52 protein-coding genes, 1 tRNA gene, 1 other RNA gene and 2 riboswitches (2 of these 56 cut by a window edge) are annotated in these 56,140 nt (G+C 70.0%); of the genes, 24 read left to right on the plus strand and 30 right to left on the minus strand.

Going from position 1 to position 56,140, the window contains the following annotated elements; genetic code table 11:
• Positions 1 to 184, plus strand: the 3' portion of a protein-coding gene (locus AB0333_RS09425; protein WP_366218436.1) for an MFS transporter. It extends 1,328 nt beyond the left edge of the window; the window shows 184 of its 1,512 coding nt (coding positions 1,329–1,512); its start codon lies beyond the left edge, outside the window; its stop codon occupies positions 182 to 184.
• A 169-nt stretch (positions 185 to 353) separates the two neighbouring features.
• On the opposite strand, the gene AB0333_RS09430 is transcribed toward AB0333_RS09425, so the two are convergent.
• Complete coding sequence (locus AB0333_RS09430; RefSeq protein WP_366218437.1) at positions 354 to 1,640, minus strand: aspartate kinase; 1,287 nt, start codon at positions 1,638 to 1,640, stop codon at positions 354 to 356.
• A gap of 217 nt (positions 1,641 to 1,857) precedes the next feature.
• On the opposite strand from AB0333_RS09430, the gene AB0333_RS09435 reads away from it, so the two are divergent.
• Together AB0333_RS09435 and AB0333_RS09440 are read left to right on the plus strand one after the other, a co-directional pair.
• The gene (locus tag AB0333_RS09435) at positions 1,858 to 2,931 is read left to right on the plus strand and encodes an ABC transporter ATP-binding protein (RefSeq protein WP_366218438.1); all 1,074 of its coding nucleotides are present in this window, start codon (positions 1,858 to 1,860) and stop codon (positions 2,929 to 2,931) included.
• Positions 2,931 to 4,088 carry an ABC transporter permease gene (locus AB0333_RS09440; protein WP_366218439.1) on the plus strand — a complete coding sequence of 386 codons (1,158 nt, stop codon included), beginning with the start codon at positions 2,931 to 2,933 and terminating at the stop codon, positions 4,086 to 4,088. Before AB0333_RS09435 ends, AB0333_RS09440 begins: the two co-directional genes overlap by 1 nt.
• 99 nt (positions 4,089 to 4,187) lie before the next feature.
• Here the strand turns inward: AB0333_RS09440 and AB0333_RS09445 are convergent, their stop codons facing one another.
• The 4 genes from AB0333_RS09445 to ehuB all read right to left on the minus strand — a co-directional run bounded on the left by AB0333_RS09445 (position 4,188) and on the right by ehuB (position 7,415).
• Complete coding sequence (locus AB0333_RS09445) at positions 4,188 to 4,949, minus strand: amino acid ABC transporter ATP-binding protein (protein ID WP_366218565.1); 762 nt, start codon at positions 4,947 to 4,949, stop codon at positions 4,188 to 4,190.
• Between the two features lie 88 nt (positions 4,950 to 5,037).
• Entirely contained in the window at positions 5,038 to 5,700 is a 663-nt protein-coding gene (ehuD, locus tag AB0333_RS09450; protein WP_366218440.1) for an ectoine/hydroxyectoine ABC transporter permease subunit EhuD, read from the minus strand.
• On the minus strand, positions 5,700 to 6,437 hold the full coding sequence (locus AB0333_RS09455) for an amino acid ABC transporter permease (RefSeq protein WP_366218441.1): 738 nt from the start codon (positions 6,435 to 6,437) through the stop codon (positions 5,700 to 5,702). The genes ehuD and AB0333_RS09455 overlap by 1 nt, the downstream gene beginning before the upstream one ends.
• 6 nt (positions 6,438 to 6,443) lie before the next feature.
• Positions 6,444 to 7,415: an ectoine/hydroxyectoine ABC transporter substrate-binding protein EhuB gene (gene ehuB / locus AB0333_RS09460; protein ID WP_366218442.1), complete on the minus strand. Its 972-nt coding sequence runs from the start codon at positions 7,413 to 7,415 to the stop codon at positions 6,444 to 6,446.
• 316 nt (positions 7,416 to 7,731) lie between these two features.
• Between ehuB and AB0333_RS09465 the strand changes: the two genes are divergently transcribed.
• On the plus strand, positions 7,732 to 8,514 hold the full coding sequence (locus tag AB0333_RS09465; RefSeq protein WP_366218443.1) for a GntR family transcriptional regulator: 783 nt from the start codon (positions 7,732 to 7,734) through the stop codon (positions 8,512 to 8,514).
• Between the two features lie 66 nt (positions 8,515 to 8,580).
• Here AB0333_RS09465 and recR read toward each other — a convergent pair whose 3' ends face one another.
• The 4 genes from recR to ffs form a co-directional block, all read right to left on the minus strand.
• Entirely contained in the window at positions 8,581 to 9,180 is a 600-nt protein-coding gene (gene recR, locus AB0333_RS09470) for a recombination mediator RecR (RefSeq protein WP_366218444.1), read from the minus strand.
• A gap of 88 nt (positions 9,181 to 9,268) precedes the next feature.
• Positions 9,269 to 12,655: a DNA polymerase III subunit gamma and tau gene (locus AB0333_RS09475; RefSeq protein ID WP_366218446.1), complete on the minus strand. Its 3,387-nt coding sequence runs from the start codon at positions 12,653 to 12,655 to the stop codon at positions 9,269 to 9,271.
• Positions 12,652 to 13,848 (minus strand): glutamate--tRNA ligase family protein, encoded by a 1,197-nt coding sequence (locus AB0333_RS09480; protein WP_366218447.1) that lies wholly within the window; start codon positions 13,846 to 13,848, stop codon positions 12,652 to 12,654. Before AB0333_RS09480 ends, AB0333_RS09475 begins: the two co-directional genes overlap by 4 nt.
• Positions 13,849 to 13,901: 53 nt before the next feature.
• Positions 13,902 to 13,998: signal recognition particle sRNA small type (gene ffs / locus AB0333_RS09485), an RNA gene on the minus strand.
• 206 nt (positions 13,999 to 14,204) lie between these two features.
• Here ffs and AB0333_RS09490 point away from each other — a divergent pair.
• The 3 genes from AB0333_RS09490 to AB0333_RS09500 all read left to right on the plus strand — a co-directional run bounded on the left by AB0333_RS09490 (position 14,205) and on the right by AB0333_RS09500 (position 15,524).
• Positions 14,205 to 14,582, plus strand: a complete 378-nt coding sequence (locus AB0333_RS09490; protein WP_366218448.1) for a hypothetical protein — start codon at positions 14,205 to 14,207, stop codon at positions 14,580 to 14,582.
• 61 nt (positions 14,583 to 14,643) lie between these two features.
• Complete coding sequence (locus AB0333_RS09495; RefSeq protein WP_366218449.1) at positions 14,644 to 15,351, plus strand: O-methyltransferase; 708 nt, start codon at positions 14,644 to 14,646, stop codon at positions 15,349 to 15,351.
• A gap of 88 nt (positions 15,352 to 15,439) precedes the next feature.
• Positions 15,440 to 15,524, plus strand: a tRNA-Ser gene (locus tag AB0333_RS09500).
• Between the two features lie 176 nt (positions 15,525 to 15,700).
• On the opposite strand, the gene AB0333_RS09505 is transcribed toward AB0333_RS09500, so the two are convergent.
• Both AB0333_RS09505 and AB0333_RS09510 read right to left on the minus strand, forming a co-directional pair.
• Positions 15,701 to 16,114: a VOC family protein gene (locus AB0333_RS09505; protein ID WP_366218450.1), complete on the minus strand. Its 414-nt coding sequence runs from the start codon at positions 16,112 to 16,114 to the stop codon at positions 15,701 to 15,703.
• Positions 16,115 to 16,195: 81 nt separating this feature from the next.
• Positions 16,196 to 17,437: a calcium:proton antiporter gene (locus AB0333_RS09510; protein WP_366218451.1), complete on the minus strand. Its 1,242-nt coding sequence runs from the start codon at positions 17,435 to 17,437 to the stop codon at positions 16,196 to 16,198.
• Between the two features lie 235 nt (positions 17,438 to 17,672).
• Between AB0333_RS09510 and AB0333_RS09515 the strand changes: the two genes are divergently transcribed.
• Positions 17,673 to 18,830, plus strand: a complete 1,158-nt coding sequence (locus AB0333_RS09515) for an acetyl-CoA C-acetyltransferase (RefSeq protein ID WP_366218452.1) — start codon at positions 17,673 to 17,675, stop codon at positions 18,828 to 18,830.
• A gap of 2 nt (positions 18,831 to 18,832) precedes the next feature.
• Positions 18,833 to 20,470 (plus strand): AMP-binding protein, encoded by a 1,638-nt coding sequence (locus AB0333_RS09520; RefSeq protein ID WP_366218453.1) that lies wholly within the window; start codon positions 18,833 to 18,835, stop codon positions 20,468 to 20,470.
• Between the two features lie 235 nt (positions 20,471 to 20,705).
• Here AB0333_RS09520 and catA read toward each other — a convergent pair whose 3' ends face one another.
• The 9 genes from catA to AB0333_RS09565 form a co-directional block, all read right to left on the minus strand.
• Entirely contained in the window at positions 20,706 to 21,578 is an 873-nt protein-coding gene (gene catA, locus AB0333_RS09525) for a catechol 1,2-dioxygenase (RefSeq protein ID WP_366218454.1), read from the minus strand.
• 61 nt (positions 21,579 to 21,639) lie between these two features.
• On the minus strand, positions 21,640 to 23,217 hold the full coding sequence (locus AB0333_RS09530) for an ATP-binding protein (protein ID WP_366218455.1): 1,578 nt from the start codon (positions 23,215 to 23,217) through the stop codon (positions 21,640 to 21,642).
• Between the two features lie 164 nt (positions 23,218 to 23,381).
• Positions 23,382 to 24,209, minus strand: a complete 828-nt coding sequence (locus tag AB0333_RS09535) for an alpha/beta hydrolase (protein ID WP_366218456.1) — start codon at positions 24,207 to 24,209, stop codon at positions 23,382 to 23,384.
• Between the two features lie 65 nt (positions 24,210 to 24,274).
• Complete coding sequence (locus AB0333_RS09540) at positions 24,275 to 25,534, minus strand: Wadjet anti-phage system protein JetD domain-containing protein (protein ID WP_366218457.1); 1,260 nt, start codon at positions 25,532 to 25,534, stop codon at positions 24,275 to 24,277.
• The gene (locus AB0333_RS09545; protein WP_366218458.1) at positions 25,531 to 28,890 is read right to left on the minus strand and encodes an SbcC/MukB-like Walker B domain-containing protein; all 3,360 of its coding nucleotides are present in this window, start codon (positions 28,888 to 28,890) and stop codon (positions 25,531 to 25,533) included. The genes AB0333_RS09540 and AB0333_RS09545 overlap by 4 nt, the downstream gene beginning before the upstream one ends.
• On the minus strand, positions 28,887 to 29,630 hold the full coding sequence (locus AB0333_RS09550; RefSeq protein ID WP_366218459.1) for a DUF4194 domain-containing protein: 744 nt from the start codon (positions 29,628 to 29,630) through the stop codon (positions 28,887 to 28,889). Before AB0333_RS09550 ends, AB0333_RS09545 begins: the two co-directional genes overlap by 4 nt.
• The gene (locus AB0333_RS09555) at positions 29,630 to 31,105 is read right to left on the minus strand and encodes a DUF3375 domain-containing protein (protein WP_366218460.1); all 1,476 of its coding nucleotides are present in this window, start codon (positions 31,103 to 31,105) and stop codon (positions 29,630 to 29,632) included. Before AB0333_RS09555 ends, AB0333_RS09550 begins: the two co-directional genes overlap by 1 nt.
• A 119-nt stretch (positions 31,106 to 31,224) precedes the next feature.
• Positions 31,225 to 32,640, minus strand: a complete 1,416-nt coding sequence (locus AB0333_RS09560) for an ATP-binding protein (protein ID WP_366218461.1) — start codon at positions 32,638 to 32,640, stop codon at positions 31,225 to 31,227.
• A 140-nt stretch (positions 32,641 to 32,780) separates the two neighbouring features.
• Positions 32,781 to 34,406: an AMP-binding protein gene (locus AB0333_RS09565; protein WP_366218462.1), complete on the minus strand. Its 1,626-nt coding sequence runs from the start codon at positions 34,404 to 34,406 to the stop codon at positions 32,781 to 32,783.
• Between the two features lie 125 nt (positions 34,407 to 34,531).
• Here AB0333_RS09565 and AB0333_RS09570 point away from each other — a divergent pair, with 125 nt between their 5' ends.
• Complete coding sequence (locus tag AB0333_RS09570) at positions 34,532 to 35,860, plus strand: cytochrome P450 (RefSeq protein WP_366218463.1); 1,329 nt, start codon at positions 34,532 to 34,534, stop codon at positions 35,858 to 35,860.
• Between the two features lie 46 nt (positions 35,861 to 35,906).
• Here the strand turns inward: AB0333_RS09570 and AB0333_RS09575 are convergent, their stop codons facing one another.
• On the minus strand, positions 35,907 to 36,389 hold the full coding sequence (locus AB0333_RS09575) for a pyridoxamine 5'-phosphate oxidase family protein (protein ID WP_366218464.1): 483 nt from the start codon (positions 36,387 to 36,389) through the stop codon (positions 35,907 to 35,909).
• Between the two features lie 176 nt (positions 36,390 to 36,565).
• On the opposite strand from AB0333_RS09575, the gene AB0333_RS09580 reads away from it, so the two are divergent.
• The gene (locus AB0333_RS09580; RefSeq protein WP_366218465.1) at positions 36,566 to 38,119 is read left to right on the plus strand and encodes an SDR family oxidoreductase; all 1,554 of its coding nucleotides are present in this window, start codon (positions 36,566 to 36,568) and stop codon (positions 38,117 to 38,119) included.
• On the opposite strand, the gene AB0333_RS09585 is transcribed toward AB0333_RS09580, so the two are convergent.
• Positions 38,113 to 38,658 (minus strand): MarR family winged helix-turn-helix transcriptional regulator, encoded by a 546-nt coding sequence (locus AB0333_RS09585; RefSeq protein ID WP_366218466.1) that lies wholly within the window; start codon positions 38,656 to 38,658, stop codon positions 38,113 to 38,115. The two genes, AB0333_RS09580 and AB0333_RS09585, sit on opposite strands and share 7 nt — an antisense overlap.
• 83 nt (positions 38,659 to 38,741) lie before the next feature.
• Between AB0333_RS09585 and idi the strand changes: the two genes are divergently transcribed.
• The 9 genes from idi (at position 38,742) to AB0333_RS09630 (ending at position 46,166) form a co-directional block, all read left to right on the plus strand.
• On the plus strand, positions 38,742 to 39,305 hold the full coding sequence (idi, locus tag AB0333_RS09590) for an isopentenyl-diphosphate Delta-isomerase (protein ID WP_366218467.1): 564 nt from the start codon (positions 38,742 to 38,744) through the stop codon (positions 39,303 to 39,305).
• The gene (locus tag AB0333_RS09595) at positions 39,302 to 40,453 is read left to right on the plus strand and encodes a polyprenyl synthetase family protein (protein WP_366218468.1); all 1,152 of its coding nucleotides are present in this window, start codon (positions 39,302 to 39,304) and stop codon (positions 40,451 to 40,453) included. The genes idi and AB0333_RS09595 overlap by 4 nt, the downstream gene beginning before the upstream one ends.
• Complete coding sequence (locus AB0333_RS09600; RefSeq protein ID WP_366218469.1) at positions 40,450 to 41,304, plus strand: squalene/phytoene synthase family protein; 855 nt, start codon at positions 40,450 to 40,452, stop codon at positions 41,302 to 41,304. The genes AB0333_RS09595 and AB0333_RS09600 overlap by 4 nt, the downstream gene beginning before the upstream one ends.
• Positions 41,301 to 43,109 carry a phytoene desaturase family protein gene (gene crtI / locus AB0333_RS09605; RefSeq protein ID WP_366218471.1) on the plus strand — a complete coding sequence of 603 codons (1,809 nt, stop codon included), beginning with the start codon at positions 41,301 to 41,303 and terminating at the stop codon, positions 43,107 to 43,109. The genes AB0333_RS09600 and crtI overlap by 4 nt, the downstream gene beginning before the upstream one ends.
• A complete protein-coding gene (locus tag AB0333_RS09610; RefSeq protein WP_366218472.1) occupies positions 43,106 to 43,507 on the plus strand; it encodes a lycopene cyclase domain-containing protein in 402 nt (133 codons plus the stop codon). The genes crtI and AB0333_RS09610 overlap by 4 nt, the downstream gene beginning before the upstream one ends.
• Complete coding sequence (locus tag AB0333_RS09615) at positions 43,504 to 43,881, plus strand: lycopene cyclase domain-containing protein (RefSeq protein ID WP_366218473.1); 378 nt, start codon at positions 43,504 to 43,506, stop codon at positions 43,879 to 43,881. Before AB0333_RS09610 ends, AB0333_RS09615 begins: the two co-directional genes overlap by 4 nt.
• A complete protein-coding gene (locus AB0333_RS09620) occupies positions 43,878 to 44,765 on the plus strand; it encodes a prenyltransferase (RefSeq protein WP_366218474.1) in 888 nt (295 codons plus the stop codon). The genes AB0333_RS09615 and AB0333_RS09620 overlap by 4 nt, the downstream gene beginning before the upstream one ends.
• Complete coding sequence (locus AB0333_RS09625) at positions 44,755 to 45,372, plus strand: hypothetical protein (protein ID WP_366218475.1); 618 nt, start codon at positions 44,755 to 44,757, stop codon at positions 45,370 to 45,372. Before AB0333_RS09620 ends, AB0333_RS09625 begins: the two co-directional genes overlap by 11 nt.
• A gap of 65 nt (positions 45,373 to 45,437) precedes the next feature.
• Entirely contained in the window at positions 45,438 to 46,166 is a 729-nt protein-coding gene (locus AB0333_RS09630; protein WP_366218476.1) for a glycosyltransferase family 2 protein, read from the plus strand.
• 258 nt (positions 46,167 to 46,424) lie between these two features.
• Here the strand turns inward: AB0333_RS09630 and thiD are convergent, their stop codons facing one another.
• The 5 genes from thiD to thiO form a co-directional block, all read right to left on the minus strand.
• The gene (thiD, locus tag AB0333_RS09635) at positions 46,425 to 47,243 is read right to left on the minus strand and encodes a bifunctional hydroxymethylpyrimidine kinase/phosphomethylpyrimidine kinase (protein WP_366218477.1); all 819 of its coding nucleotides are present in this window, start codon (positions 47,241 to 47,243) and stop codon (positions 46,425 to 46,427) included.
• A 152-nt stretch (positions 47,244 to 47,395) separates the two neighbouring features.
• On the minus strand, positions 47,396 to 48,580 hold the full coding sequence (gene moeB / locus AB0333_RS09640; RefSeq protein ID WP_366218478.1) for a molybdopterin-synthase adenylyltransferase MoeB: 1,185 nt from the start codon (positions 48,578 to 48,580) through the stop codon (positions 47,396 to 47,398).
• Positions 48,577 to 49,413 (minus strand): thiazole synthase, encoded by an 837-nt coding sequence (locus AB0333_RS09645; protein WP_115932245.1) that lies wholly within the window; start codon positions 49,411 to 49,413, stop codon positions 48,577 to 48,579. Before AB0333_RS09645 ends, moeB begins: the two co-directional genes overlap by 4 nt.
• 3 nt (positions 49,414 to 49,416) lie before the next feature.
• Positions 49,417 to 49,656: a sulfur carrier protein ThiS gene (thiS, locus tag AB0333_RS09650; RefSeq protein ID WP_366218479.1), complete on the minus strand. Its 240-nt coding sequence runs from the start codon at positions 49,654 to 49,656 to the stop codon at positions 49,417 to 49,419.
• Entirely contained in the window at positions 49,656 to 50,960 is a 1,305-nt protein-coding gene (gene thiO / locus AB0333_RS09655; RefSeq protein WP_366218480.1) for a glycine oxidase ThiO, read from the minus strand. The genes thiS and thiO overlap by 1 nt, the downstream gene beginning before the upstream one ends.
• Positions 50,949 to 51,050, minus strand: a riboswitch (TPP riboswitch). It overlaps the preceding gene by 12 nt.
• A gap of 15 nt (positions 51,051 to 51,065) precedes the next feature.
• Between thiO and AB0333_RS09660 the strand changes: the two genes are divergently transcribed.
• Together AB0333_RS09660 and AB0333_RS09665 are read left to right on the plus strand one after the other, a co-directional pair.
• Positions 51,066 to 51,461: a thiamine phosphate synthase gene (locus AB0333_RS09660; RefSeq protein ID WP_366218481.1), complete on the plus strand. Its 396-nt coding sequence runs from the start codon at positions 51,066 to 51,068 to the stop codon at positions 51,459 to 51,461.
• Complete coding sequence (locus tag AB0333_RS09665; protein WP_366218566.1) at positions 51,382 to 51,771, plus strand: thiamine phosphate synthase; 390 nt, start codon at positions 51,382 to 51,384, stop codon at positions 51,769 to 51,771. The genes AB0333_RS09660 and AB0333_RS09665 overlap by 80 nt, the downstream gene beginning before the upstream one ends.
• Before the next feature lie 70 nt (positions 51,772 to 51,841).
• Here AB0333_RS09665 and AB0333_RS09670 read toward each other — a convergent pair whose 3' ends face one another.
• Together AB0333_RS09670 and AB0333_RS09675 are read right to left on the minus strand one after the other, a co-directional pair.
• Positions 51,842 to 52,756, minus strand: a complete 915-nt coding sequence (locus tag AB0333_RS09670; protein ID WP_366218482.1) for an NtaA/DmoA family FMN-dependent monooxygenase — start codon at positions 52,754 to 52,756, stop codon at positions 51,842 to 51,844.
• A 13-nt stretch (positions 52,757 to 52,769) separates the two neighbouring features.
• Entirely contained in the window at positions 52,770 to 53,534 is a 765-nt protein-coding gene (locus tag AB0333_RS09675; RefSeq protein WP_366218483.1) for a 3-oxoacyl-ACP reductase, read from the minus strand.
• Between the two features lie 46 nt (positions 53,535 to 53,580).
• Positions 53,581 to 53,684, minus strand: a riboswitch (TPP riboswitch).
• A gap of 253 nt (positions 53,685 to 53,937) precedes the next feature.
• Between AB0333_RS09675 and AB0333_RS09680 the strand changes: the two genes are divergently transcribed.
• Positions 53,938 to 55,113: a zinc-dependent alcohol dehydrogenase gene (locus tag AB0333_RS09680; RefSeq protein ID WP_115932242.1), complete on the plus strand. Its 1,176-nt coding sequence runs from the start codon at positions 53,938 to 53,940 to the stop codon at positions 55,111 to 55,113.
• A 117-nt stretch (positions 55,114 to 55,230) separates the two neighbouring features.
• Here AB0333_RS09680 and AB0333_RS09685 read toward each other — a convergent pair whose 3' ends face one another.
• A complete protein-coding gene (locus tag AB0333_RS09685) occupies positions 55,231 to 55,740 on the minus strand; it encodes a pyrimidine dimer DNA glycosylase/endonuclease V (RefSeq protein WP_366218484.1) in 510 nt (169 codons plus the stop codon).
• Positions 55,741 to 55,921: 181 nt separating this feature from the next.
• Between AB0333_RS09685 and AB0333_RS09690 the strand changes: the two genes are divergently transcribed.
• Positions 55,922 to 56,140, plus strand: partial view of a tryptophan-rich sensory protein gene (locus tag AB0333_RS09690; RefSeq protein WP_366218485.1) — the 5' end (the start) only. Its footprint extends 618 nt past the window's final position; only the first 219 of its 837 coding nucleotides appear in the window; its start codon is at positions 55,922 to 55,924; its stop codon lies beyond the right edge, outside the window.

Here is a 56,140-nt window from a genome sequence, read left to right on the forward strand (position 1 = left end):
CATCGGCACCGCCATCTACTCGGCGATCGCCGGCTGGGGCACCGACCCCGAGACCATGGCCCTGCGCCCGGAGACCTTCACCGTCGGCTTCGGCGTGGCCTCGGTGTTCACCTGCGTGGCCATCGTTTGCGGCCTGACCCTTTCCCGCAACCTCAAGCTGGCCCAGCCGGATTCGGCTCGCTGACCTCCCGCTTTGCGGGCAATCCCCATCGGTGGGGATTGCCCGCAAAGTGCTTCAAGGAGGGGCTCAACATCACGAAGCCCGACGCCGGCCGCGCGAGATGCGCGGCCGGCGTCGGGCCTGGTGCATTGTTGGCTCTCGGGCCGGCTCGAGGGCCGACCCTGCCGCCGGATCAGCGGCCGGTGCCGCCGTAGACGGTGGCTTCCTCGTCCGCGTCGAGGCCGAAGGCCTGGTGCACAGCGCGCACGGCGGTGTCCAGCATGTCCTCGCGGGTGATGATGGAGATCCGGATCTCAGAGGTGGTGATCATCTCGATGTTCACGCCGGCCTGCTTCAGGGCGTCGAAGAACGTGGCGGAGACGCCCGGGTTGGAGCGCATGCCGCCGCCGATCACGGAGAGCTTGCCGACGTGCGGGTTGAGGATGGCGTCCTCGAAGCCGATCTCCTCCCGGGCGGCGTCCAGGGCGTCCATGGCCGTTTTGCCGTCGGTGATCGGCAGGGTGAAGGAGATGTCCGTGCGTCCGGTCTCCACGCGGGGGACGTTCTGCACGATCATGTCGATGTTCACGCCGGCCGTGGCGACCACGTTGAACACCTCAGCGGCCTTGCCCGGGAAGTCCGGGACGCCGTAGACGGTGACCTTGGCCTCGGAGCGGTCGTGGGCCACGCCGGAAACGATCGGCTGTTCCATGGGTTCGCCTTCCTCAAGTGTGATGGTGTCGTCGGGGTTGGGGCGCACCCAGGTGCCCTCGTTGTGGGAGAAGGAGGAGCGCACGTGCAGCAGCACGCCGAAGCGGCGGGCGTACTCCACGCAGCGCAGGTGCAGGATCTTGGAGCCGGCCGCGGCCATCTCCAACATGTCCTCGGAGGAGATCTCGTCGATCTTCCGCGCCGAGGGGACCACGCGCGGGTCCGCGGTGTAGACGCCGTCCACGTCCGAGTAGATCTCGCAGACGTCCGCGTGCAGGGCGGCGGCCAGGGCCACCGCCGTGGTGTCGGAGCCGCCGCGGCCCATGGTGGTGATGTCCCGGGACTCCCGGCTCATGCCCTGGAAACCGGCCACGATCGCGATGTCGCCGGCATCCACGGCATCCTTCACGCGGTCGGGGGAGACATCGATGATCCGGGCGTCTCCGTGCAGGCTGTCCGTGAACATGCCGGCCTGGGAACCCGTGAAGGACTGGGCGGTGGCGCCCTGCGAGTGGATGCCCATGGCGAGCAGGGACATGGAGATGCGCTCGCCGGCGGAGAGCAGGATGTCCATCTCGCGGGCCGGAGGCTCCCCGTTGATCTGTTCGGACAGGTCCAGCAGCTCATCGGTGGTGTCACCCATCGCGGAGACCACCACCACCACCTGGTGGCCGGCCTGCTGGGTTTCCACCACGCGTTGGGCCACGCGGAGGATCCCCTCGGCATCGGCGACGGAGGATCCGCCGTACTTCTGGACGATCAGACTCATGCAAGGACCTCAGAGGGGGTTGACGTACCGCTGTCAGCGGGCTGGCAAAGGGACTGCTGTTCAGTCTAGGTGGAGGCGGCGTTCGGGCCCCGCCCATGACCACTGAGATCACGGAACAGTAACGACGCCGTGCTGACTGGGCCCGGATCGACCGACGCAACCGACTCGTGACCTGCCCGTCCTTGCCGCGGCGTGGGCGGTGCCGGACGATGGGCCCATGACTACCGCCACCCGAACCGATGATTCCGGCGAGCCTCCGGTCCCCGCCGCCCCGGACCCGGTGCCGGGCATCACCGTGGACTCGGTGGCGCGCAGCTTCGGGTCCGTCCGGGCCCTGCAGGGCGTGGACCTCACGGCGCCGGCGGGGGCCATCACCGCACTGGTGGGTCCCAATGGCTCGGGGAAGACGACCCTCATGCTGGTGCTGGCCTCGCTGCTGAAGCCCGACGCCGGCTCCGTCATGATCGCCGGCGCCGACCCGGTGGTCCACCCGGCCGTGGTCCGCCGGAACACCGGCTGGATGCCGGACACGCTCGGGGTGTGGGAATCGCTGACGGCCCGCGAGATCCTCGCGACCATGGGCCGGTTCTACGGGATGGACCGGGACCGCGTGCGGTCCCGCGCGGCGGAGCTGCTGGAGTGGCAGGAGCTGTCCACGGTCGCGGACCAGCCGGCGCGGGTGCTCTCCCGCGGGCAGCAGCAACGGCTCTCCCTGGCCCGGGCCATCCTCCACGATCCGCAGGTGCTGCTCCTGGACGAGCCGGCGTCCGGACTGGATCCGGGCTCCCGGATCCGCCTCCGGGACGACCTCAAACAGATGGCCGCCGCCGGCAAGACCATCCTGGTCTCCTCCCATGTGCTCTCCGAGCTCGACGAGATGGCGGACCTGGCCGTCTTCATCCAGGCCGGGGCCACCGTCCGGGTCGAGGATCTCAGCCAGGAGGGCGCCGCCGGGGGCCGCTACCTCATCACCGCTCTCGAGGCCGGGGCCTTGCACGCCGCCCTGGAGCACTACTCCATCGCCTACCGCACCGAGGGCAAGCGGCGGGACTCGGTCAGCGTGGAGGTGGACTCGGCCAGCGAGGCCGCTGACATGCTCGCCACCCTCGTGGGTGCTGGCGTCCGGGTCCTGTCCTTCACCCCCGGCACCTCGCGCCTGGAGGCCGCGTACCTGGAATTGGACCGCCGCCGTCCGGCGGAGGGGCCGGCGTCGTTCTCCGGGCCCGACGCCGGCCGGGCCGGTACCGCACCGCGGCCGGGCCCGCGCCCGGCTGGAAGGGGGACGGAGTGATGGCGATGGACACCAAGCCGCAGGAGTCGGCCGTTCGACCGGAGGGCCGGCTCGGTTGGGGCACGGCCCTCGGCAACGTCATCCAGATGGAGTTGCGCCAGCGGCTGCGGACCCGCAGCTGGTACGTCATGCTGGCCGTCTGGTTCGTGGTCATCGGCCTGGTCACGTGGGGGTCGGTGGCCAGCTACAACACGTTGGCCGGTGACGACCTGTTCTTCGGCCCGGGCCGCTTCGTGTTCGAGGCCGTGGTCGGCTTCGTGCTGTTCTTCGGGCTGCTGGTGGCCCCGGCCATGTCCGCGAGCACCGTCAGCGGGGACCGGGCCGGCGGAACCCTGGCGATCGTCCAGGTCACCCTGGCGACCCCGGGACAGCTGCTCACCGGCAAATGGCTGGCCTCCTGGATCGCCGCGCTCGGCTTTCTCGTGGCCGCCCTGCCGTACATCGTCCTGGCCGTGGTCCTGGGCGGATTGGACGTGCCGGGGCTCGTGGTCTTCGTCCTGATGGTGGCCGTGGAGCTCGGGGTCATCTGTGCCCTCGGCACCGCTGTCTCGGCCATCGTGACCCGGACCCTGTTCGCGGTGGTGGCCACCTACCTGCTGGTGGCCCTGTTCTCCCTGGGCACGCTGATCGGCTTCGCCCTGACCGCTCCGCTGACCATGACCACCGTGCCGGCCAACCAAGCGGTGTATCCGGACGAGCAGCCGCTCGTCGACGAGGAGACCGAGTACGACGCGGCGCAGTGGGAACCACTGAGGTGCACCGGGCCGATGGTCCCCCAGGAGGTCCTGGACACCCGGTCCACCTATTGGATGCTGGCCGCCAACCCGTTCGTGGTGGTGGCGGACGCCGTGCCGCATCCGGAGAAGCCGCCCTATGATCCTGACGACCCGGACACCTGGGCTCCCGATGGCATCATGACCTCGATCTCCACCGGGGTGCGCTACCTGCAGCAGCCGCCGGAGGCGAACGTCGAGTGTGCCCACGGCCAGCTGATCGACGACGACGACGATCTGCCGGAGGAGGACTCCCAGGACACCCCGGTCTGGCCGCTCGGACTGGGCATCCAGATCGCGGTGGCCGCCGCCCTGTTCGCGTGGGGCCGCCAGCGGCTGGTGGCCCCGGCCGCCCGGCTGCCGCGCGGGACCCGCGTGGCGTGACCGGCCGGCGTCGCCCCCTCAGCCAGCGTCCGTCAAGCCCTCTTAACGCACTGTCCGGCCTATCCCCACCGGTGGGGATAGGCCGGACAGGGGCAGGGGTCAGCGGGTCCCGATCTGCCCCTCGCCGAGGACGGCACGGAGGAACTTCTTGGTGCGGTCATGCGTGGGGGCGGTGAACATGGTGTGCGGATCGGCGTCCTCCACGATCGCGCCGCCGTCGAACATCAGCACCCGGTCTGAGACGTCCCGGGCGAACTGCATCTCGTGGGTGACGATCAGCATGGTGATGTCCGTGGTGTCCGCGATGTTCCGCAGAATGCCGAGCACCTCGTCCACGATCTCCGGGTCCAGCGCGGAGGTCACCTCGTCCAGCAGCAGGATCTCCGGGTCCATCGCCAGCGCACGGGCGATGGCCACCCGCTGCTGCTGACCGCCGGACAGGGACGAGGGGTGGGCATCCGCCTTGTCATCCAGCCCGACCTTGTGCAGCAGGTCCTTGGCCTTGGCCCGGGCCTCGGCCTTGGACTGGCCCAGCACGTGGATGGGGGACTCGGTGATGTTCTCCAGCACGGTCATGTTCGGGAACAGGTTGAACTGCTGGAAGACCATGCCGATCCGGGTGCGGGTCTTCTTGATCTCCTTGTTGGACAGCCGGACCCGCTTGCCGCCGGTGATCCGATGGGTCAGCGGGTCCCCGTCGATGAGGATCATCCCGTCCGTGGCCTCCTCCAGGGTCATCACCAAGCGGAGGATGGTCGTCTTGCCGGAGCCGGACGGGCCGATCAGGGTCACGCGCTCACCCTTGTTGACGTGGAAGTTCAGGTCCTTGAGGACCACGTTGTCACCGAAGCGCTTCTCCACGTCGCGGAACTCGATGAGAGGGGCGGTGCCTGCGGCGGCACCCGCAGTAGCTCCACGGGTGCGGTCACCGGGGGTGGTGGCACCGGGGTCAGTAGGCGTAGGCAAGTCGCTTCTCCAATCGGCGGACGAGGACAGACGTGGGATAGCTGGCCAGCAGGAAGATGATGCCGGCCAGCGTGATGGCCTCCACGTAGCGGAAGTTGTTGCCACCGAAGATCTGGGCGGCGTTGACCATCTCCACCACGCCGATCACCAGCAGGAACGGCGTGTCCTTGAACATGGAGATGGCGTAGTTGCCCAGGGCCGGCACGGTGGCGCGCAGGGCCTGGGGGATCACGACGGCGGTCCAGGTGCGTCGCGTGGACATGGACAGTGCCGTGGTGGCCTCCCATTGGCCCGGCGGCACGGCATCGATACCGGCGCGGTACACCTCGGACATGTACGTCGAGTAGTGGATGCCGAACACCACGATCCCGATGGTGATCGAATCGAACATCAGGAACGTGTAGTAGGCGAACAGCAACTGCACGACGATCGGGGTCATGCGGATGAAGCTGACGACCCACTTGACGATCCCGGAGATCGGCTGGGGGGCCAGCCGGATGATCATGGCCCAGACCAGGCCGAGGGCGGCCGCGATCAGGGTGGAGACCACCGTCACCAACAGGGTGACGGTCAGGAATCCCTCCAGGATCTCCGGCAGGGCCCGGAAGGCGATGTCCCAGTCCCATGCGGGGTTCTGGTTCTGCATCAGACGCCACCTCCCGCCGTGGACAGTGAGTTCTTGTTGGTGGGTGTGGGCGAGAGGACCTCACGCAGAGACGGTCCCCGGCCCAGCCGGTGCTTGGCGCGGGCCTCCAGGGCATTCATGAAGAGCGTCAGGATCAGGGCGAGGAGGAAGTACCCCACCAGCCCGACGGCCGCGTAGGCCCAGAACGTGTCCGTCTGCCGGGTGAGCTGGTCCAGGTAGAACGTGAAGTCCCGCAAGAGGATGACGCTGACGATGGCCGTGCCCTTGAGCAGGTGGACCATCAGGCTGGCCAGGGACGGGATCATCAGGGCCCAGGCCTGCGGGAAGATCACCCGCCGCATCCGGTGGACCGGAGACATGGACAGGGCCGTGGTGGCTTCCCATTGTCCGCGCGGCACCGACGCGATGGAGCCGCGCACCACCTCTGCGGAGTAGGCCCCGTAGTTCAGGCCCAGGGCGAGCACGCCCACGACCATGCCGGGCAGCTCGACCCCGAGCTGGGGCAGGACGAAGAAGATGAAGAACAGTTGGACCACCAGGGAGGTCCCGCGGAAGAACTCGATGATGATCCGGCCGGGGATGGCCAGGGCCTTGTTGGAGGCCCCGGCCATCAGCCCGAGGACAACGGCGAGGACGAGGGAGAGCGCCGAGCCCAGGACGGTGAGCTGGATGGTCACCCACAGTCCCTGGACGAGGAACGGCCAGGCCTCCGCTGTGGCTTGGAGGTTGTCAAGCACCGACTATCAGCCCAGTTCGCCTGCGCACAGCTGTTCGGTAGTGAGGTCCTCCGGGGGGAGGTTCTCGGCGGTGAAGCCGTAGTCACCCACCACCTCCAGGTAGGACTCCTCCGACTCGGTGACGGACCCCAGCGCCTCGTTGTAGGCCTCCAGCAACTCGGCGTCGTCCTGGCGGAAGACGGTGCCGCCGGCGCCGATCTGCTCCACGCCGTCGATCACCTGGACGAAGGCGTCGGTGGTCTCGACGCCGGCGTCCGGGTTCTCCTCGGCCAGGGTGTTCAGGGAGATGGCGGTCATGGCGAAGGCGTCCGCTCGGCCGTTGGCCACGGTGTCCATGCCGGTCTGCGCGTCCGGGACGGACTGGACCTCCAGGCCCAGGGACTCGGCATAACCGGCCTCGATGCCGCCGGCCAGCACGGCCAGGTTGACGTTCTCGCCGGCATCCATCTTCTCCTTGACCGAGTCCAGGTCGGTCAGGCCCATCGGATTGCCTTCGGCGACCATCAGGGTGGTGGTGTACATGATCTCCGGATCGGAGAACGCGGCCTGGGCACAACGGTCCGGGAGGATGGACATGCCGGCGGAGACGGCGTCGAAGCGGCCGGCGTTCAGGCCGGGGATCAGGGAGTTCCACTCGACCAGTTCCGCCTCGACATTGTCGATGCCCATGTCCGCGAAGATCTTCTCGTGCATGGCCACGGTGGCCCCGGCGGGCTCGCCGCCGTCGAGGTAGGAGTAGGGCACCTCGCCGGCGATGCCGACGGTGATGGTGCCCTCCTCCTGGAGGCGCTCCAGGGTGTTGCCCTCGGCTGCGGTGGTGCCCTCGCCGCCTTCGCTGCCCTCGGCACCACCGTCACCCCCGCCGCAGGCCGTGAGCATCAGGGCCGAGACGGCCAACAGGCCCGCGCCCTGTAGTAGCCGGCGCTGGCGGGACGTCCCGGCGGGAGAGGTCAGGGTGGTCAGGTGCTGGACGGTCATGGCGTGCTCCTCAGCTGTCCGGACCTCCCGGGCTGCCGGCGGGAGAGCCGGTGGTGCGAATCGTGACGGTGCTTGGGTGCGGTGCGTCGTGGTCTGGGCGATGCGCGGAGGCGGCCACACGAGGGTCGGGGATCGTCCCCACACTGTGGCCGGCGCCACGAAAAGCGCTGGCAACCTGCGGCCGACGTTAGCAGAATGTGAACGGGGCCACCATCAGATCGTCGACCTGAAGAATGTCGACAATGTAACGATTCGCGTGGAATGATCAGGGTCCGTCGCATGGAATGATCGTGTTTGCGTCGAAAGGAACCGCCACATGAACCAGACCCAGGACCGGGGCTCCGCACGCCGGAATGGACCGGTCACCAGGCCTCTGGTCAACACGGTGCGCCGTCCCTCGACGGTCGATTTGATCGCCGTGGAACTGCGCAACGCGATCTACGGGGGCACCTTGATGCCGGGGTCCTCCGTCCGCGAGGCCGAGGTGGCCTCCCAGCTCGGGGTCAGCCGTGGTCCCCTGCGGGAATCGGCACAGCGACTGGTCCAGGAGGGCCTGCTGGTGGCGCGACCTGGAGCGGGCCTGCGCGTGGTGACGGTGGGTGCGGATCAGGTGGAGGACCTCTACCAGGCACGCCTCGCGATCGAGGGCGCCGCGGTGCGCCAGATCGCCGCTGTGGCTCCCGAGGAGCGCCGGCAGCACATCGCCTCGGCCGAGGGTCTGCTGGACGCACTGATCTCGGCGCTCGAGGACGGCTCCGATGCCCGCCGGATCGGGGACGCGGACCTGGACCTGCACTACGGGCTGGTCGAGGCCACCGGCAACCTGCGGCTGATGTCCTTCGCCTCCACACTGATCATCCAGACGCGCGTCGCAGCGCTCTCGCACGCGGATGGCTATGTGGTGCGGACGGACATCCTCGACGTGCACCGCTCGTTGCTGCGCCAGCTCTCGGACGGCGACGGCCAGGCCGCAGCGGAGACGCTCGAAGGGCATTTCCGGCAGACGGTGGATCGCCTGCTCGGACGCCTGAACGAGCCCTTCAGCACGGTCTCCGGCGAGGCCGACGGCTCGCACTTCTCCTTCAACCGCCTGCCCTGACCGCTGCCCGGGCGAGAGCGCCAGGCACCACCCCAGGGTGGGCTGTGCCCGCTCGATAGCCCGGCGTCAGCCGGTGACGTTGCGCCGGCCCTCGAAGGCACGCCCGAGGGTGACCTCATCGGCGTACTCGAGGTCTCCGCCCACCGGCAGTCCGGAGGCCAGGCGGGTGACCTTCAGGCCCGTCGAGCCGAGCATCCGGGCCAGGTAGGTGGCGGTCGCCTCGCCCTCGAGGTTCGGATCGGTCGCGAGGATGACCTCCTCGATCTCGGCGTTCTGCAAGCGGGTCAGCAGCTCGCGGATGTGCAACTGGTCCGGGCCGATGCCCGCGATCGGATTGATGGAGCCGCCGAGCACGTGGTACCGGCCGCGGAAGGTGCGAGTCCGTTCGATCGCCATGACGTCCTTGGACTCCTCCACCACGCAGATTTGGGCCCGGTCCCGCCGCTCGTCACGGCAGATGGAGCAGGTCTCCTGTTCGGAGACGTTGAAGCAGATGCTGCAGTGCTTGACCTTGTCCTTGACCGTGCGGATCGCATCGGCCAGCCGCATCATGTCCTCCGCTTCGGCCTCCAGGACGTGGAAGGCGATGCGCTGGGCTGACTTCGGCCCGATGCCGGGCAGCCGTCCGAGCTCGTCAATCAGGTCCTGGACCGCACCTTCGTACACGCTACCGACCACTTTCTGCGTTGCTGGACCGGCCGGTGGGCCGGAGGGGAGGGTTCCTGCGGGGCCAGGAGCGTCTGATCAGGACGCGTCAGGACAGGGGACTCCCGTCCAGCATGCGCTCCTCGATGAAGCGGCCGCCCAGCAGCCGCTCGACCACCTTGCGCCCGGCGATGCCGGATTCCTCAATGGTGATGTCGTCCTCGCTGGGAACCTCGTCGCTCCAGTTTACGGACCCCGGTGCCCCGTTTCCGGCCGCACCGCCGCCGCCGTCGGAAGTTCCCGACGCCGGCCCCGTCGCCCCGGGTGCCCCGGGCTGGCGGGCGCCTCCCCCCGCGGTTCCCGCAGCGGATGCACCGCCCTGGGACTGGTTGTACTCCTCCATCATCTGCTGGAAGCGGCTGGACCGCCGATGGTGAGGGGTCTCCGCCGCGGGTGCAGGTGCGCTGGCCGGCGTGGCCTCACGCGCGGCCATCATCTCGGCCTCCGGCTTGGCGAACGACGGGATGCCGCCGAAGCCGGGCTCCGGCCGGGGGATCGGAGCAGCGGTGGGTGCCGGGCGGAGGGAGGAGTCCATGCCGGCCACGGGGTCGGCCGCAGGAGCAGGCGCGGCACCGGGCCCGGGCTCAGGCCGGGGGATCGGGCTCGCGTCGGGCTCGGGACGCGGGATGCCACCCGTCGCGGGTTCCGAAGCTGGCGCCCGCACCGGGGCAGGAGCCGGCGTCAGAGCCGGAGCCGAGGTGGGAGCTGGGGCCGGCGTGGGATCTTCGCCCCACTGGCGTGCGTAGCCGCCGTCGTCCTCCGGCTCGGGCTCGTCGTCATAGGGTGGCGGCGGAACATCGTCGTACGGGTACGGGCCACCGGAGCCGTCCCAGTCGGAGACCGGAACGTCGTCGGCGGCCAAGTCCTCCGGTTCGGCGGGGTGCGCCGGTCCGGTGGCGGCTTCCTCGACGGGGTCGCGGGAGCTCTCATCGTCGGCGGAGTCGGCGGAGTCGAGGGAGTCGGGGGAATCCGCGGTGCGGGCATCCGCACGCGCATCCGTCTCCGGACCAGCAGCGGTGGCCGCCTGTGCACCGACAGGATTGCTGGTGCCGGGGCTGGTCATGGGGCCGGGCGCAGCCTCCGTTTCGGCTCCCTCGGCTCCCTCGGCTCCCTCGGCTCCCTCGGCTCCCTCGGCTCCCTCGGCTCCCTCGGCTCCCACGGATGAGGTCGAGGCCACGTCCTGCGCGACCGGACCGGCGGACGGTTCGCTGGCGGTTACCGCGGCCGGAGCCGGTGAGGGCTCGCCGGAAGGCCCGGTGGCGGACACCGCGGCAGAGGCGGGAGCTGCGGGTGCGGAACTGGGTCGCGGTGTGTCCGGCTGCGGGGCCGCCAGTGCGGGGCGGCCCTCAGCTTTTGGGCTGGAACCACCCGCGGGCGCGGACCCTCCGGTGATGAGGTCGAGCTGCGGCTGGATCCCGAGGACTGAGTGGACCGCCTCGGAGATGACCTGGTCTCCGCCGCGCCGCTGGACGGTGTCCCGGGGGCCGTCGCCGGAGAAACCGATGGTCAGCAGCTGGCCGTCGAAGCCCGCCACCGAGGCGTTCTGCGAGACCAGCATCCAGATGAGCCGTGAGTGCTCCTCCAGGTAGCCGAGGATCTCCGGCCACGCCCGGCGGATCATCTCCACCTGTGAGGTGGAACCGCCGTGCGTGGGAGAAGTGGCCGGCGGTGCTGCCGGAGTGGATTCTGCTGCCGGCACAGACTCTGCTGCCGGTGGCGCGGTGCGGACGGGCGCCGAGGACGGTGTCGCGCGCTGCTGTGGCGTCGGCTCCGGCTGGGACGGTTGCTGCACCGGGTCCGGCTGGCGGGCCGGGCTGGGCTGCGGCTCAGACTGCTCCGGTTCCGGGGCGAAGCCCCAGCCGCCGCCCCAGTCGGGTGACGGGGCCCCGGCGGGACGGGCCGGTGCTGCGGCCGGCATCTCGGCGGCCGCTGCCTCGGCATCAGACCTGGACTCGGGGGTGGCGGGAGACCCGGTGGACTCGCCTGCGGCCGGGGCAGGTGTCGGCTCCGGCCGGTCCGGTTGGTCGGCCGACTCGCCACGCTTCATCGCGGCCCGGGCCAAGGCCGCGCCGGACAGGCCCGAGGCGCCAGCCCCGCCGACCGGAGCGCCCTGCGAAGCGTGCTGGTGCCCGTCGGGGGAGTAGCCGGCGTTCGGTCCCTCGGACACAGCCCGGGGGGCGCCCGAGGTGACCGGCGCGGACGGTGCGGGGCGACCGGGAGCGGCGGGGCCGGCGTCGTGCGTTGCGGGTGCTTCAGGGACGTCCGGGGCACCGCCGTAGGCGAGCCGCCGTTCGATCCGGTCCAGGCGGGCGGCGAGGCCGCGCTCGGTGGCGTCCGTGGTGGGCAGCATCAGCCGGGCCATCAGCAGCTCGAGGTGCAACCGCGGGCTGGTGGCGCCGACCATCTCGGTGAGCGCCTGGTTGGTGATGTCCGCGGCACGGGAGATCTCGCCGTGCCCGAGCTGCGCGGACTGCGCCTCGAGGCGGCGGACCTGGTCCTCGGGCATGCCGTGCAGCACGGCCGACGCCGAGTCCGGCATGGCCTTGACGATGATGAGGTCCCGGAAGCGCTCCAGCAGGTCCTCCACGAATCGGCGGGGGTCCTGGCCGGACTGCACCACGCGGTCCACCACGCGGAAGACGGTCTGGGAGTCGGCGGCGGCCACGGCATCGACCACGTCGTCCAGCAGGGCGTCCGGGGTGTAGCCGAGCAGGTTCACGGCCAGGTCATAGCCGATGGCACCCTGGGCGGCCCCGGCCATGAGCTGGTCGAGCACGGACAGGGTGTCCCGCACGGAGCCGCCGCCGGAGCGGACCACCAGGGACAGCACGCCCGGCTCCACCTCCATGTTCTCCTGCACGCAGAGCCGCTCGAGGTACTCCATGAGCGGCTCCGGCGGCACCAGGCGGAACGGGTAGTGGTGCGTGCGGGAGCGGATGGTCCCGATCACCTTGTCCGGCTCGGTGGTGGCGAAGATGAACTTGATGTGGGGCGGTGGCTCCTCCACGATCTTCAGCAACGCGTTGAAGCCCGCCGAGGTGACCATGTGGGCCTCGTCGATGATGAAGATCTTGTAGCGGTCCCGCACGGGGGCGAAGGTGGCGCGTTCGCGCAGGTCGCGGGCATCGTCCACGCCGCCGTGCGAGGCCGCGTCGATCTCGATGACGTCCAGGGCGCCGGAGCCGCCGGTGGCCAGTTCCTGGCAGGAATCGCACTCCCCGCACGGGTGGCCGGTGGGTCCCTCGGCGCAGTTCAGGCAGCGCGCAAGGACGCGGGCCGAGGTCGTCTTGCCGCAGCCGCGCGGACCGGAGAAGAGGTAGGCGTGGTTGACCCGGTCCTTCGACAGGGCGGTCATCAGCGGCACGGTGACGTGCTCCTGGCCAATGATGTCCTCGAAGGAGTCGGGACGGTAGCGGCGGTACAGGGCGGTAGTCACCTATGGAACCTTAGCTTCTCTTCGGGGGTCCCCGCAGGGCCGGTGGGGGTCTGTGGAGGAGGTGAGGACGAGGGCAGCGGTGGTGTCCAGGGCGAGCGCGGAACCGCGTCCGGATCGAAGTGGCTCAGCGCCCGGTCCAGGGGGCCGGCAGGCACGCCGAGGGAGTCCAGCAACAGGTCCCGGACGCGCTCGGGCGACCAGCCGCCGTCGGGCGTCTCGAGGGCCGCCAGATCCGCCAGGGTGACGGCGCCGTCCCGCTTGGCCAGCCGCTGGCCGTCCGCATTGACCACGAGCGGCACGTGGACGTATTCGGTGGCCGGTGGCTGCTGCCCGGTGCGTGCGGTCAGCAGCCGGGCCAGCCAGTCCTGCCGCGGCGTGGAGGAGAGCAGGTCGTCGCCGCGGACCACCTGGTCCACGCCCTGGGCCAGGTCATCCACCACCACCGCCAGGTTGTAGGCGTAGGCACCGTCATTGCGGCGCACCACGAAGTCGTCGACGGCGGCCTCCACCGTCCCGCTGAACCGGTCCGTCACGCGGTGGACCGGTGCCTGGCCGTCCGGCAGGCCGGCGGCACGGGCGGCATTGATCCGCAGGGCGGCGGGCCGGGTGGCGCGGCGGCGCTCGCGTTCTGACTCCGTGAGGTTCCGGCAGGTCCCGGGATAGAACCCGGGCGGCAGGACGAGGGAGGGGTGCCGGTTCTGGTGCCGTGGCGGGTCCTGCTGCATCGAGTGGGGAGGACATGCCGAGGGCGTGGCGTGCGTACTGGGCGTGTCCTCCCTGCTCGATTCTCGGCGGACCGGTCCCTCGTCGGGTGATGCGGTGTGGTGTGTGGCCGGCGGCAGATGGGGCGCGCTCGTGGCCTCGGCGATGTCCTTTCGGGAGCAGAAGCACTCGTACAGGAGCCCGCCGGTGCTGCTGCCGGTGGCGGGGGCGGCCAGGGTGGCGAGGGTGTCCTCGTAGCGGGCCAGGCGCTCGGACTGGCGGACGGCTGGGGCATCCCACGTGATGCCGATCGCCGCCAGATCAGCCAACTGACCGGCCTCTGCCCCGGAACGGACCCGGTCCAGGTCCTCGATGCGCAGCAGGAACTCCCGGCCCGTATGGCGGGCGAAGAGCCAGGCCAGGATGGCGGTGCGCAGGTTGCCCAGGTGCAGGGTGCCGGACGGGCTGGGGGCGTAGCGGCCTGCGGGCACGGGACCTCCGGACTGTCGGGCTGTCGGGCTGTCAGGGGAAGTGGTCAGGGGAAATTAAAGACCCCCCACGCACCTGCCAGAGCCCACTTACCCTTGCTACCTTCCGGTCCTGGGGGAGTTCAGCGAGATGACACCACGTGAGGGGCCGTCGTCCATCGTACCACCGGAGGGGCGTTGGGCCACTCCGCAAGATTTCTTCTACGATGTGTAGAAGAACGTGTAGGGCAGTACCGATGACCAGCCGATAACAAGCCGACTCCAAGGAGAATGCCGCCATGTCCCCTGATGCCACCCGCCGATCCGCCGGAACCTCTCCCGCCAGCACCGCTTCGCCCGCTGCAGGACCTCCCAGTGCCATGCCCGGGATCACCATCGGGGTCGGCGTGCTGCTCATCATCGTCGGGGTGATCGCCTACTTCATGTCCGGGGCCACGAGCTGGACGGCGCTCATCCCGACCATCCTGGGCGTACTGATCCTCTGCGGCGGACTGATCGGGTTGAAGAGCCCGAAGATCGGCGTCCATGCCGGCTTGGTGCTGGCCCTGCTGGGCATCCTGGGCACGTCCATGAACGTCCTGCAGCTGGGGGCGCTGTTCGCCGGAGAGGCTGAGCGGCCAGCCGCCGTCATCGCCAGCACCGTGACCTTCGTGCTGCTCGTGGTCTATGTGGTGCTGGGTGTCCGCTCCTTCATCCGCGCCCGCCGCTGGAAGCGTGGGGCCACCGCGGTTCGCTGATTCACGGGCCAGCGTTCGACGGCCCGCCCCCATCCGGGCGGGCCGCGCCTACGCTGGGGGCATGACCTCGATCGAACACTGGGCCGCCGTTGACGACTACCTCGTGGCGACGGCCATCCGCCCGGACGCGGCCCATGAGTGCACGCGCGAGGCGTCCCATGCCGCCGGCCTGCGGCCTATCGAGGTGCCAGCCGGGCAGGGCAAGCTCATGGGTCTCCTCACCGAGCTGGCGGGTGCCCGCTCGGTGTTGGAGTTCGGCACCCTCGGTGGGTATTCGACGCAGTGGTTCGCGGCCGCCGTCGGTCCTCAGGGCACGGTGACCACGCTGGAATACGAACCCCGCCATGCCGAGGTGGCGCGGCGGAACCTGGATGCCGCCGGACTGGGGGAGCGGGTGGACATCCGGGTCGGGGCCGCACTGGAGACCGTGCAGGAGCTCATCGAGTCCGGCGCCGGGCCCTTCGACGTGGTCTTCATCGATGCGGACAAGGCCAACAACGCCAACTACCTCGAGGCCGCGCTGCAGCTCTCCCGGCCGGGGACCGTGATCATCGGGGACAACGTGGTGCGGGGAGGGCGCGTGCTGGACGATTCCGGCACCGGTGCCGACGCCGCCGACGTGGCCGGGATCCGCGACTACCTCCAGCGCCAGGGGGAGGATCCGCGGCTGGACGGCACGGCCCTGCAAACCGTCAGTGGCAAGGGTTGGGACGGCTTCGCCCTGGCCATCGTGCGGGACGTGGAACCCGGTGTGGCCGGCGCGGAATGAGCCGATTGGTCCCCGAGGCCTTCGGTCAGGTACGATGAATCCTGCTCTTGAGTCGGTTGCCACGCGTATCCGGAACTTGGGCACCTCAGGAGGATTCGCCTAGCGGCCTATGGCGCACGCCTGGAACGCGTGTTGGGTTAACGCCCTCGGGGGTTCAAATCCCCCATCCTCCGCAGTCAGACCCCGGAAGCCTCACGGCTTCCGGGGTCTTTTCGTATGGTGCAGACTTTCGCCCCGGGCCTGCAGACTTTTCCCGCTGATCGTGACGTTTCGCGGTCATCATGACGGCGAAACCTCACGATCGCCGGGATTTCCCCTGGCCAAGGTCATCGGCCGGATTGCAGGACCGTCAGAGGTGCTCGAGGTAGTGCGGGCTGTGGATCAGCCCGAGGATATTGCCGAAGGGATCCAGCACGGAGGCCGTCACGAAGCCCTCGCCGCGTGGGGTGACGGGCTCGTATTCGGTAGCTCCGATCCCGGTCAGGTGATTGAGCGTCGCGTCGAGATCGTCCACATGCCAGCGGACGATCACCCCGCCGCCTTCGCGGGCCTCCGGGGATGGGAGGTAGCGGCGGTCGATGATCCCGAGTTCGTTCTGGTGATCGCCGAGGCGGAACTCCACGTACGCCGGAGTCTCGGCATCCGGCTGCTGGAAATAGGGCTGGACGCCGGTGGCCTGGGCGTACCAGTCGCGGGCTGCGGCGACGTCGTCGGCCGGGATGTTGACCTGGGCCAGGCCGCGCAGGGCAGGGGTGGTGGACATGGGTGACAGGGTATCCAGGACGGTGCCCACCGGAGAACTGCTCGCACGCGCAGGCAACGGCAATGGCCAGCCTCAGCCGGCTCAGGAGAACAGCGCGATGCCGTAGACCGCGAACACCACGAGGTGGGCGGCCCCGTGCAGGGCGGTCACCTTCCGGGCCGCCAGCGTGGTCACGGACAGCAACAGTGTCACGCCCAGCAGGAGCAGGTTGGCCGGCGACTCGGCCAGCACGACGTCCTGTCCGGTGAGCAGGCCGATGACCAGCACCGCGGGAATGGTGAGCCCGACCGTGGAGACCAGGGCGCCGTGGCAGAGGTTGCTGACCCGCTGGATCTCGCCGCCCAGGGCGGCGCGCACCGAGGTGATGGCCTCGGGCAGGAACACGATCATGGCGATCAGCACCCCGCTCAGGGCCACGGGCGCCCCGAGGCGCCCCAGGCCGTCGTCCAGCAGTGCGGCCATGTCATGGGAGAGCAGCACGATGGGCAGCACGGTCGCCACCAGCAGGGCCACCCGGGCGGTGATCTCGCCACGGTGCCGCGTCAGGGTCTCCCGGATGCTGGTGACGGCAGGAGCCGTGGCGGTGGGCCCGGCCGGGGCCGATGTCGAGACGGTGGTGCCAGCCCCGGCAGCGCCCGCTACCGGGCCCGTGGTGGCCGCTGGGCCGGCGTCGACCTCGCGGAAATCCGCGGCCTGGGGCCCCATCTGGCGGACCAGGAAGAACACGTACAGGGCCAGGGTGAGGACGATGATCGGGATCTCCTGGCCCGGGGTGTACGCGCCGTCGCGGCCGATCACCGCGGGCAGCGCCAGCGCCATCGCCGCCAGCGGGACCAGGAGGGCGAGGTAGGCGGAGGCGCCGGTGCGGTTGTGCTGCAGGCCGCCGTGGCGCAGCCCGCCGACGAGGAGGGACAGCCCGATCACCGCGTTGAGGATGATCATGGAGACGGCCATGACCGAGTCGCGGGCGATGGTGGCATGCTCGCCGGGGCCCAGCATCACGGCGGCGATCAGCACCACCTCGATCAGCACGATCGAGAGGGTCAGCACGAGGGTCCCGTAGGGGTCGCCGAGGCGCCGGGCGAGGTGTTCGGCCTCGTGCACCACCCCGAAGGAGCAGAGCAGGATGACCCCGACGATCACCGCCAGGGCGGCGATCAGCAGGGGCGCGGGGAGAGGCGGTTCCAGCAGCGGGCCGGAGAGGGTCAGCGCGAGGAAGGTCCCCCAGCCGATGCCGAGGCGGACGAGGGCGGCGGGGGTGAGGGTGGATCGCACGGGGGAGGGGTCGCGGGAGGTGGTGGAAGATGCCGGTGCACTGGCCATGGCGGTTCGGGTCCTGTCCTGAAGGGGTCGTCCCCGTCGCAACAAGCCGGAATGGGCCGTCCCATCCGCAGGTCCACCGTGGTGTCCGGCGTCCCGGTCAGCCATCCTAGCGCCGGCGGCGCCACCGTGGAGTGACCTGGACAACAGGACGGCGGCTGGGGAATGCTACTAGGGAGTATGGCAATCTCCCCATCGTGCCCCTGGCATCGATGCCCCTTCTTCCGAGAGGACCACCATGACCGAGGCCTACATCGTCGATGCCGTCCGCACGCCCGTGGGACGCCGCGGCAAGGGGCTGGCGCACGTCCACCCGCTGGACCTGGCGGCGGCTCCGATCCGCGAGATCATCAGCCGGGCCGGGGTGGACACGGAGCTCTATGACGAGGTGATCCTGGGCTGCATCGACCAGGTGGGCCCGCAGGCCATGGACATCGCCCGCAGCGCCTGGCTGGCCGCGGGTGGTTCCGAGTCGGTCCCGGGCACCACGGTGGAGCGCCAGTGCGGCTCGGGTCAGCAGGCCATCCACTACGCGGCGCAGGCCGTCATGTCCGGCACGAGTGACCTGATCATCGCCGGGGGCGTGCAGTCGATGTCTGCTGTCCCGCTGTCCTACTCGAACAAGGCCGCGCGCGAGTTCGGCTTCGAGGACCCCTTCACCGGCTCGGCGTCCTGGGCCGAGCGCTACGGCGACCAGGAAATCTCCCAGTTCCGCGGCGTGGAGATGATGGTCGAGCGGTGGGGCTTCACCCGGGACCAGCTCGAGGAGTTCGCCGTCACCTCGCAGCAGCGTGCCCTGGCCGCCCGGGCCGCCGGCCACTTCGAGCGCGAGATCATCCCGGTCCCGGGTGCTGAGTCGGTGACCCAGGACGAGGGCCCGCGCCAGCCGGACCTGGACAAGATCCGCTCCCTGGACCCCATCCTCCCTGGTGGGGCGCACACGGCGGCTTCGGCGTCCCAGATGTCCGACGGCGCCGCGGCCCTCCTGATCGCCTCACCGGCCGCGGTGGAACGGTTCAACCTCACGCCCCGGGCCCGCATCCACCACCTGTCCGCGCGCGGCGCGGACCCCGTGATGATGCTCTCCGCGCCGATCCCCGCGACGCAGTACGCCCTGGAGAAGTCGGGCCTCACCCTGGACGAGATCGACCTGGTGGAGATCAACGAGGCGTTCGCCGCCGTCGTGCTCGCCTGGCTGCAGGAGACCGGCGCGGATCCGGAGAAGGTCAACGTCAACGGCGGGGCGATCGCCCTGGGGCACCCGATCGGCGCCACCGGTGCCCGCCTGATGACCTCGCTGCTGCACGAGCTCGAGCGCACCGGCGGCCGCTACGGCCTCCAGACCATGTGCGAGGGCGGCGGCCAGGCCAACGTCACCATCATCGAGAGGCTCTGACCATGACCACGGAGACCGCAACAGCCCACCAGACCATCGCTCGGGCCGGGGCCAACACCCTGGGCACCCTGCTCGCGCGGACCGCCTCCCGCAACGGGAAGAACACGGCGCTGCGGTTCGAAGACCGCGAGTGGACCTACGCCGAGCTGGAGCGGGCCGTGCACCGGGTGGCGCACCGCCTGCGGGACACCGACCTGCCCGAGGGGTCCCGAGTGGCCGCCTACGGGCTGAACTCGGATGCCTACGCGATCCTGTTCCTCGCCTGCGCCACCGCCGGATACGTGCACGTGCCGGTCAACTTCGCACTCAAGGGCGAGGAGCTGGCCTACCTCCTCGAGGACTCCGGTGCCGCACTGCTCGTGGCGGACCCCGCGCTGATGCCGCGCATCGGTGAGATCCGGGACCAGGGGCGCGCGGCCGGCGTCGGGCAGCTCTGGCCCTTCTTCCCGGTGGAAGGGCGCGGTGGGAACGACGGCGGCGCGGACGGTGCCGCGGTCGGCGCACCGGACGGGGTGCTGCTGACCACGGCGCTGCTGACCACGGCGCTGGACGAGTCGGCGCCGGACACCCCGCTGGACCTGCCCATCGGCGATGCCGACCTGGCCCAGTTGCTGTACACCTCCGGCACGACGTCGGCCCCCAAGGGCGCGATGATGTCCCACCAGGCGCTGATCTCCGAGTACGTGTCCACCATCGTCGCCCTCGACCTGACGGAGGAGGACCGGCCGCTGGTGTGCATGCCGCTCTACCACTCCGCGGCGATGCACGTGTTCCTCATGCCGTATCTGGCCCTCGGTGCGACCGTCCGGCTACTGCCGAAGCCGGATGTCCCGGAGGTCCTGCGGTTCGTGGAGGCCGAGCGCATCGGCTCGCTCTTCCTCGCGCCCACCGTATGGGTGCCGCTGAGCAACCACCCGGACCTGGATACCCGCGATCTGTCCTCGCTGACCAAGGCGCAGTACGGCGCCTCGATCATGCCGGTGACCGTGCTGCAGCGGCTGCGTGAACGGTTCCCGAAGCTCGGCTTCTACAACTGCTTCGGCCAGTCCGAGATGGCCCCGCTGTGCACGGTACTCCGCCCCGAGGAGCACCACGCGCGGCCCGCCTCCTGCGGTCGGCCCGTGCTGTTCGTCGAGGCCCGGCTCATCACGGCGGAGGGCGCGTTGGCGCAGCCGGGTGAGCCCGGGGAGGTGCAGTACCGGTCACCGCAGCTGATGAGCGGGTACTGGAACAAGCCCGAGGCCACCGCCGAGGCGTTCGACGACGGCTGGTTCCGGTCCGGCGACCAGGCCACCCAGGACGAGCAGGGCTACCTGCAGATCGTGGACCGCATCAAGGACGTGATCAACACCGGCGGCGTGCTCGTGGCCCCGCGGGAGGTGGAGGACTGCATCTATGAGCTGGAGCAGGTCGCGGAAGTCGCCGTGGTGGGGCTGCCGGACGAGCGCTGGATCGAGGCGGTGACGGCCGTCGTCGTGCTCAAGGAGGGCGCGGAGCTGACCGCCGAGACCGTGCGTGCCCACGTGAAGTCGAAGATCGCGGACTTCAAGGTGCCCAAGCGCGTGGACTTCGTGGCCGAGCTGCCGCGCAATCAGTCGGGCAAGCTGCTCAAGCGGGAGTTGCGGGCGGAGCGGAGCTAGCTCGCCGGCAGGCTCACACGCCTGCTCGCTAGCTGGTTGGTGAGCTGGTTGGTGAGCTTGTTAGTTGGCGAGCTGATCGGCGGGCTTGTTGGTGGGCGAGCTTGTTAGTAGGTGAGCTGGTTGGCAGGTCAGCCCACCGCATGCGTTTTGCGGGCAGAGATATGGGGTACGCGTCGTACCCCATATCTCTGCCCGCAAAACGGAGGGGGGATGGTGCAGACGGGTTAGTGACGGATCACTGCTCCGGGTCGAGGACGAAGTCGTAGTGGGTGATCTCGCCCTCGCCGTCCGGGTTCGGCTGGGGGTTCAGCATCAGTTCGGGCTTCACGGCCGAGGCGATGTCGTCCGCCAGGTGCTCGTCGCCCGGGAAGTAGAGCTGCGCGGTCAGCTTGTGGTGTCCCGGGGCATGCACCTTGAAGTGCATATGCGCAGGCCGCCAGGCGTGCCAGCCGGCGGCCTCGATGAGCTGGCCGCAGGCGCCATCGGTGGGGATCTGGTACGGCGCGGGGCGGACGGTGTGGATCTCGAAGTGGCCGTCCTCGTTGGCGGTCCAGGTGGCGCGCAGGTTCCATTCGGGCAGGCCGGGGGCGAACTGGGAGTAGAAGCCCAGGTCATCCGCATGCCACAGCTCCAGCTTGGCGCCGGCCAGCGGGGAGCCGTCCACGGCGCGGACCTGCCCGGTGAAGGTGAACGGGGTGCCCGGCTCGTCCTCACGCATCGGGATGGTGCCGTTCCAGGGGACCTCGGGGGAGTCCTCCAGGTAGTAGGGGCCCTCGATGGTGCCCTTGGAGCCCTCGCGGTGCTCGTTGGCGACCTCCTCGACGGAGTGCTCCAGCCAGACGTCCAGGAACAGCGGCCACTCGCCGTCCTCACCCACGCGGATCAGCCAGGCCTTGAAGGCGTTGTACTCCTCGTAGCTGACCTTCTCCTCGAGCACGATGTCATTGAGGGCCTTCACGGCGCGGGAGGCCAGGTGGTTGACGCGCTCCGTGTCCACCACGCCGCCGGCGGACTGGGCGTCCATGCGCTCGCGGAACCGTGCCGAGGCGTTGGCCCCGGAATCGGCGGCGCGGGCGACGGTCTCCTCGTTGTAGCTGTCCTGGGTCATGGTTCCTGCTCACTTTCGTCCTGTGCGGATGTGCGGATGTGCGGATGTGTGGTGGTGTCGTTTATGGACTGGTCGGGATGTACTGCAGCCCACGGAAGCGGGCGGCGGCGGCGAAGACGTCCAGGTCCAGTGGGGCGCGCCGGTGGGCGGCCATGCGCAGGCCGAGTCGCAGCAGCATCTTGATGTCCCGGGGCGTGATGTCCGGGAAGCCGTCCACGAGCTGGTCCAGCAGGTCCTCGGCCAGGGTGACTTGGTGGCCGGTGGCGAAGGTCTGCCAGATCTGTCGGGCGGCGTCCGGCTCGGGGGCGCGGTAGTCGATGACGGCGGCGCAGCGGGCCAGGATGGCCCCGTCCACCTCGTCGATCCGGTTCGTGGTGAGGAACAGCAGCCCGTCGTAGTACTCGAGGGTGCGCAGGAACTCGGCCACGATCGCGTTCTGGTGCAGTTCGAACCCGCGCTCGAGCACGAAGACGTCGGCCTCGTCCAGCAGCAGCACGGCGTCCCAGCGCTTGGCCTGGACGAAGATCTCCTCGAGGTTCTTGCGCACCAGCTCCGCGGTGATGCCCAGCGAGCCGGTGTGGATGGAGTACAGCGGGCGGCCGATCACCTCGGCGTACACCTCGGCGGTGAGCGTCTTGCCGACGCCGGGCCGGCCACGGGCCAGGATCACGTTGCCGGCGGACTTGCCCTCGATGATGTCCCCGGTGAACACGGAGATGTCCGAGGTGAGGATGTCCAGCAGCTCGCGCTGGTCCTCCGGCAGCACCAGCTTGTCCCGGAGCCCCGGGTTGTACTCGTAGCGGGTGAGATCAGCGGTGTTGACGTCCAGGTAGTCCTGGGCGGCGAGGTCGAACACACGGACGGCGGTGACCACGGGGACGGCACCGGTCTCCTGCTCGTCGAAGAGGGCGGAGGAGGCCACCATCCGCAGGGGTGCCCGTTCGTCCGGGGCCACGTCGTGGACGACCTTGCGGTGGGCGCGTTCGTGGGCCGAGCGGTAGTCCTCGGTGCGCATGGCACGTCCGGTGAACACGAACTGCTGGCCGAAGTCGTGGTCGATGATGTCCTGGAACGCGTCGCGGCGTTCCTGGTACTCCGCCCGCAGCTGCTCCGTCTCCTTGAACGCCCGATGCGCGGTCAGCACGTCCGAGGGCGTCTTGCCCACCAGCTCGGTTTCGTCGAACTGCAGCAGCCGCGGTGCCCGGGAGGGGCGCTTGACCGTGGGGTTGTCCGCTTCCATCGTGATCTTGATGCGCGGCGGACGGGTGCGGTCACCGTGGTCCAGCCCGATGTCCATCACCAGGTAGGGGTGCAGGTAGCCGTCCGGCTCCTGGACGTAGAGCCAGCCGTCGATCAGCCCATCCTTGAGGAACTCGCGGAAGAGTTCCACGGCGGAGTTGATGTTCGGGATCGGGGCGAAGTCGCCGGCACGGGCGGACTGGACGGCCATCACGGCCCGCGCGAAACCGGCATCCTGCACGGACTCCGCGGCCGCCGCCAGGTCCTCCAACGCGGCATAAGAGAGGTACCGGTCCGGGATGCCCATTTCCTTGGAGCGCCACGAGCCGGCCTGCGTGCGGGCCGCCTGCAGCTCGTCAGCAGTGGTGGCGAGGACCACCTCCGTGGGGGCGATGAACATCCGCAGGACTCCTTCACTGTGCCGACCGCCCGCCGAGTATGCCGTGGCTCACGCCGGCGGGATTGGGGTCAGCCTAGCCCCGCGTTCTTGAACGCAAAAATACTTAAAGCCTCTGGATTCAGAGGGTGACGATATGGGCGCTGGTTCGCGGCGTTGCGGCGGTCTCAGGAGCCGGAGGGGCCGACGTCGGCCAGGAACCCCACGACCTCCGGCACCACCTGCTCGGCGAACTCCTCGAAGAACCCGTGCCGGCCGCCCGGGTAGAGGCGCAGCCGGGCGCCGGGGATCCGCTGGGCGATCAGGGCGGCGTTCTCGGCCGGGACCATGAGGTCCTCGGTGCCGTGCAGGACCAGCGTGGGAGCGGTGATCGAGGGCAGGGCGTCCCAGGCATCATGGCGGTCGCTCGCCCGGCGGTGGCCCACCTGCTCTCGGGGACTCATGGTCGGATCGCCGAGCAGGGTGCTGTCCTCGGGCCGTCCGGGCCAGTCGGGAGTGTAGAAGAGCTCGTGCAGCTTGGCCTGCTGCTCCTCGTGGGCGCCCCGGGCCAGCCACTGCCGGGTCTCCCGCTTGCGCTCGTGGGCATGCTTCCCGCCGGGGGAGGTGCAGCCCAGCACCAGGTCCGAGACGCGCTCGGGGTGGTTCGCAGCGAGCATCTGGGCCACCCGGCCGCCCATGGAGGTGCCGAACACGGCAGCGGTGCGGATGCCGAGGTGGTCCAGGACCTCAGCGGCGTCGTCGGCGAATCCCTCGGTGGTCCACGCGCCCAGCTCGCCGCGGCTGTTCCCGGTACCGCGGTAGTCAAACGTCACGGTCCGGAACGCCTCCTCGAAGCCCCCGCGGACGCGGTCCCACCAGTGGTGCGAGTTCGACTGGCCGGGCAGCAACAGCAGCGCCGGCACTTCCTCCTCTGCCTCTTCTGCCTCCGCCGGGCCACCGGTCTGGACCGCGAGCGGAAAGCCGTCCCGCGCGTGGTGGATCATCTCCTCTGACATGCGTCCCTTTCCGGATCTGTAGGTCGACGGATTCGCTGTTTGACCGTCAATCTAGGCGTTTCGGGTCAACCATCGACTGGCAGTCGCAGGTGGGCGGCCAGCCGGGCCAGCGCGTAAGGCCACGAGACCCGTTCCTGCTCCAATCGCACGTCGCCTTCAGCGCGCAGTCGCTCCACCGTCCGGGACTCGGCCGGGGTGAGGGTGGCCAGGGTGCCACGGAACGGCTTCGGCTCGGGCACCCAGAGGTCCGCGAAGTTCTCCAGGGTGGCCTCATCCATCAGCACGCTCTCGATCTGTGGCAGGTGTGAGCGGTACCGGTGCAGGATGGCGAATCCCTGCGAGTCCAGATCACCCCAGTAGGTGATCGGCACGCCGGCCAACCACGGCAGCACCGCGGCCGCCGTGTCGAATCCCCGCCCCCAGATGGCCACCACGCCGAGGGCCTCCGGCAGGCACAGCAGCGTCTCCTTGTTCTCCACGATCAGCACCCGCTCCAATGCCCTGCCCAGCGCCCCGTCCAGGGTGACGGCCTCCGCCACGGGTAGCTCGAGGTCCTCCAGCCCGGCCGGTCGCATCGACGGGTCCAGCACCCGCAGCCGGACGCGCGGGTCGGCATCGACCACTCCGAGGTCCACGGCCACGGACGCCAACGCCCCGTGCAGGGCCGTCAGCACGGTCCGATGAGCGGAGAACCACTTGGAGTCCACGCCGCGGATGGGCAGCTGCCGCGGCCGGAGCCCGGCGACCGGATGCCGGGCGAGCCACGCGAGCACACCCAGCATCCGGTCGAACTCCTCGTCCGGTAGTCCGGTGAGACGCTCCGCATGGCGGCGGAGGGCGGCGTTGAGCCTCTCGTGCCGGGGATCGCCGGGATCCCCAGAATCTGCTGGAACCTCAGAGCCACCCGAGTAGCGGGCCAACGGGCCGTGCCCGACGGCGGCCGGGAACTCGGTGCGGATCCGTGCCACCCGCTCGGCGAATCTCACGGCCTCCGCCATCGCCGGGCCACCGGCGAATCCGGCCAGGTCTTCCGGTGACTGCGCCACCAGCCGCACGGGAACCCGTTGGGTGCCGACGCTGCGCCAGGTCCGGTCCTCCCAGTCCAGACTGATGCCCGCCGGCAGGGACCGCCCGGACCAGCCGCGGGCCCAGGCCTCGGCGGCCGCGGGGTCGGTCAGGACCTGGCGCTCGGTCGGCGGGCGCAGGGGCAGGGTCCAGACCGGCGGCGACCACCCGTCCAGGGTCCACCGCCGGTGGGAGGCGAGGAGCCGACGTCGTGCCTCGGAGCGGGCCGCCTCGGGGGCGACCATGGGGACCGCGCTCACGCCGGTCCCCCGGCGCCTCCAGGACCAACGCGGCCCCCGGGCTCCCAGGTGACATCGGCCAGCCGGGTGAGGCGCCGGCTCGAATTCTCCACGGTGGTGATTCCGCCGACGTAGGGCTCGATGGTCTGCAGCAGCTTCTGCGGGGTGGCCAGCACCATCTGGAAGCCGAACTCCACGAACACGTCCATGGCCATCCGGGTGTAGCGCACATCAGCCTTGTCGAAGGCCTCGTCCAGGATCACGGTCCCGTAGGCCGGCAGCGGATCATCCGGGGACGCCAGCTGGTAGCGCAGCGCCGCCGCCAGGCAGAAGATCACAAGCTTCTGCTGCTGGCCGCCGGACATGGCCGCACCCGAGTCGTACGTGGCGTGGGCCGTGCCGTGGACATCGACCTCGTCCGCCAGGAACGTGACGTGCTCGCGGGTGTCCAGGCAGGCCTGACGCCACGTCCGGTCGGCATGCTCGGAGGAGGCGAAGCGGTCCATGATCGCGGCCAGGCGACGGTACCGGGTCTCCGCTGCCACCAGGTCTTCCTCGGACCAGGAATGCTCGGCGACGGCGGCCAGGTCCGCCATGAAGGCCCGCACCGTCTCCGAGCGCCGGGTCTTGACCCGCAGCCGCAGGAAACGGCCCTCGTCGAAGGGCGAGCGGGCGAGGGACGTGTTGATCGGTTCCACCCGGTTCTCGATCTCTCCGGGTGCCGAGCGGATCTCGCTGGAGAGTTCCCCGATCAGGGTGGACGAACGCTCGTGCAGCAGCTGCTGGAACCGGGACTCGTGTTCGGGCAGCCCCTGGCCGATGATCCGGTCCAGGATCTGCAGGTAGGAGCCTCGGTCCTCCACCCCCGGTGTGGCGTCCGCCGCCACGGAGGGCCAGAGCTGGGAGAACTCGGTGGTCAGCATGGTGCAGCGCGTGGCCGCCCGGTCCGAGGCCGACCGCGTGGCGTCCAGCTCCCGGCCGATGTCCCGCAGGACCGTTTGCGTGGTCTCCGGCAGGGACACCCGTGTCAGCTTGCGCCGCACCTTCCGGAAGCGGGTGGCCAGCTCGACGGCGAGCGGCTCGGGCACCGTCTCAGTCCTTGCGCCCAGCGCCAGTAGCTCGTCCCGCTCCGCGCCCAGCCGGGCCTCGTCCGTCTCGGCCCGGTCCAGGTCCAGCCGGGCCTGTTGCGCTGCCGTCTGCGCCTCGTCCTCCTCGGACGCGGCGGCCCGCGCACGGTCGGTGGCCGCCTGCAGGCCGATGTCCCCCTCGGTGAGCTGCCGTAACTGGGCCTCGACCGCCTCGGTTGCCCGGGAGACCGCCCAGTGGTCCACGTCCTTCCAGGGGGTCTCCCGCACGGACTGCAGGGCCGTGCGCCGGTCGCGCTCGTGGTTCGCGGCCCGCTGGGCCTGCTCGACGGCGGCGCTCGCCTCCCGGTGCTCGGCCTCCACCAGGTGCCGGGACTCCAGCAGGGCCTCGAGCTTGGCCGCCGGGTCTCCGAGTACCCAGCGGGAGCGGTCGTCGAGGCGGTGCCGGTCGTTCTTCTCGTAACTGGTCGCCGAGGACTTCACCTGACCGGCGAGGGTGACGGCGCGGAGGTGGTCATCCAGCTCGGCGGCGGTCTCCACGCAGGCGTAGTCGAACCGGGAGGACAGTCGGGACTGGAGCCAGTCGTGGAACTCGCCCGGACGGACGGCTATCTTGTGGACCAGCGATGCCTCCGAGCGGGCCGGGCGGACGGCCTCGGTGATGCCGGTGACCTCCTCGTAGCGCAGCCGCAGACCCAGGTGGTGACCGTCGATCCAGCTCCGGGCCTGGCGCAGGAGCCGGGCCGGGACCAGCAGGGTCAGGGACAGCGGGGATAGGACCCGCTCGATCGCCCCCGTCCACTGCTCCTGGCTGGCCTCCACCTCGAGGAGTTCCGCGGCGAACGGCAGGGCGGAGGTGGGCACCCCGAGCTGCTCCGCCAGCCGTTCCCGGACACCCAGTAGCGGGGCCGGGACCGCGCTGGATCCGCGGCGCAGGGCGGCGATGTCCGCGTCGATTCGGCGCAGCCGGTCCTGGGACTCGAACGCGGCCCGGTTCTGCTCGTGGGTGGGCCCGAGGTCCGCCGCCGGGGCCTTGAGGTCCTTCTCGATCTCGGTGAGGAGCTCGGCGAACTCGCCCGCCGTCGTCGGGGCCGTGCCGATCCCGGCGCGCTCCAGGCGGGACCGCAGCGTGTCCCAACGGTCGCGTACCTCCGTGCGGCGGGCCCGCAGCTCCTCGCGCTGGCGCTGCAGGTCCGTGACACGGGAGCCGCCGACCTGATGCAGGGTCAGCTGCGCGTCCGTGTGCGCCTGGCGTGCCTGCGCATGGACGGCCTCGGCCTGCTCGTGGGCGGCCCGTAGCCCGTGGAGGGATTCGTGCAGCTGGTGGAGCTCGTCCTGGATCAACTCGAGCTGACGGATCCGCTGGTACGGGTGCACGGCATCTTGGAGGTCCCGCAGCCGGTCGGCCTGTGACTGGGCTGCTTCATAGTCGGTGGCCGCGATGCGCAGCCCCTCGAGGTGGTCCCGCTGACGCCGCAGGTCCACCACGCGTTCGTAGGCGGTGCGCAGGGCGCCGAACTCCTCCACGGCCTTCTCAGCCATGGCGAAGGTCGCCGGGCGTTCGAGCATGTGGTGGCGGAAGAGCTGGTCCAGGGAGTCCAGACCCTTGGCGGACTGGGTCCGGTGCAGCAGCTGCAGGGCGGCGGCGTCCCGGATGCCGAACACGGAGCGCAGGCGCGCGTAGAAGGGCCCGTGCGCGGTGTTCGTGGTGACCACGGCGTTCGGCCAGGCCGATTGGACCTTGCGGGTCTGGATGCCCTGGGCCACGAAGGGTTGCAGCTCGGACAGGTCCACGGCCGAGTGCTCCAGCAGACACAGGTCTCGCATATCCGCCCGGGTGGTGGCGGTGCCGCGGAGGAAGAACAGCCGGCACAGGGATACCGTCTTGCCGGTCCCGGACTCGTAGCGCAGGATGATGCCGCTCCATGTGGCCCGGGGACGCAGGTAGGCGGAGACTACCCGGTCCTCGGACTCATCCTGCGTGCGGGTCCAGGCTCCGCGCAGGTAGGACATGAGATTGCGCGTGGGCACCCTCCCGGAGCCGCCCTGGGCGGCCTGGTTGAAGCGTAGCCACTGGTCCGGGGTGAGCACGGCGGCGATCGCGTCCAGGATGGAGGACTTCCCGGAGCCGGAGGGGCCGGTGATGAGGTGCCCCTTCCGGGCCACGGGCAGTCGGTAGATACTGCCGTCCAGGGTGCCCCAGTTGGCCAGCTGCACCTCTGCCAGGCGCCACTGGGCCGAGGAGGCGGCGGTGGCGCCCAGGCCGAAGTCCAGCGTCTGCTGCGCGGTCATGGAGTCTCCTCGGCATCGGGCTCGTTGGTGTCCGGATCGTCCGGTTCGTCGGTGCCGGCCGGGACCAGGGTCCGGTAGAGCTCGGCGAAGGCGCGCGCTTGGTCGTGGTCCACCATCATCTTCAGCACCGGGGAGATCTCCGCCCGGCCGTCGTCCACGGTATGCAGGACGTTGAACTTGTTGAGCATCTTGGTCCAGGAGCTGTTCAGCCGGCGGACCCACGTGGACTCGTCGCCCTGGCGGTAGACGGAGAGCTGCTCGAAGACCTCCGTCTGGCCGGCGATCACCCGCCGCTCGCCGGCGGCCATCAGCAGCTGCTGACGCAACACCAGCAGCATGGCGGTGTCCAGGAAGGTCAGGGCCTCGCTGCGCAGGGCCGCCGGGACCTGGAGTTCCTCCGTGGTCACCTTGCGCGTGAACGCGAACTCCTCGGAATGGTCGATCACCAGTTCCAGGAACAGGTCGTGCAGCCGGGAACGGAGTGCGTCCTCGTCAGCTACCAGGGCCTGCCACAACTGGGGCTTGCGCCGGCCGGAGAGGTAGGGGCCTCTGAGCAGGTCCAGCAGGGCGCGCCGGGACCCCTCGCCCAGCGTGCCGGTGTCCGCGGACCACAGGATCGGGCGGGACGGGTCCGGTGCCGTGGCACCCTCGGCCGTGTCAGGGCCCTCCGCGGTCCCGGAGGCCTCCGCGCCATCGGCGGCCTCGAGGGAGGCTGTGAATTCTGGGAGATTCTCGGTCATCAGGATCTGATCCTTCCGGTGAAGGCGTGGCGCACCACGCGGGCGTGGCGCGGGCGGCCGTCCTCGCCGTCCCAGCTGACCAGGTCGGTGTGGCCGGCATCCACGGTGCCGTGGCGGGCAGCCAGGGAGAGCAGGCCGACCACGCTGGCCACGCCCTGGCTCGCGGGGAAGGCCTCCAGGACCTCCGCCACGGAGACCCCGGCGGACAGCCGCTCGGCGGTGACCCCCGTCAGGACGGCGTGGATATGGTCCTCGAGCTCGGCGAAGTCGATCTCGGTCTGCCGGGCGATGGCCCGCAGCGTCTCCACGTCCACGACCGCCACGGGCGCGTCATCCAGGACCGGGCCAGCATCGTACTCCGAGGGGTCATGGAGGGTCACCTCGCCGACCGAGGCCAACTGCATGCCGGTCATCTCCAAGGCCAGGCCGGAGGGGTGGTAGGGGCGCGTGGAGGCCAGGGCCGGGACAGCCGCGGCGAGGGCGTCCTGCAGCGTCAGGCGCAGCTGCCGGTCCCGCTGGTACTCGAGGGACAGGACGTAGCGGCGCAGCCCGCGGGCAAACTCGGCCAGGGAGTCCTGCACCGTCCGAGAGCCGTCCTTGAGGGTGCGGACGAGCCCGCGCAGCGCGGTGCGGGAGGACGGGGACAGGCTGCGGGCGAAGTCCCGGTCCAGGATGGCGCGCAGGTCCGCCTCGAAGGACTCCGAGATCTCCGGGTCCCGCACCAGCCGGGAGAAGGCCGCGAAGGTCTGGCCCTCATCCGAGGACTCGATCAGGTCCACGCCGCGGAAGACCTCGTCCAGCACGCCGCCGGGCAGGTCATCGCCGGTCAGGATGTTGACCCGCAACTCATGGTTGAGCTCCTCGAAGCGGGCGCGGACGCGGGCGAAGTCGGTGGGAAGGTCCTCGGCCTGAGCCAGGATGTCCCCCACCCGTTCCAGGGCACGGCGGGAATCCAGCACGTCGGTCTCCCCGGACCGGACCCGGCGGATGCGTTCATCCAGGGCATCTCGCTCGGCCTGCAGCGCCTCCAGCCGGGAACCCACGTCCGGGTCCGTGGCGATGGCCAGCTGGTGCAGGGCGCCGGTCAGCGAGACCAGCCGAGACTCGGTGGCGGAGGCCCGCGGCGCGATGAGTTCCCCGATGATCCGCAGTCCGTGGCGGGCCTCGGGGGTGAGTTCATAGGTCTCGGCGCGGGCGTCCGAGGCAGGACGGCGCAGGAGCAGTCCGGCCTGGCGCCAGTCGTCGCAGTAGGCCTTGGCCGTGCGGTCTGAGAGGTCGAGGTGGGTGCGCAGTGAGTCCAGCTCCGCGTCGACGGCCTCATGCAGGTCCTGGGTGGGGATCCTCGCGTTGGGGGCGCCCAGGTGCTCGTCGAGGATCCCGGACAGCACGGGGAGGGTGTCCATCCGGAGCATGCGCAGGGTGGAGTCCTCCCGCAGGAGGCGCTGGACCGTCAGGGCCCGGACGAGCGAGGACATGTGCACAGTCTGTCAGTCGGGGCAGACGCAGTAAGACAGATGAGCTACATGAAACTACTCGAAGCTACTCTAAATTTTTTAGAGTAGCTTCGAGTAGTTTCATGCCAGCGGTGCGAGTATCAATCGACCAGGCGCCACGTTGCCCGCGGATCCTTGGGGGACTTGCCCTCCCAGGCAACCACCCCGGCCTCCCGCAGGGTTTCAAGTACGGTCCGGACCCATGGCCTGGACCGCCCGGACTCTTCCACGATCTCCCCCGTGCCGATGGCACCGCCGTGCTGTCGAAGCATCCGGACCAGGTCGTCGGCTCCGGCGGGCAGCTGGCTCTCCAGCTCCGGATCGAGCCGGGACGTGGCCACCAGTGTCAGGCGAACACTTCCGCCGGTCTGTTCGTACAGCGGGTCGACGAGGCCCAGCCCACGCATCTCCTCGAACATGCGGCGGATTCCCTCGCCGCGCTCCAGAGTGATTCCCAGATCCGAACACACGCGGGCAATGCGTGGATTCCTCGCATACCGGGCGATGTCCAGGGGGTGGGTCGGGTCGGCAAGTCCTGGAAACCGGCCGGGGCTCTCCACCTCGATCCGGTCGGGAAAGATGCTGACACGGATATGGTCACCGGAGAGGCTGTAGGAGCGGTGGACCACGGCATTGACCAGTCCCTCCAGCCACACGTCGTCGGGTAGCAAGGGGATGTCCTCGAACCGGCGGGATGCGCCCAGGGCGCGGCGCTTCGGCAACCACTGCGAGATGCATTCTGCTGCCTGGTCGATGATGGTGGGGATGGGTCCCTCGAAGCGTCGGTCTTTGCCACTCTCGAGAGACTGCCGTGAACCGGTTCCAGGATCCCGTTCGGAGAAGCGCATCACGCGGACCAGAGCCTGGGGTAGGTATTGCTGGGGGGAGTGACCCAGCAGCAGGAGACCTGCCACCGTGAGGTCACCGGTGCGCGTCAGCAGACTGCGCGCCCTGAGCGCCGTCGGGTCGTCTGCGCCAGCGCCGATGGCGTCGCGGTAACGCTGGAGCTGATCTGAATCCAGGTCATGAGTGCTTGCCCCTGGCGCTGCTTCTCCCTCGAACTGCGCTGAGCCTCGGTCATACGCCAACTCACGCCGTTGGTTGAATCCCAGTTTGCGAGTCTCGTCGCCGACCCGGAGGTAGGCATCGCCCTTGCTGGTTTCGTAGACCTGGTCGCCGGGGCGAACGTGTATCAAGAGGACGGAATGGTCATCTCCCACGCTGAGTTCCTCGGTCTCCATGCGGACCGGCGGATTGGTGTGGTCCATGGCCGCGTGGCGTAGGGCACTGTTCCGGGCCGGTGTGAGGAGATGCCCGTCGTACTCGCCATCGTGCACACCGATGGCGGCAGTTCCACCCTCTGCGTTGGCCAAGGCCACCAGTAATGAAGCGAGGTCCTTGGGCGCTACTCGGGCGGACTCCCGGTCGAACCACTGGTCTTCAGGAGTTTCCAGCAGTGCTTTGAGTCTGGCGTCTTCCGGAAGAGAGGCGATGCGACTTGCGGGGGTGCCATGCATGAAGCCACTCTAAACTACTCTAAAAAATTTAGAGTAGCTTCGAGTAGTTTCGAGTGGCACCCGGGAGCCGGAAGGGCGATGGCCTCGCGGGCAAGAGGACACTCGCAACTTCTGCCCGCAAAATGGCATCGGGGGGCGGGTCAGCGGGGGCTCTCCGCCATCAGGTCCATCGCCTGGGCGCGCAGGTCCACCTTGCGGACCTTGCCGGTGACCGTCATGGGGAACTCCTCGATGACCTGCACGTAGCGGGGCACCTTGTAGTGGGCGATCTTCCCGGAGCAGAACTCGCGCAGGGAGGAGGCGGTCGGTTCCGGGGCGCCCTCGCGGACCCGGATCCAGGCCATCAGCTCCTCGCCGTACTTCTCGTCCGGCACCCCGACCACCTGGGCGTCCACGATGTCCGGGTGTGTGTAGAGGAACTCCTCGATCTCGCGCGGGTAGATGTTCTCGCCACCGCGGATCACCATGTCCTTGATCCGGCCGGTGATCTGCACGTAGCCGTCCGCGTCCATCAGGCCGATGTCCCCGGTGTGCATCCAGCCCTCGGCATCGATGGCCTCGGCGGTCTTGTCCGGATCGTTCCAGTAGCCCTTCATCACGGAGTAGCCCAGGGTCTGCAGCTCGCCGGCCTCCCCCCGCGGCAGCACCTCATCGGAGACAGGGTCCACCACGCGGACCTCGAGGTGGGGCCCCGCGCGCCCCACGGTGCCGACGCGCTGGTCCAGGCTGTCCCCCGCGGTGGTCTGGAGGGAGACCGGGGAGGTCTCTGTCATGCCGTAACAGATGGAGACGTCCCGCATGTTCATCTGCTCGATCACCTGGCGCATCACGTGCTCCGGGCAGGGCGAGCCGGCCATGATGCCGGCGCGCAGGGTGGAGAGGTCGTAGGAGGCGAAGTCCTCCAGGCCGAGCTCGGCGATGAACATGGTCGGCACCCCGTACAGGGAGGTGCAGCGCTCGGTGGCCACGGCGTGCAGGCTGGCCGTGGGGTCGAATCCCGGCGCGGGGATGATCATGGCCGCTCCGTGGGTGGTGCACGCCAGGTTGCCCATCACCATGCCGAAGCAGTGGTAGAAGGGCACGGGGATGCAGACCCGGTCGGCCTCGGTGTACTGCACGCGCTCGCCGACGAAGAAGCCGTTGTTGAGGATGTTCCGGTGGGAGAGGGTGGCGCCCTTGGGGAAGCCCGTGGTGCCGGAGGTGTACTGGATGTTGATCGGGTCGTCCGGGGTCAGGTGCGCGGCGATCCGCTCCAGGCGGACCGGGTCCGCGTCCGTGGCGGCCAATCGGTTCCAGTCCTCGCCGCCGATGATCACCACGTCCCGCAGCTCCGGGCAGTGGGGCCCGACCTGGGCCAGCATCGCCTCGTAGTCCGAGGTCTTGAACGAGCTCGCCGCCACCACGGTGCGGATCCCGGACTGGTTGAGCACGTACTGCAGCTCCTCCGTCCGGTAGGCCGGATTGATGTTCACCAGGATCGCGCCCACCCGCGCGGTGGCGTACTGGGTCAGTGTCCATTCGGGCAGGTTCGGTGCCCAGATCCCCACCCGGTCACCCGTCTTGATGCCCATTCCCAGCAGTCCGGTGGCCACGCGGTCGACGTCGGTCGCGAACTCCGCGTACGTCCAGCGCCGGCCGCTCGGCACGTCCACCAGCGCTTCGCGCTCGCCGACGGCGGCGACGGTCCGGGCCAGGTTCGCGCCGATGGTCTCCTCCAGGAGGGGAGTGCTGGTCTCGCCGCGGTCAAGGGAGAGCTGGGTGGTCATGGGACTCCTGTCAGCGGGTGTGATCGGGATCACGGGAATCGGTCGATGCCGACTCTAGTTACTGATCGCTAACCGGTCTAGGCCCAACCTTGTCGGGGCCCTGACTGCCGTGGAAGTCTGGCGTCATGCCTGACGCAACGCCGCAACTGCCCGCCGCAGCCGTACCGAGCCTGGGCCCGGTGGACCAGGTCCGCGTCCTCACGCGGGTGCTGCTCGGTCCGGTCCTCAAGGGGCCGATCGTCCGGAGGCCGACGGCGGTGGGCCTGGCTGAGCGGATCGACGCGGATGCCGCCGGCGTGGCCGAGATGCAGCGCCTGCGGTCCCGCCACGGTGCCGGGCCGGTGCAGTTGCGCCTTCCCGGCCGGAGGATCGCGCTGCTCCTGGACCCGGAGGACGTGCACCGGGTCCTCAACGGCAGTCCGGAGCCGTTCTCGCCCGCCACGCTGGAGAAGCGGGGGGCGCTGAACCACTTCGAGCCGGGGAACGCGCTGGTCTCCTCTCCGCAGCAACGGCTGTCCCGCCGCCCGTTCAACGAGCGGGTCCTGGAGACGGAGCGTCCCGTCCACGGCCATGCCGAGCAGATGAGCGCCGTCATCACCGAGGAGGTGGAGGCCCTGCTGGGCCACGCGGACTTCACCGGCACCCTGGACTGGCACGGTTTCGCGGTGATGTGGGGGCGGATGGTCCGGCGCATCGTGCTGGGGGAGAGCGCCCGCGATGATGTGCAGGTCTCCGATGACCTCCGCCGGTTGCGGGAGCGCGGCAATCTCTCCTACCTCATGCCCCAGAACCGCCGGCTGCGGGAGCGGTTCCTCGGGCGGCTGCAGGAGTACGTGGACGGGGCGGAGCCGGGGAGCCTGGCCGCGATGGTCGCGCGGACCCCGGCGACGGCGGAGGCTCACCCGGTCCAGCAGATCCCGCAGTGGTTGTTCGCCTTCGACGCCGAGGCCTGGGCCACGTTCCGGGCCCTCTCCCTCCTGGTGGCCCATCCCGGTGCCGCGGATGAGGCCCGGCGGGACATGTCCCAGGTGCCGGACCTGCCCTACCTGCGGGCCACCGTGTTGGAGTCGCTGCGGCTGTGGCCGACGACGCCGCTGATCCTCCGGGACACCACCACCGAGACGCGCTGGCGCAATGGGCTCCTTCCAGCCGGAACCGCCCTAGTGATCTTCGCGCCGTTCTTCCACCGCGATGACGCCACCCTGCCGGAGGCGCACCGATTCAGTCCCGACCTGTGGATGCGGGACCGGGATGACGACGACTGGCCGCTGGTGCCGTTCAGCGGCGGACCGGGCATGTGCCCGGGACGCAACGTGGTGTTGCTGACCTCGTCCCTGGTGTTGGGCGAGCTGCTGAGCCGTCGCGAGCTGACGGCGGGAAAACCGCTGGACACCGGCCACCTGCCCGGTACCCTCAGCCCGTTCTCTTCCACCTTCACGGTTCGCAGCCGCTGAGCGGGCCGGTGCCGGGAACCGCTCCCGGCACCGGCCGGCGTCGGGATCAGAGGTTGACGGTGGTGTTCTCACCGGGGTGAGCGGGCTCCTTGCTCACCATGCCCTTGATGACCTCCACTGCGGTGGCCGGCAGGCCCGGGGAATCCCAGTACTCGCCCGTGTCCGGGTCCACCTTGAGCAGGACGATGTCCGAGTCCTCTGGCTGGGACTCGCCGAAGAACGCCTCCGTGGTCTTGGACCAGTACCGCTTCTTGCGTTCGATGTCCCTGACCACGGTGGCGGTGCCGCTGATCGAGGCCCAGAAGCCCTTCTCCGCCACGGTCACGTTGACCGGCTGATCAGCGTTCGCCTCCTCGACTTTCGGGGTGGTGATGCGGGTGATGAACCAGATCGTGTGGTCCTCTTCGATCTCCTGGATGGCCATCGGCCGGCTGACGATCCGCCCAGCGGCATCAGTGGTGGCCAGCATGGCCACGCCCGCCTTCTCGGTCTTCTCCAACAGGGTCTTCACGGGATCGTGCTCAGCCATGGTTCCTCCTCAGTTGCGGGGATCCGCCTGGTCGTCAGACCGTCGGATCGGTAGAGCCAGTCCAACATAAAGGGCGCCAGGGACAACAGGGGTGTGGACTGGCCGGACCGCATGCACGGGAAGCTCCCAGCGGGAAACCGTTTCCAGCTCCCGGGGTGAGCCGTACGGTGGGGCCTATGACTTCCGAACCCCTGTCGCCGCTGCAGCTGTCCCTTCCCGCCGGTGATGGCCGCCGCGTCCTGGTCACCGGAGCCACCGGGTATGTGGGCGGCCGGTTGATCCCGGAGCTGCTGGCCTCCGGCTTCACGGTGCGGGCCACGGCTCGGAATGTGGAGAACCTGACCCAGCGGCCGTGGGCCGGGTCGGTGGAGACGGCCCAGGCGGACCTCCAGGACGGTGATCAAGTGCGGGCGGCGATGCACGACGTGCACACGGTGCTGTACCTGGTGCACTCCATGGGCTCTGGCCCGGACTTCATCGAGCGTGAGGCGGCGATGGCGCGCACCGTCGCGCAGGCGGCCACCGAGGCCGGCGTCCGCCAGATCGTCTTCCTGGGAGGGCTGCACCCGGACAAGCCGCTGGAGGAACTCTCGGACCACATGCGCTCCCGCGAACAGGTCTCCCGGATCCTGCTGGCCGGCGAGGTCCCCACGCTGGTGTTCGAGGCGGGGGTGATCATCGGCTCGGGTTCGGTGTCCTTCGAGATGATCCGCCACCTGGCCGAACGGCTGCCGGTGATGCCCGGACCCAGCTGGCTTTCCAACAGCATCGAGCCGATTGCCATCCGGGATGTGCTCTACTACCTGGCCCACGCCTGCGCGCTCCACGAACCCGTCAACCGGACCTTCGACGTCGGCTGCGGGCGGGCGCAGTCCTTTGCGACCATGCTGACGGAGTATGCGGACGTGGCCGGGCTCTCTCCCCGCAAGGTCTATGCCCTGCCGATCCCGGCCCAGCGGCTCTCCGGGTTCTGGATCGGCGTCGTCACCCCGATCCCGCGGGCGATCGCCATGCCGCTGTCCGCCTCGATGGCGGAGGACGCCGTGAGCGAGGAGCATGACATCGCTGCCTTGATCCCCGACCCTCCGGCAGGCCTGACGGGCTTCCGTGAGGCCTGCCGACGGGCGATCGAGCGTCAGCGCACGGGAACCGTGGACCAGACCTGGGATGACGATGTCCTGGCCACGATGGCGCTCGATCCGGCCGAACCGCTGCCCTCGGACCCGGACTGGGCGGGGAACACGGTCTTCACGGACGTCCGGGAGCGCGACGGCGACGCCTCACCCGAGGCGGTATGGCAGGTGGTGGAGTCCATCGGCGGTCAGAACGGCTGGTACTCCGCACCGGTGCTGTGGCGGATCCGCGGGCTGATGGACCAGGTGATGGGCGGCTACGGGCTGGCTCGGGGCCGGAGGGACGCCCGCCGGTTGCGCGTCAACGACCACGTCGACTGGTGGCGCGTGGAGAAGATCGAGCCCGGTCGCTCGGTCACGCTGCGGGCCGAGATGCGGGCCGGCGGCCGGGCCTGGCTGCAGTTCAGCGTGGAGGGGCGCGACGGCGGCGGGTCACGTCTGCGCCAGCGTGCGGTGTTCTTCCCCTCCGGACTGGCGGGCCGGGCCTACTGGCGGGCCATCCAGCCGTTCCACGCCCTCGTCTTCCCGACGATGGCCAAGAACATCATGGCCGCGGCCGCTCCCCAGTCCAGCGGGGAGCAGCCCGGCGATCAGTGACGGCTTGGCGGAGTCCGGGGCAAGGAGCGAACCGAGGCGTCGTCTCTGGTCTCCGGGTCGAAGCAGTCGGCCATCGAGTCCAGGAAATCCGTCACGACCTGGCGGGACTCCTCGGGGACGCCGTGGGCGATCTCCAGCATCCGTTGGTGCATGTCCGTCAGCCACTCACGGATCTCCGCATGGGCATGGTCGGTGGCCGTCACGATCACCGAGCGCCGGTCGACGGGATGCGGATGGCGTTGGACATGGCCGGACTCGGTGAGGCGGTTGAGCAGTTTGGCGGTGGATGCCGTCGAGATGTCCAGGTGGGTCGCCAGGCCTCTGGCCGTCACCGCTTCCCCCGCGGCCTGGTGGGCGATGATGTGGCGCAGCGCCTCGACGTCCGTGGCATTGAGTTCCATGTCAGCACTCATGCGCCGCCGCATCCGCTGATCGGCTCGCCGGAAGCGGCGCAGGGCGTGGAGCAGGCCGACGGTGGGATCGGAGTCCTCGTACCAATAGGGTGTTGAGGAGACGCCGCGTCCCGGTGGATTGTCCATGGTGGTCAATGCTAATGTCGTGGTCACTAGACAGGCTAGCTAGATTGTCGAGTGAAATCTGTGATCGCATGAGGGAGAAGCCAGTGAGCACCGTTCCGGAAGACCACGTGGTGCTCGTGGACGAACACCGCAACGCCCGCGGCCTGGCTCCCCGGGCCACGGTCCACACCACGGACACCCCTCTGCATCTGGCGTTCTCCTGCTACGTCTTCCGGCCGAACGGCGACCTGCTCCTCACCCGCCGTTCCCTCGCGAAGGTGGCCTGGCCCGGGGTCTGGACCAATTCGTTCTGTGGCCACCCGAGGCTCGACGAGTCGTTTGAGCAGACCATCGACCGGTATGCCGCCCATGAGCTCGGCCTGCAGGTCACGTGGCTCCACTGTGCCCTTCCGGACTTCCGCTACCGGGCCGTGGATGCCTCCGGGATCGTCGAGAACGAGATCTGCCCCGTCTACGTGGCGACGGCCCTCGGCGAACCCGTGCCGAACCCGGACGAGGTCATGGACTATCGGTGGGTCCCGGCGGGCGAGGTCGACGCCCTCGTCCGGGCCGCGCCCTGGGCCGTGAGCCCCTGGATGGCCGAACAACTCCCCGGCGTGCTCGCCTACCGGACGCATCCGGCCGCGACCGAGGGGGAGAAGGCATGAAGGACACCCCCGACGGGGTCACGGAGGAGCTCAACCGGCTGTTGTCCTCCGGACTGGACCGCTCCGCCCGGCTGGGACAGGACCACCGCGATCTCTGGGAGGCCCTCTCCCTGGCCTCCGGCGGCGGCAAGAGGTTCCGGCCGGGGCTCACGGTCGCCACGCACGACGCCCTCGGTGGAACCTCGGCCGCGTCCGTGGCCCGCGTGGGCGCCGCCCTGGAACTGCTGCACACGGCCTTCGTGGTGCATGACGACGTGATCGACGGCGACGATGTGCGCCGCGGGCGCCCCAATGTCTCCGGAACCTTTGCCGCCGCCGCGCGGACCGAGGGCGCGGATCAGCCCACAGCCCGTCACTACGGTGAGGCCGCCGGGATCCTGGCCGGCGATCTTGCCCTGGTCTCCGCGGTCAGGCTGGTCGCCCGATGCCCGGCGCCGGCTCCCGTGGTGGACGAGCTGCTGGACCTGCTCGAGGACACCGTGCACGCCACCGCGACCGGTGAGCTGGCGGACGTGCGGCTCGGTCTGCACCTGAGCGGGCGCCCGGTCACCCTGGAGGAGGCCCTGCGGGTGGCCGAACAGAAGACCGCCGTCTACTCCTTCCAGCTCCCGCTCCAGGCCGGGGCCATCCTCGCGGGCGCTCCCGAGGACGTGACCGCTGCCCTGGCCCGTCTGGGCCGGCTGGTGGGCATCGGCTTCCAGCTGCTGGATGATCTGCTCGGGGTGTTCGGCAACGAGACCCGCACCGGCAAGAGCGCCCTGACCGATCTGCGGGAGGGAAAGCACACCGCCTTGCTGGCCCACGCGCGGACCACCGAGGCCTGGTCCGACCTGCGCGGCCTGATCGGGGATCCGGGCCTGGACCACCACGACGCGGGCCGTGCGCGTGCCCTGCTCGAGGACTGCGGCGCCCGGGCCACCGTCCAGGAGCTGGCCGACCGCCATCTCGAGGAGGCACTCGCCGCCGCAGCGCAGGAGCCGATTCCGGCCGCGCTGGCGAGAGTCCTCACCGATCTGGTCGGCGACATCCGGGACACCGCCGTCCTGGCCCTCGATGATCCACGGTCCGGCCGGAGCACGGACGCGCCGACCGCACCGAGTCCAGAACCCGTGCGGTTCGCTGACGCCTCCCGGGCGGGGGTCCGATGAACGCACCGACCGCCGCCAGCCGCTACGACCGGGTGGCCCAGGCCAGTGCCGCCGAGGTGATCAGCGGGTACTCGACATCCTTCGGCTGGGCCTCCCGGCTGCTCGCCGAGCCCGTCCGTTCCGATGTGCGCAGCATCTACGCCCTGGTGCGGGTGGCCGATGAGATCGTGGACGATCCGGACCCGGTCCTCACGCCGGCCCTGCGCGCCGTTCAACTGGACGGACTGGAAGTCGAGACCATGAAGGCCCTGGAATGCGCTCGCAGCACCAATCTGGTGGTGCACGCATTCGCGAACGTGGCCCGGCGGAGCGGCATCGGCACCGGGCTCGTGCAGCCGTTCTTCGCCTCCATGCGAGCGGACCTGAGCCAGAGTTCCCATGACAGCCAGAGCCTGTCCGAGTACGTCTACGGTTCGGCGGAAGTGGTGGGGCTGATGTGCCTGAAGGTCTTCACCGCCGGGGACCCCGGGTCCTTCGAACGCCTCGCCCCGGCCGCCCGTAGCCTCGGTGCGGCCTTTCAGAAGGTGAACTTCCTCCGCGATCTCGCTGACGATCATGACCTGTTGGGCCGCACCTACTTCCCGGGACTCGACCCGGCGACCTTCAGCGACGCCCACCGCGATGCGCTGCTGGATGACATCGATGCGGACCTGGCCGTGGCCGCCACGGCCATCCCTCGCTTGCCGTCCAGCAGCCGGCGCGCGGTCCAGGCCGCCCACGGACTGTTCGCCGCCCTGTCCCGGCGCCTGCGGCAGACCCCGGCCGCGCAGATCCGCCAGGCGCGGGTGCGCGTCCCGGATACCGAGAAGGCCCTCATCCTGCTCCGGGCCCTGACGGGACGAGCCGCATGAGCGCCGGACACCTCCCCCGAACGACGGCGGCGCCCGCCTCCGGCCCCGTGGCGCCCCCTCCGGACGGCGAGACGGTCGTGGTGATCGGCGGCGGCATCGCCGGGCTCGCCTCCGCCGCCCTGCTGGCCCGCGAGGGCTACACCGTGGACCTCGTCGAAGCCCGGGAGTCCTTCGGTGGCCGTGCCGGCAGCTGGGAGCACGAGGGCTTCCGGTTCGACACGGGGCCGTCCTGGTATCTGATGCCGGACGTCTTCGACCACTTCTTCCGGCTCCTCGGCACCACCGCCGAGGCAGAGCTCGACCTGCGCCAGCTCGATCCCGCCTACCGGGTCTTCTTCGAGGGGAGCGAAGAATCCGGGGGCTCCGAGGGTGATGAGGGTGGCCGGCCCGAACCCCTCGACATCGCCGCGGACCGGGACGCCAACATCGCCCGGTTCGAGACGGTCCAACCGGGGGCCGGCCGGGCCCTGGCGCGCTACCTCGACTCGGCGCAGCGCACCTACGACATGGCCATCGAGCGTTTCCTGTACACCTCCTTCACCTCCATCCGGCCGTTCCTGTCCCGGGGCGTGGCCGGTCAGGCCCACCGGCTCGGCCCGCTGCTGCTGCAGTCTTTGGAGCGGTTCGTGGCCCGCCGCTTCACGGATCCGCGGATCCGTCAGGTCCTGGGCTACCCGGCGGTCTTCCTGGGGTCCTCGCCGGACCGCACTCCCGGGATGTACCACCTGATGAGCGCCCTGGACCTGACCGGAGGGGTGCTGTACCCGCAGGGCGGCTTCGGCCACCTCATGGACGTCATGGTCCGGCTGGCCCGCGAGTCCGGCGTGCGACTGCATGCCGGCACCGCCGCCACGGCCATCCTGACGGAGTCTGACCGCCGTGACCGACGAGACCATCCTGAGTCTCGCGGTTCACGCGATTCCGGCGGTTCTCGTCGCGGCCGCCGCCTGCCGGCCCGCGCCACCGGCGTCCGGGTCCGCGGACGGGACGGGGAGGAGCGGGAGCTGCCGGCCGGCGTCGTGGTCTCCGCCGCGGACTTGCACCACACCGAGACGACCCTGCTGCCGCGCCCACTGCAGACGTTCCCCGAACAATGGTGGCGCCGGCGCACCAGCGGGCCGGGCGGTGTCCTGGTGATGCTGGGGGTGCGCGGTACGCTGCCGGAGATGCCGCATCACAGCCTGTTCTTCACGCGTGACTGGAAGGCCAACTTCTCCGCGATCGCCGCCGGGACCGTGCCGGATCCCGCGTCCGTGTACGTGTGCAAGCCCTCGGCCACGGACCCGGGGGTGGCCCCGGAGGGGCACGAGAACCTCTTCGTGCTGATCCCGATGCCCGCCGATCCGGGCCTGGGCCGGGGCGGGGTGGACGGCAACGGTGATCCGCTGATCGAGTCGATCGCGGACGCCGCCCTCGAGCAGGTGGCCCGCTGGGCCGGCATCCCGGACCTGGCCGAACGGACCGTGGTCCGCCGCACCGTGGGACCCACCGACTTCGCCGAGGATCTGGGCGCCTGGCGCGGAGGCATCCTGGGGCCCGCCCACACGCTGGCCCAGAGCGCCTTCTTCCGGGCCGGCAATGTCTCCCGGCGCGTGGAGGGGCTCTACTACGCCGGCTCCAGCACCATCCCCGGCATCGGCCTGCCGATGTGCCTGATCAGTGCCGAGATCCTGGTCAAGCGTTTGCGCGGGGACCACTCCGCCGGCCCGCTGCCGGAACCGGAATCGCCCCCCGCGAAGCGTGCTGCGCCGTGGTCTGCTGCCGAACCGCCCGGCGCCCCGCTGACCACCCCGGGGCGGCCATGACGGCGTTCCTCTACCTCGCTGCCCTGCTCATTTCGACCGCCTGCATGGCGCTGCTCGACCACCGCTTCCGGCTCGTGCTCTGGCGTGCGCCGCGGGCCGGGGTGATCACCGTGGCGATCGGTATCGCGTTCTTCCTCGCCTGGGACCTGGCCGCCATCGCCTCCGGGCACTATGCCGCCGGCCAGAGCGAGGGGATGACGGGCATCATGCTCGCCCCCGAGCTGCCGCTGGAGGAGATCGCCTTCATCACCTTCCTCTCCTACCTCACCCTGGTGCTGCGCGGGCTGATCGTCCTCGTCCTGCACCGGGCCAGTCGTGGCGCATCCACCGGAACCCGAGCGCCCGACGCCGGCCGCCAGGTACCGCGCCCGGCCGCCGGTCGGGAGGTGACGAAGTGAGCTACCTTGCGCTCGCCGGGCTCTTCCTGCTGCTCGCGGTGGCCGTGGCCGCCTACGCCTCCTGGCGGTGCGGACTGGGGCGGCGGTGGTGGGCCGCCACCGCACTGACCATCGCCGTGCTCGTGGTGCTGACCGTGGTGTTCGACAACCTGATGATCGCCGCCGACCTCTTCCGGTACAACGAGGAGTTGCTCACCGGCTGGCGGGTGGGACTGGCCCCGGTCGAGGACCTGGTCTGGCCAGTGGCAGCGGGACTGCTGCTGCCCGCGGTCAGCGCCCTGCTGTCCGGGGCCATGCGGAACGGGTCGAGCCGGGTCGAGCCGGGACGGAATGACGCCGGTCGGCATGAGGCGGGACGGGAGGTGGACGCATGACGACGGTCAGCGCCACCGCCCCCGAGGCGGCCCGCCAGCTGCTCGGATCCTCCCGCCCGATCAGCTGGGTCAACACCGCCTACCCCTTCGCCGCGGCGTACCTGATGGCCGGCGGCGGCTCCACTGTGGAGCTGATCGTGGGCATCCTCTTCTTCCTCTTCCCCTACAACCTGCTGATGTACGGGATCAACGACGTGTTCGACTATGAGTCCGACCTGCGCAACCCGCGCAAGGGCGGGGTGGAGGGCATCGTCCTCTCCGATCGATGGCACCGCTTGACCCTGTGGTCCGCCGGACTGCTCTCGCTGCCCTTCGTGGTGTTCCTGCTGGCAGCCGGCACCCTCGTGTCCGGCGTGGTGCTCGCGGTGGTGCTGGCCGCCGTCGTGGGATATTCGGCCCCGCGGATCCGGCTGAAGGAACGGCCACTGCTGGACTCCATGACCTCGTCCACGCACTTCGTGGGCCCCGCGGTTTTCGGGCTGGCGCTGGCCGAGGCCCCGCCGACCCTGGCCGTGGTGGCCTCCATGGTCGCGTTCTTCTTCTGGGGCATGGCCTCGCAGGCCTTCGGTGCGGCGCAGGATGTCACCGCGGACCGTGAGGCCGGCATCGGCTCCATCGCCACGGCGCTGGGAGCCCGCGGAGCCGTCCGCACCGCGATGGTCCTCTACGCCGCCGCCGGACTCGTGATGCTGCTGGCCGGGTGGCCCGGTGCCCTGGCCGGGGTGCTGGTGCTGCCGTACCTCGTCAGCATCCTGCCGTTCCGCTCCCTGCCGGATGAGCGGTGCGAGGAGGCGAACCGGGGCTGGCGGCGGTTCCTCTGGCTCAACATGGTGACCGGGTTCCTCGTGACCTTGCTGCTGATCTGGATCGCCCGTGGCGGCTGAGGCGAACGCCAGCCGCGCGGCGCGGTTGTGGCAGGAGGCCGTGAGGACGCTGCGGGTGGACGGACCCCTGCCCGTGCGCTTGATCGCCGACGCTGCCGCCCTGCTCACGCTCCTCAGCCTGGTCCTGGGACTGTGGGACAGCGGGGTGGCCGTGGCCCTCTACTCCCTGGTGCTCATGGGCCAGACCGTGGTCCGCCTGGCACCGCTACGGGCATCCGTCCAAGCCGGAACCGCCGTCATCCTGCTGGCTGCCGCCTGGGCGGCCCTGCTGGACGCGTACCAGCTGATCCCGTGGCTCGACCTCGTCATGCACGTGGTGGCCACCGGCCTCCTGGCCGCCATCGGTACCGCCGCGCTGCTGCGTAGCGGCTGGCTGCAGACGGGTCCCTCAGCCGGCCGCGTTGGCCAGACCCTGCTCACCGCCGGATTGGGCGCCCTGCTGGCCGTGCTCTGGGAGGTGGGCGAGTGGTTCGGCCACACCCTGCTCGATCCCGCCATCCAAGTCGGCTACGAAGACACGATGGGTGACCTGGCCGCCGGGGTGCTCGGCGCGCTGCTGGCCGGGCTGTTGCTGGACCGGCTCGTGAAGGACGGGCCGTGGCCCTGAGTTCCGAGACGCACGGTTCAGTGCCAGTACCAGCACCAGCTCCGAAGCGGGAGTTGGTGAGTGTGGTGATCCCCGCCCGAGACGACGCCGTCCTGCTGGACCGGTGCCTGCGCGCCCTGGCGCAGCAGACCGTGGCGCCGGCCGAGGTGATCGTGGTGGACAACGCCTCCGAGGACACCACAGCGGCTGTGGCCGCGTCCCACGGGGCGCGCGTGCTGGTGGAACCGACGGTCGGCATCTGGGCCGCGGCCGCCACCGGTTACGACGCCGCCGAAGCCCCGGTCATCGCCCGCCTCGACGCCGACTCGCTGCCCCGCCCAGACTGGGTCGAGCAGATCACCGAGGCCATGGCGCAGCGCCCGGAGGCCGCCGCAGTCACCGGCTGGGGTCGTTTCGTGGACCTGCCCCGGCTGATCGGCATCCCTGCGGCTGCGGTGTACCTGGGGGCCTACTACGCCCTCGGTTACGCGGCGACCGCCCGGGCGCCGCTGTGGGGCTCGAACATGGCCATCCGTCGGTCGGTCTGGCGGGAGGTGCGAGGCCGGGTGCACCGCACGGAGCGGGAAGTGCATGACGACATGGACCTGGCCCTCGCGTTGGGGCCTCACCACATCGTGGCCACCGTGCCCCGCATCGTGGTGGGGGTCTCGGCCCGCTCACTGCGCGGGATGGCCCAGCTCGGCCGCCGTTTCCACCGCGCCCTGCGCACCCTGTCCCTCAATTGGTCTCGGGTGCCCCCGTGGAAACGGTGGGCCCTGCGGTTCGGGTGGGGTGTTCGCCATGCGCCCCACTGACGGTTCTGAGTGCACGCACTGGCTGTTGCCCGTCAACCCCGCCGCCCACGCTGAACATCTGCCTGCAGATTGGCGGACGAGGCACGACGCGACGGGTGTCTGGGAAGCGATCGGCCGGACCCAGGCGATCGACCGGTGGTGTCTGAGCAGTGGCTTCCGCACGATGCGGCCCGGCGGATTAGCCCCAATACCGTTCGATCAGATCACGATCGCCTCTTCCGACTGGCGATCCGCTGGTGGATCATGTGCCGGTCTGGATCATGGCGACTTCCAGAGATCGTAGAAGTGGTGGACGGGTCCGGGGCCCTGGCCGATCTCGAGGGAGTCCGCGGCCCGCAGGGCCCCGGTCAGCCAAGACTTTGCCCGGTCTACCGTCTGCGGCCATGACGCGCAGCGCGGTACCAGGGCGGCCATGGCCGAGGACAGCGAGCAGCCGGTGCCGTGGGTATTGGCCGTCGGCACCCGCGGCCCGGTGAACAGGTGCTCTCCGTCGGCGTCGAGCCACAGGTCGGTGGCATGCCCACCAGCCAGATGCCCGCCCTTCAGGAGCACCCGCCGGGCGCCGATGTCGAGCAGGGCCTGGGCCTGGGTGCGCATGCCTTCCATGTCGGTGGCCTCTGCCTGGTCGAGCAGGACCGCGGCCTCGGGGATGTTGGGGGTGATGACAGAGCTGTAGGGCAACATCTCGCGGATGGCAGCCACGGCGTCGTCGGCCAGGAGGCGCGAGCCGCTGGTGGAGACCATCACCGGGTCCAGCACCACGGCCGGACCCTGTCCTTCGGCCAGCTCGCGCAGGAAGTCCGCCACGGTGCGCACGGTCGGGGCGCCGGCGAGCATCCCGATCTTGATGGCGTCCACGGGTATGTCCGCCAGAAGGGTGTCGAGCTGGGCGCGGACGAACTCCGGGGGGACGGCGTGCACGCCGGTCACGCCCTGGGTGGACTGGGCAGTCAGCGCGGTGATCACGGCGGTGCCATAGACTCCCAGCGCCGAGAACGTCTTGAGATCGGCCTGGATGCCAGCCCCGCCGGAAGGGTCCGAGCCGGCGATCGTCAGGGCGACCGGTGGTCTGCTCACGAGTTCACTGCCCCCCCACCCAGTTCTGCCGGCGTGGGTCGGACCTCTGCCGGGCCGGTATCAGAAGGTACGGAGTCTTCAGGCACGGACATCCGCGGTGTTCCTCTCGCTTGCATTCGGTGGACCTGTGGACTTCGTGGCGTCGGGCTGGCTCAGTAGGCAGGTTTCTCCGGTTCGACCTGCGCCACCCAGGCCAGTACCCCGCCCTCGAGGTGGCGGAGGTTCTCCTCCCGCCCTGCGAAGTACGGGCGCAGCGTGGCCAGGGCGGTGGCGGAGCGGGTCCCGGCCTTGCAGTGCAGCACGAGGTCGGCGCCGCGGGTCTCCGCTGGCAGTGCGGCCTCTCGGCGGTCGAGCAGCTCCTGCAGCGGAACGGGCCGTGCGCCCGGTATGCTCACCAGCTCGCGTTCCCAGTCCTCGCGGACATCCACCAGGGTGAAGGCAGCCTCCCCGCGATTCCGGCGCTCGAGCAGGTCCGCCAGCTCGGGGGCGGTCAGCGTCTCGTGCGGGGCGACCGCGGCATCGCCCGGTACGGCGCAGTTGGGGTCAAGGTCGTTCACAGCTGTGACCGGGACCGCGTCTGGGTCCGGGTCCAGACGGAGTTCCCGCCAGGTCATCTCCAGGGCGTCGTGCACCAGGACCCGTCCGACCAGGGGATCCCCGATGCCGGTGATGAGCTTGATGGCCTCGGTGGCCATGATGGAGCCGATCGTGGCCGGAAGCACCCCCACCACCCCGCCCTCAGCGCAGCTGGGCACCTTCCCGGGCGGTGGAGCCTCGGGGTAGAGGTCCCGGTAGGTGGGTCCGTGCCCGGCCCAGAAGACGCTGACCTGCCCCTGGAAGCGCAGGATCGAGCCCCACACGCACGGTCGGCCGGTCAACGTCGCGGCGTCGCTGACCAGGTACCGGGTGGTGAAGTTGTCCGCGCCGTCCAGTACCAGGTCGTACTGGCCCACCAGGTCCACGGCATTGTCCGCGGTGAGTCGGACCGCGTGGGTCCGCACCTCCACCAGGGGGTTGAGCCGGGCCACCGCGTCGGCGGCGGAGTCCGTCTTGGGCCGACCGAGGTCGGCAACCGTGTGGATTACTTGGCGTTGCAGGTTGGAGACCGCCACCACGTCGTCGTCGACGATCGCCAGGGTTCCGACCCCGGCGGCGGCCAGATACTGCAGGGCCGGGGCGCCCAGACCGCCGGCCCCGATGACCAGGACCCGGGCGTTCTTGAGTCGCCGCTGTCCGATGGCCCCGACCTGGGGAAGGGACAGGTGGCGGGCATAGCGCCCGATCTCCTCCAGGGTCAGCTCGGGGCCGGGTTCCACGAGCGGGGGCAGCGAGCTCATCGGCCCTCCCGGACGGGTGCCCAGTCTCCGCGCGGCACGTCCTCCGGGTCGTCGGTGTCGACCAATCCGGTCATGGGTGAGGAGGCCACGGCGTGGCGGCGCGCGGGGATGCGACCGGCACCAGCGGCCAGCCGTCCGGCGGCCACGGCGTGGCGCATGGCAGTGGCCATGGCCACGGGATCCTGGGCCCGGGTCACCGCGCTGGCCAGCAGCACGGCGTCGCAGCCCAGTTCCATGGCCAGGGCGGCCTCGGAGGCGGTGCCGATGCCCGCGTCGAGGACCACGGGCACGTCGGCGCGGGAGGTGATGAGCTCGATGTTGTGCGGGTTGAGGATGCCGAGCCCGGTGCCGATGGGTGCGCCCAAGGGCATGACGGCGGCGGCGCCGAGGTCCTCCAGGCGGTGGGCGACGGCCGGGTCGTCGGAGGTGTAGGCGAAGACCTTGAAGCCGCGGGCCACCAGCTGCTCGGTGGCGTCCAGCAGTTCGACGACGTCGGGCAGCAGCGTGTCCTCGTCGGCGATGACTTCGAGTTTGACCCAGTCGGTCTCCAGCGCCTCCCGGCCCAATTCGGCGGTCAATAGGGCGTCGCGGGCGGTGTAGCAGCCGGCGGTGTTGGGCAGGATCCGGATGCCGTTGCGCTCGAGCAGGGAGAACAGCGTGTCCCCCTGGCCGGGGGCGTAGCGGCGCAGGGCCACGGTGGTCAACTCGGTCCCGGAGGCGAGAAGGGCCTGCTCCAGGGTGTGCAGGGAGCTCAGACCCCCGGTGCCCATGATCAGTCGGGAGGAGAACTCCGCACCGTCGAGGAGCAGCGGGTCCGGGTGCGGCGTGGTCATGTTTCAGCCTCCTTGGACGGCGGTGATGATCTCGATGCTCTGGCCCTCGACGACGGGCGTGCGGTACCAGCGGCTGCGAGGGAGGACGACGGCGTCCACGGCCACGGCCATGCCCAGGCGGCCCCCGTCCAGCGGGCGGCCGTCGGGGCCCAGGGGCCGGCTGATGGCCTCGGCGACGAGGTCGACGATGGTCGTGTCCTCGGGCACGGCATGCGGGGTGCCGTTGAGGGTGATGGCGGTCATCAGGTCCTCCTGTTCTCGGGGGCGGAAGCTTGGGCGGCGACCGTGCGCCGAGCGAGGCCCGAGGGGTCGAAGCGGTGGGGGTCGGTAGTGATCAGGTGCGCGGCGTCGGCGTCCGGATCGGTCCCCGCCTGATCGGTGACCAGCTGGGCGGCAAGGCGAGCGGCCAGTGGGGTGAGCAGCACCCCGTGGCGGAAATGACCGGTGGAGACCACCAGGCCGGGCACGGGTTCGCCGTCGGACGTGCGGATGCGGCCGAGGTAGGGCGCGTCGTCGGGGGTACCGGGGCGGGCGCGGGCCATGACCTCCCTGAGCTCCAGGTCGGCAACGCCCGGCACGAGGGCCTGGGCGTCGCGCAACAGGCGAAACACCCCGCCGGCGCTGACGCCACCCAGGTCGTCCTCGCGAGACGTGGCACCGATCACGATCGTGCCGTCGACGCGCGGCACGAGGTAGACCGGCACACCGTGGACCAGGCCACGAACGGTGCGCTCGATCAGTCGCTGCGGGCCAGCGGGGAGCCGGGCGCGAAGGATGTCTCCATGTACCGGACGAAGCGGCAACCGACAGGTGTCAGGCAGGCCATCCAGTGCACCGGTACCCATACCCAGGGCCAGGATCGTCTCGTCAGCAACCACATCCTGACCGTCCGTCAGCACGACACCGGTGACCACGCCCTGCCCGTCCCACAACAGTGCCCTGGCCTGCACGCGGAGAAGGCGCACTGGCCCACCATCCACGTCACCGGCGAGGAGCACCCCGGTCACGTCTCGCTCGACCAGGGCCGCCAGCAACCCGGTCACCAGTCGGCGCGGGTCGATCTGGTGGTCGGTGGGGATGCGGAACGCCGCGGACAGACGCGGGGTCAGGGCCGGTTCCAGGGAACGGGCCGCGCGGAGAGTCAGTGGTTCCACCGCCATGCCATGGCTCAGTTGCAATTGGCGAAGGTCAGCCAGTGCCTGCCGGTCGGAGGAGTCGACTCCGCAGACCAGGGTCTCGGTGACCCGGTACCCCACGGATGCTCCGGCAGCCTGCTCGACGGAAGCAGCGAAGCCCGGGTATTCGGCAGCCGAAGCGCCCATCAGCGGGTACAAGGACTCCTGCTGGTACTGGACTTCGCTGACCGGAGCCAGCATGCCGGCAGCCGCCCGCGACGCCCCCGCCCCCGGGTCTGGGTCGATCAACGCGACGGAGCGACCGCGGCGGCGCAACTCCCAAGCGGTGGCCAAGCCAACCAGCCCGGCGCCCACGACCGCGACGTCGACCGCTCTAGTCCCGACACCAGGATGCACAGAATTCACCGGCACGTCCTTTCCTCCGGCGGCATGACCCGCATCAGGTGTGGCGGTCGGCGCTCAAGCCTTCTCAGCCCCCGAGGGGCTCCCGCAGAACCCGCTGGCTATCACCAGCGTGTGACCCACCATACCCCCGCGTTCCCCGTACCAGCAGACCGCAACTCGCGCCGTGCCCGCGCCGAAAGGCTCGCCGACGCCCGGCTCTACCTATGCACCGACGCCCGCCAGCAACAGGGTGACCTCGAGGATGTCCTGCAGGCCGCGTTCGCCGGTGGGGTCGACATCATCCAGTTGCGGGACAAGACCTTGGACACCGATGCGGAGATCTCCGCACTGCACCTGCTGGCCGACGTGGCGGGCGAAAACGAGAAACTGTTCGCGGTCAACGACCGGGCCGACGTGGCCGCCCCACGTCGGCGCCGACATCTTCCACATCGGCCAGCACGATCTCTCCCCCGCCCAGGCACGGTCCCTACTCGGCTCCGAGGTGCTGATCGGACGTTCCCCCCATGATCTCGATCAGGCCCGTGCGGCAGTCGAGGATCCCGAGGTCGATTACTTCTGCACCGGACCGCTGTGGGAGACCCCCACCAAGCCCGGCCGTCCCGCCACCGGCCGGGGTTTTGTCCGGGATGTTTCCGGGCTCATGGCGGGATCGGCGGCGGCGGGCACCCCGTGGTTCGCCATCGGTGGCATCGACGTCGACCGGCTGCCCGAGGTCCTCAATGCCGGGGCGAGCCGCATCGTCGTCGTCCGCGCCATCACCAAGGCCCCCGATCCCGGCGTCGCGGCCCGGCAACTGCGCGGACTGATCCGCGACTGAGCCCTGGACGACGTGGTCGACGAAGTCGTCCAGGTCGTTCGGTAGCCACGGTGGCATGAGGTTGAACCCGTCAGCGGCACCGCAACGGAACCACTCCTCGATCTGGTCGGCGATGTGCTCGGGGGTGCCGACCATGGTGCAGTGCCCTCCGCCGGCCGCGAGACGGCCCAGCAGCTGCCGCACCGTGGGCGCCTCGACCTCCACGATCCGCAGGATCGTCGCGTAGCGGCCCTGTGGACCGCTGAACCGCTCGAGCGGGGCAGTTCGGGGACCGGGGCGTCCAGTTGCCAACCGGTGCAGTCCTGCCCGATGAAGGTGCCAGCTGGGCCAGGGGCTGCTTCGCGGGCAGCAGTGCGTCCGCCCGGGACTGCTTCGCCACGGCCTCCGCCTCCGTGGAGCCGACATAGGTCGCGAGTCCGGGCATCACCGCCACCGATGCTGGGTCCCGTCCGGCTGAGCCGATGCGCTTCTTCAGGTCCGCATAGTCACTCTGGGCGGCGGACAGGTCGTAGGCGACGGCATAGATGCCTTCGGCGTACCGGGCGGCCAGTTCGCGCCCCGGCCCGGAGGCTCCGGCATGGAACAGCACCGGGCGGCCCTGGGATGATCGCGGCACGGTCAGTGGGCCCGACACCCGGAAGTGCTCCCCGGCGTGGTCGATCGGCCGGACCAGGGCTGGGTCTGCGTACATGCCATCTGGTTCCTGGACCAGTGCCTCATCGTCCCAGGAGTCCCACAGCCGTAGCGCCACCTCGATGAACTCGGCGGCCCGCTCGTACCGCTGGCCGTGGCCGGGTAGCGCCTCCATTCCGTGATTGCGGGCCTCGGCGTCGAACATGGACGTGACCACGTTCCAGCCCACCCGGCCGCCGCTGATGTGATCCAGTGACGCCAGCATCCGGGCCGCGAGGAACGGCTCGGAGAACGTGGTCGAGACGGTGCTGACCAGCCCCACGTGCGACGTGGCGCGGGCCATGGCCGTCATGCCGGTCCTCCACTCAATCCATGACCAGTCCGCCGTCGACCACCAGGTTCTGCCCGGTGACCGACCGGCCCCAGGGGCAGGCGAAGAACAGGACGGTGTCGGCGAACTCCTCCGGGGTGATGACCCGACCCAGGGGCGTGCCGGCGGCGATCGCCTCGAAGACCTCCTCGGGAGTGGCCGCGCTGGCGTCAGTGGTGCGTAACAGTCCCCCGGAGACCATGTTCACCGTGATGCCGTGCCGTCCCAGGTCCTTGGCCGTCGTGCGGGTGAGCGACAGCAGGGCCGCCTTCGCCGCTGTGTAGTCGTGGTAGGGCACCACGGGGTTCTGGAACAGGTTGGTGCCGACGTTGATGATCCGCCCGAAGCCCTTCTCCCGCAGGTACGGAAGGGCCGCCTGGATCGTGTTGAGCGCCCCCCGGACGCTGCCGGCGAACTGAGCGGCGAAGTCCTCCCAACCGATCTCCGTCACCCCCGGGCGGGCGTCGCCGTTGAAAGAGAAACCCATCAACGCACTGTTCACCACGGTCGTGACCGGGGCCCCGAAGTGCTCCCGTCCCGTAGCCAGCAAGGCGGCTACTTGCCCCGGGTCGGTGACATCGGCGGGCAGGGCCACGGCCCGGTCCGAACCGAACCGGGAGGCCAGCTCCTCAGCGGCCTGCCGGCTGGTGTGGTAGTTGACGAGAACCCGCGCCCCCTGACCGGCGAAGGCCTCGACGATGCTGCGGCCCAGGCCGCGACCCCCTCCGGTCACCAGGACAATCTGCTCTGCGATCTGCACGGACGCTCCTCAAGGCCGAGGCGAAGGAGCGCAGGCCCGGAGACAACGCCAACCGGGCGGACATCCCTTCGCCAGTACGAACTGGATCAGGTTCAACGGGTCTCATCTCAGCTGGTCGCCAGGTGGGCACCAGCACCCCGTGTCACTGGCCCCGAGCATAGCCGACCCCTTCTCAGCGGTAGGTCGTGGTGTCAGATCAGGAGCACATCACACCAGGGGCCAAGCCAGCGCGCAACATGTTCGCGATCACCCGCGCCAGACAGGTCGAGAGAACCACGAACTGACGAAAACTGCCGGACCCACACACCGTTTATCGGGCAGTCCCAGTAGTAGGGTCGGTTCGACCGAATAGATCAGCAGGCTGCCGTTCCCGGTGGGGCGGCGGCCCTGAGAAGGAGGACGTATGAAGGCTTTGACATGGCAGGGGAAGCGTTCGGTGAGCGTCGAGGAGGTTCCGGATCCCCGCATCCAGCAACCCACGGACGCGATCGTGCGGATCACCTCGACCGCCATCTGCGGGTCGGACCTTCACTTGTACGAGGTGCTCACCCCGTTCATGGACAAGGGCGACATCATCGGCCACGAGCCCATGGGGATCGTGGAGGAGGTCGGCTCCGCCGTCACCCAGATCAAGGCCGGGGACCGCGTGGTGATTCCCTTCAACGTCTCCTGCGGCCACTGCTTCATGTGCAAGCAAGGCTTGCAGTCGCAGTGCGAGACGACCCAGGTCCGGGAGTACAACAGCGGTGCAGTCTTCCTGGGCTATTCCCGCCTCTACGGCTCGGTGCCCGGTGGGCAGGCCGAGTACCTGCGCGTCCCGCACGCGGACTACGGGCCCATCAAGGTCCCGAACACCGGTGAGGACGAGCGCTACCTGTACCTCTCCGACGTGGTACCCACCGCCTGGCAGGCCGTGCAGTACGCCGCGCCCCCGCAGGGCGGCTCTCTGGCCGTGCTGGGCCTGGGCCCGATCGGCCAGATGTCCGCCCGGATCGGCCGCCACCTGGGCTACCGGGTACTTGCGGTGGACCCGGTCGCCGAGCGGCGGGCCATGGCCGAGCGCCACGGCATCGAGACCTTGGACTCCTCCGGCGAGGTGGCCGAGCAGCTGAAGGACCTCACCGACGGCCGCGGCCCGGACTCCATGGTGGACGCGGTCGGGATGGAGGCCCACGGCTCTCCCGTGGCCGGGGTAGCCCACCAGGCCGTAGGGCTGCTGCCGTCCCCGCTGGGCCGCAAGGCGATGGAGACGGCCGGGGTGGACAAGCTCGATGCCCTTTACACCGCCATCGAGGCCGTCCGGCGCGGCGGGACGATCTCGATCAGCGGCGTATACGGCGGCATGAAGGACCCCCTGCCGATGCTCACGATGTTCGACAAGCAGATCCAGTTGCGCATGGGCCAGTGCAACGTGAAACGGTGGATCGACGACCTCCTTCCGCTGGTCGATGACCCCTCGGATCCGCTCGGCGTCCTGGACCTCAAGACGCACACCGCGTCGTTGGACGAAGCCCCGGAGATGTACGAGAAGTTCCAGAAGAAGCAAGACGGCTGTATCAAGGCCGTCCTCAAGCCATAGTCGTGGACCCGCACGGGAGTCCGATCCCTGCGGGGCCGGGCTCCGGCGCGTCATGGACCAACGCACTCACTGGGACACAGCCGCAAGCCGCCACAACCTCATTGAACAGTATGGGGATTAGCCCAGCCGCTCCCACGACTCAATGTGGCCCGGAACGACCTCGAACAACGGGTGGACCTGCGGCGCGCTGATGCCGACCAGGCCTTCCAGCCGTTCCGGGGTCCGCTGGCCGATCTTGGCCAGGAGGTGCTTCCACTCGTAGGCGACCTGGCCTTCCGTCACCGGGATCTGGGCGACCGGGAGTCGGGGGACGCCGGAGAAGGTTCCGTCCACCGGGAGGTCCCGGCCGGCGTCGTGCGCCAGTCCCGACGCCGGATGGCCGGGCCGGTCGATCCGGGTCACGTCGAAGTTGTAGCCGCGTTCGGCGGCCTCCTCCGCTGTGACGAGGAGGAAGGCCCCGACTGCGGCGGCGGGATCCGGGTGCGAACGGAACCGCACGAGCTGCGGATGCGAACGGTATCCCTTGGTGCGACCGGCCAGCACGGCCTGGGCCAGCAGTGCCTCGCGCCATCCACCGGTGAGTCCTTGGCGGTCCAGGTAACGGGGATGGAGACTCCACAGTCGCATGCCCCCATCATCCCGCAGCCAACCGTTCTCACCGGACCTAACCCGCCTGACCGCACGAACGCGCACCGATACGTGACGTCGAGCCATGTCACCCGGCCGATCCAGCCTTTTATCTCGATGATCGAAATGGTTAGCTCGAATCACATGCACGAGGACTGACCTGCCACCCGAGGAGAGACCCATGGATGCCACTGCCCCACGGACCACCGGACTTGCGATTCCGTTGCTGGTGCTCGTCAGCGGGATCGTCGCCACCGCCGGGGCGTTCCTCGGCAGCGGGGTACTCGGCGGCACGCCGATCGCCGAGGCGGCCGGTGGGTGGCTGAATGAGGACTCCACGCCGCTGGCGCCGGCCTCCGGCGCCTTCCGCATCTGGTCCGTGATCTACCTGGGACTGCTC

Source organism: Citricoccus sp. NPDC079358 (assembly GCF_040702545.1).
In the GTDB taxonomy this organism is placed as follows: domain Bacteria; phylum Actinomycetota; class Actinomycetes; order Actinomycetales; family Micrococcaceae; genus Citricoccus.

Bases quoted from the DNA above. Each gene is read 5' to 3' on its own strand.
- AB0333_RS09430 (WP_366218437.1), bottom strand. From the start codon at position 1,640: ATGAGTCTGATCGTCCAGAAGTACGGCGGATCCTCCGTCGCCGATGCC.
- AB0333_RS09435 (WP_366218438.1), top strand. From the start codon at position 1,858: ATGACTACCGCCACCCGAACCGATGATTCCGGCGAGCCTCCGGTCCCC.
- AB0333_RS09440 (WP_366218439.1), top strand. From the start codon at position 2,931: ATGGCGATGGACACCAAGCCGCAGGAGTCGGCCGTTCGACCGGAGGGC.
- ehuD (WP_366218440.1), bottom strand. From the start codon at position 5,700: ATGCAGAACCAGAACCCCGCATGGGACTGGGACATCGCCTTCCGGGCC.
- ehuB (WP_366218442.1), bottom strand. From the start codon at position 7,415: ATGACCGTCCAGCACCTGACCACCCTGACCTCTCCCGCCGGGACGTCC.
- AB0333_RS09465 (WP_366218443.1), top strand. From the start codon at position 7,732: ATGAACCAGACCCAGGACCGGGGCTCCGCACGCCGGAATGGACCGGTC.
- AB0333_RS09490 (WP_366218448.1), top strand. From the start codon at position 14,205: ATGCCCGGGATCACCATCGGGGTCGGCGTGCTGCTCATCATCGTCGGG.
- AB0333_RS09495 (WP_366218449.1), top strand. From the start codon at position 14,644: ATGACCTCGATCGAACACTGGGCCGCCGTTGACGACTACCTCGTGGCG.
- AB0333_RS09505 (WP_366218450.1), bottom strand. From the start codon at position 16,114: ATGTCCACCACCCCTGCCCTGCGCGGCCTGGCCCAGGTCAACATCCCG.
- AB0333_RS09510 (WP_366218451.1), bottom strand. From the start codon at position 17,437: ATGGCCAGTGCACCGGCATCTTCCACCACCTCCCGCGACCCCTCCCCC.
- AB0333_RS09515 (WP_366218452.1), top strand. From the start codon at position 17,673: ATGACCGAGGCCTACATCGTCGATGCCGTCCGCACGCCCGTGGGACGC.
- AB0333_RS09520 (WP_366218453.1), top strand. From the start codon at position 18,833: ATGACCACGGAGACCGCAACAGCCCACCAGACCATCGCTCGGGCCGGG.
- catA (WP_366218454.1), bottom strand. From the start codon at position 21,578: ATGACCCAGGACAGCTACAACGAGGAGACCGTCGCCCGCGCCGCCGAT.
- AB0333_RS09530 (WP_366218455.1), bottom strand. From the start codon at position 23,217: ATGTTCATCGCCCCCACGGAGGTGGTCCTCGCCACCACTGCTGACGAG.
- AB0333_RS09535 (WP_366218456.1), bottom strand. From the start codon at position 24,209: ATGTCAGAGGAGATGATCCACCACGCGCGGGACGGCTTTCCGCTCGCG.
- AB0333_RS09545 (WP_366218458.1), bottom strand. From the start codon at position 28,890: ATGACCGCGCAGCAGACGCTGGACTTCGGCCTGGGCGCCACCGCCGCC.
- AB0333_RS09550 (WP_366218459.1), bottom strand. From the start codon at position 29,630: ATGACCGAGAATCTCCCAGAATTCACAGCCTCCCTCGAGGCCGCCGAT.
- AB0333_RS09555 (WP_366218460.1), bottom strand. From the start codon at position 31,105: ATGTCCTCGCTCGTCCGGGCCCTGACGGTCCAGCGCCTCCTGCGGGAG.
- AB0333_RS09560 (WP_366218461.1), bottom strand. From the start codon at position 32,640: ATGCATGGCACCCCCGCAAGTCGCATCGCCTCTCTTCCGGAAGACGCC.
- AB0333_RS09565 (WP_366218462.1), bottom strand. From the start codon at position 34,406: ATGACCACCCAGCTCTCCCTTGACCGCGGCGAGACCAGCACTCCCCTC.
- AB0333_RS09570 (WP_366218463.1), top strand. From the start codon at position 34,532: ATGCCTGACGCAACGCCGCAACTGCCCGCCGCAGCCGTACCGAGCCTG.
- AB0333_RS09575 (WP_366218464.1), bottom strand. From the start codon at position 36,389: ATGGCTGAGCACGATCCCGTGAAGACCCTGTTGGAGAAGACCGAGAAG.
- AB0333_RS09580 (WP_366218465.1), top strand. From the start codon at position 36,566: ATGACTTCCGAACCCCTGTCGCCGCTGCAGCTGTCCCTTCCCGCCGGT.
- AB0333_RS09585 (WP_366218466.1), bottom strand. From the start codon at position 38,658: ATGGACAATCCACCGGGACGCGGCGTCTCCTCAACACCCTATTGGTAC.
- AB0333_RS09595 (WP_366218468.1), top strand. From the start codon at position 39,302: ATGAAGGACACCCCCGACGGGGTCACGGAGGAGCTCAACCGGCTGTTG.
- AB0333_RS09600 (WP_366218469.1), top strand. From the start codon at position 40,450: ATGAACGCACCGACCGCCGCCAGCCGCTACGACCGGGTGGCCCAGGCC.
- crtI (WP_366218471.1), top strand. From the start codon at position 41,301: ATGAGCGCCGGACACCTCCCCCGAACGACGGCGGCGCCCGCCTCCGGC.
- AB0333_RS09610 (WP_366218472.1), top strand. From the start codon at position 43,106: ATGACGGCGTTCCTCTACCTCGCTGCCCTGCTCATTTCGACCGCCTGC.
- AB0333_RS09620 (WP_366218474.1), top strand. From the start codon at position 43,878: ATGACGACGGTCAGCGCCACCGCCCCCGAGGCGGCCCGCCAGCTGCTC.
- moeB (WP_366218478.1), bottom strand. From the start codon at position 48,580: ATGAGCTCGCTGCCCCCGCTCGTGGAACCCGGCCCCGAGCTGACCCTG.
- AB0333_RS09645 (WP_115932245.1), bottom strand. From the start codon at position 49,413: ATGACCACGCCGCACCCGGACCCGCTGCTCCTCGACGGTGCGGAGTTC.
- thiS (WP_366218479.1), bottom strand. From the start codon at position 49,656: ATGACCGCCATCACCCTCAACGGCACCCCGCATGCCGTGCCCGAGGAC.
- AB0333_RS09670 (WP_366218482.1), bottom strand. From the start codon at position 52,756: ATGACGGCCATGGCCCGCGCCACGTCGCACGTGGGGCTGGTCAGCACC.
- AB0333_RS09680 (WP_115932242.1), top strand. From the start codon at position 53,938: ATGAAGGCTTTGACATGGCAGGGGAAGCGTTCGGTGAGCGTCGAGGAG.
- AB0333_RS09685 (WP_366218484.1), bottom strand. From the start codon at position 55,740: ATGCGACTGTGGAGTCTCCATCCCCGTTACCTGGACCGCCAAGGACTC.